The 57671-nt window shown below is 39.7% G+C and carries 40 protein-coding genes (1 of these 40 running past the window's edge); 5 read left to right on the top strand and 35 right to left on the bottom strand.

What is annotated here, in order from left to right; genetic code table 11:
- The 23 genes from B4Z47_RS11225 to B4Z47_RS11115 all read right to left on the bottom strand — a co-directional run.
- On the bottom strand, positions 1-28 hold the beginning of the coding sequence (locus tag B4Z47_RS11225) for a cytochrome-c peroxidase (RefSeq protein ID WP_070561808.1). Its footprint begins 995 nt before the window's first position; 28 of the gene's 1023 nt are visible here — the first part of the coding sequence; the start codon lies at positions 26-28; its stop codon lies off the left edge, out of view.
- A gap of 143 nt (positions 29-171) precedes the next feature.
- Complete coding sequence (locus B4Z47_RS11220) at positions 172-900, bottom strand: MbnP family protein (protein WP_286727358.1); 729 nt, start codon at positions 898-900, stop codon at positions 172-174.
- 144 nt (positions 901-1044) lie between these two features.
- Positions 1045-3033, bottom strand: a complete 1989-nt coding sequence (locus tag B4Z47_RS11215) for a TonB-dependent receptor plug domain-containing protein (RefSeq protein WP_070561726.1) — start codon at positions 3031-3033, stop codon at positions 1045-1047.
- Positions 3034-3038: 5 nt separating this feature from the next.
- The gene (locus B4Z47_RS11210; RefSeq protein WP_070561728.1) at positions 3039-3944 is read right to left on the bottom strand and encodes a hypothetical protein; all 906 of its coding nucleotides are present in this window, start codon (positions 3942-3944) and stop codon (positions 3039-3041) included.
- Between the two features lie 384 nt (positions 3945-4328).
- Positions 4329-4706, bottom strand: coding sequence for a hypothetical protein (locus B4Z47_RS11205; protein ID WP_075990767.1), 378 nt, complete (start codon positions 4704-4706; stop codon positions 4329-4331).
- A gap of 190 nt (positions 4707-4896) precedes the next feature.
- Positions 4897-6237, bottom strand: a complete 1341-nt coding sequence (locus B4Z47_RS11200) for a DUF5125 domain-containing protein (RefSeq protein WP_070561730.1) — start codon at positions 6235-6237, stop codon at positions 4897-4899.
- 57 nt (positions 6238-6294) lie between these two features.
- Positions 6295-7767 carry a glycoside hydrolase family 30 protein gene (locus tag B4Z47_RS11195; RefSeq protein WP_083295791.1) on the bottom strand — a complete coding sequence of 491 codons (1473 nt, stop codon included), beginning with the start codon at positions 7765-7767 and terminating at the stop codon, positions 6295-6297.
- A gap of 78 nt (positions 7768-7845) precedes the next feature.
- Positions 7846-9363 (bottom strand): RagB/SusD family nutrient uptake outer membrane protein, encoded by a 1518-nt coding sequence (locus B4Z47_RS11190; RefSeq protein ID WP_115046913.1) that lies wholly within the window; start codon positions 9361-9363, stop codon positions 7846-7848.
- 11 nt (positions 9364-9374) lie between these two features.
- Complete coding sequence (locus tag B4Z47_RS11185; protein WP_286727357.1) at positions 9375-12353, bottom strand: SusC/RagA family TonB-linked outer membrane protein; 2979 nt, start codon at positions 12351-12353, stop codon at positions 9375-9377.
- Between the two features lie 256 nt (positions 12354-12609).
- Positions 12610-14238 (bottom strand): DUF6377 domain-containing protein, encoded by a 1629-nt coding sequence (locus B4Z47_RS11180; RefSeq protein ID WP_286727356.1) that lies wholly within the window; start codon positions 14236-14238, stop codon positions 12610-12612.
- 164 nt (positions 14239-14402) lie between these two features.
- The gene (locus B4Z47_RS11175; protein WP_115046909.1) at positions 14403-18953 is read right to left on the bottom strand and encodes an efflux RND transporter permease subunit; all 4551 of its coding nucleotides are present in this window, start codon (positions 18951-18953) and stop codon (positions 14403-14405) included.
- A gap of 13 nt (positions 18954-18966) precedes the next feature.
- Entirely contained in the window at positions 18967-20073 is a 1107-nt protein-coding gene (locus B4Z47_RS11170; protein WP_115046907.1) for an efflux RND transporter periplasmic adaptor subunit, read from the bottom strand.
- A gap of 184 nt (positions 20074-20257) precedes the next feature.
- On the bottom strand, positions 20258-20620 hold the full coding sequence (locus B4Z47_RS11165; RefSeq protein ID WP_070561742.1) for a hypothetical protein: 363 nt from the start codon (positions 20618-20620) through the stop codon (positions 20258-20260).
- A gap of 145 nt (positions 20621-20765) precedes the next feature.
- The gene (locus tag B4Z47_RS11160) at positions 20766-21698 is read right to left on the bottom strand and encodes an endonuclease/exonuclease/phosphatase family protein (RefSeq protein ID WP_286727355.1); all 933 of its coding nucleotides are present in this window, start codon (positions 21696-21698) and stop codon (positions 20766-20768) included.
- A gap of 6 nt (positions 21699-21704) precedes the next feature.
- On the bottom strand, positions 21705-23996 hold the full coding sequence (locus B4Z47_RS11155; protein ID WP_115046905.1) for a GH92 family glycosyl hydrolase: 2292 nt from the start codon (positions 23994-23996) through the stop codon (positions 21705-21707).
- A 165-nt stretch (positions 23997-24161) separates the two neighbouring features.
- Positions 24162-26084: a RagB/SusD family nutrient uptake outer membrane protein gene (locus B4Z47_RS11150; protein WP_286727354.1), complete on the bottom strand. Its 1923-nt coding sequence runs from the start codon at positions 26082-26084 to the stop codon at positions 24162-24164.
- Positions 26085-26103: 19 nt separating this feature from the next.
- Positions 26104-29358, bottom strand: a complete 3255-nt coding sequence (locus B4Z47_RS11145) for a SusC/RagA family TonB-linked outer membrane protein (RefSeq protein WP_286727353.1) — start codon at positions 29356-29358, stop codon at positions 26104-26106.
- A gap of 158 nt (positions 29359-29516) precedes the next feature.
- Positions 29517-30218 (bottom strand): response regulator transcription factor, encoded by a 702-nt coding sequence (locus tag B4Z47_RS11140; protein WP_070561748.1) that lies wholly within the window; start codon positions 30216-30218, stop codon positions 29517-29519.
- Entirely contained in the window at positions 30219-31541 is a 1323-nt protein-coding gene (locus B4Z47_RS11135; protein ID WP_286727352.1) for a sensor histidine kinase, read from the bottom strand. It lies immediately after the preceding gene.
- Between the two features lie 88 nt (positions 31542-31629).
- On the bottom strand, positions 31630-33924 hold the full coding sequence (locus B4Z47_RS11130; protein ID WP_286727351.1) for a GH92 family glycosyl hydrolase: 2295 nt from the start codon (positions 33922-33924) through the stop codon (positions 31630-31632).
- Positions 33925-33934: 10 nt separating this feature from the next.
- Entirely contained in the window at positions 33935-34657 is a 723-nt protein-coding gene (locus B4Z47_RS11125; protein WP_286727350.1) for a basic secretory protein-like protein, read from the bottom strand.
- A gap of 10 nt (positions 34658-34667) precedes the next feature.
- A complete protein-coding gene (locus B4Z47_RS11120) occupies positions 34668-37016 on the bottom strand; it encodes a GH92 family glycosyl hydrolase (protein WP_286727349.1) in 2349 nt (782 codons plus the stop codon).
- A gap of 145 nt (positions 37017-37161) precedes the next feature.
- The gene (locus tag B4Z47_RS11115) at positions 37162-38148 is read right to left on the bottom strand and encodes a LacI family DNA-binding transcriptional regulator (RefSeq protein ID WP_286727348.1); all 987 of its coding nucleotides are present in this window, start codon (positions 38146-38148) and stop codon (positions 37162-37164) included.
- Positions 38149-38469: 321 nt separating this feature from the next.
- Between B4Z47_RS11115 and B4Z47_RS11110 the strand changes: the two genes are divergently transcribed.
- Positions 38470-39903, top strand: coding sequence for an arylsulfatase (locus B4Z47_RS11110; protein WP_286727347.1), 1434 nt, complete (start codon positions 38470-38472; stop codon positions 39901-39903).
- A 304-nt stretch (positions 39904-40207) separates the two neighbouring features.
- Here B4Z47_RS11110 and B4Z47_RS11105 read toward each other — a convergent pair whose 3' ends face one another.
- The 10 genes from B4Z47_RS11105 to B4Z47_RS11060 form a co-directional block, all read right to left on the bottom strand.
- Positions 40208-42685, bottom strand: a complete 2478-nt coding sequence (locus tag B4Z47_RS11105; RefSeq protein WP_286727346.1) for a phosphocholine-specific phospholipase C — start codon at positions 42683-42685, stop codon at positions 40208-40210.
- 142 nt (positions 42686-42827) lie between these two features.
- On the bottom strand, positions 42828-44114 hold the full coding sequence (locus tag B4Z47_RS11100; RefSeq protein ID WP_286727345.1) for a SusD/RagB family nutrient-binding outer membrane lipoprotein: 1287 nt from the start codon (positions 44112-44114) through the stop codon (positions 42828-42830).
- A complete protein-coding gene (locus tag B4Z47_RS11095; protein WP_286727344.1) occupies positions 44102-44296 on the bottom strand; it encodes a hypothetical protein in 195 nt (64 codons plus the stop codon). The genes B4Z47_RS11100 and B4Z47_RS11095 overlap by 13 nt, the downstream gene beginning before the upstream one ends.
- A gap of 3 nt (positions 44297-44299) precedes the next feature.
- Positions 44300-45256, bottom strand: a complete 957-nt coding sequence (locus tag B4Z47_RS11090; protein WP_286727343.1) for a FecR family protein — start codon at positions 45254-45256, stop codon at positions 44300-44302.
- A 56-nt stretch (positions 45257-45312) separates the two neighbouring features.
- On the bottom strand, positions 45313-45705 hold the full coding sequence (locus tag B4Z47_RS11085) for a sigma-70 family RNA polymerase sigma factor (RefSeq protein WP_286727342.1): 393 nt from the start codon (positions 45703-45705) through the stop codon (positions 45313-45315).
- Positions 45647-45805, bottom strand: a complete 159-nt coding sequence (locus B4Z47_RS11080; RefSeq protein WP_286727341.1) for an RNA polymerase sigma factor — start codon at positions 45803-45805, stop codon at positions 45647-45649. Before B4Z47_RS11080 ends, B4Z47_RS11085 begins: the two co-directional genes overlap by 59 nt.
- Before the next feature lie 114 nt (positions 45806-45919).
- Complete coding sequence (locus tag B4Z47_RS11075) at positions 45920-47503, bottom strand: DUF3843 family protein (protein WP_286727340.1); 1584 nt, start codon at positions 47501-47503, stop codon at positions 45920-45922.
- A gap of 269 nt (positions 47504-47772) precedes the next feature.
- A complete protein-coding gene (locus B4Z47_RS11070) occupies positions 47773-48573 on the bottom strand; it encodes a tyrosine-protein phosphatase (RefSeq protein WP_286727339.1) in 801 nt (266 codons plus the stop codon).
- Positions 48574-48748: 175 nt separating this feature from the next.
- On the bottom strand, positions 48749-50722 hold the full coding sequence (locus tag B4Z47_RS11065) for a hypothetical protein (protein ID WP_286727338.1): 1974 nt from the start codon (positions 50720-50722) through the stop codon (positions 48749-48751).
- Between the two features lie 89 nt (positions 50723-50811).
- Positions 50812-51516: a hypothetical protein gene (locus tag B4Z47_RS11060; RefSeq protein WP_145327313.1), complete on the bottom strand. Its 705-nt coding sequence runs from the start codon at positions 51514-51516 to the stop codon at positions 50812-50814.
- 490 nt (positions 51517-52006) lie between these two features.
- Here B4Z47_RS11060 and B4Z47_RS11055 point away from each other — a divergent pair, with 490 nt between their 5' ends.
- Positions 52007-53611, top strand: coding sequence for a DNA/RNA non-specific endonuclease (locus tag B4Z47_RS11055; RefSeq protein ID WP_286727337.1), 1605 nt, complete (start codon positions 52007-52009; stop codon positions 53609-53611).
- A gap of 64 nt (positions 53612-53675) precedes the next feature.
- Positions 53676-54335, top strand: a complete 660-nt coding sequence (locus B4Z47_RS11050) for an HAD family hydrolase (protein WP_286709596.1) — start codon at positions 53676-53678, stop codon at positions 54333-54335.
- Positions 54336-54467: 132 nt separating this feature from the next.
- Here B4Z47_RS11050 and B4Z47_RS11045 read toward each other — a convergent pair whose 3' ends face one another.
- Positions 54468-55553, bottom strand: a complete 1086-nt coding sequence (locus B4Z47_RS11045; RefSeq protein ID WP_286727336.1) for an alpha-L-fucosidase — start codon at positions 55551-55553, stop codon at positions 54468-54470.
- A gap of 141 nt (positions 55554-55694) precedes the next feature.
- Here B4Z47_RS11045 and B4Z47_RS11040 point away from each other — a divergent pair, with 141 nt between their 5' ends.
- A complete protein-coding gene (locus B4Z47_RS11040) occupies positions 55695-56060 on the top strand; it encodes a hypothetical protein (protein WP_145327319.1) in 366 nt (121 codons plus the stop codon).
- 255 nt (positions 56061-56315) lie between these two features.
- Positions 56316-56594, top strand: coding sequence for a DUF4342 domain-containing protein (locus B4Z47_RS11035; protein ID WP_145327320.1), 279 nt, complete (start codon positions 56316-56318; stop codon positions 56592-56594).
- Between the two features lie 65 nt (positions 56595-56659).
- On the opposite strand, the gene B4Z47_RS11030 is transcribed toward B4Z47_RS11035, so the two are convergent.
- The gene (locus tag B4Z47_RS11030; protein WP_208734116.1) at positions 56660-56935 is read right to left on the bottom strand and encodes a hypothetical protein; all 276 of its coding nucleotides are present in this window, start codon (positions 56933-56935) and stop codon (positions 56660-56662) included.
- Between the last annotated feature and the right edge of the window lie 736 nt (positions 56936-57671).

Here is a 57671-nt window from a genome sequence, read left to right as displayed (position 1 = left end):
TGGTCAGGATTAAGATGACTTTTTTCATCCTATTAATTTTATCAAGGGTTGATGAATATTCAAAATGTACACAATAGTCTGATGCAGAAAGCATCCGTTCGCTTTTATGCCTAATGTGTTTTCCATAAATGGCTACAATCGCATTCCAGATCATAGCCATTTACATCATATTTAGTTAGAAACACCTTCAACAGTGAACATCCCTGCTGTATCGCTGCTTCCGTTGCCGCCAAGATTATCAACAAACTTCACCATTTCCACTGCTGAATGAATACTAGGTGTAGCATTATTGGCCCCCAAGGTGATGGTATTCGTTTTACCGCTTAGGAGCTTATCGAAATCTGCCCTGATGTTAATCTGTGGTATACTTTTTCCAACAGTAACTATGGAAGGTAAATTCAAGGTAATGTCCCGGTAAGCATCTACGCCCTGTTTATAAGTGGATTCATCGCCGTTTGTACCGTTGACCGTACTCCCTGTGTGAATAGACAACTCTTTATGATCAACACCATAAAAGCCCTCCAATTTCGTAAATCGGTAACCTGTCCCCCATTCCCAATGCATTTTAGTATCATTTGCTCCTGCTGTTGCATAGAAAACTGGGAATCTCAGTTGATCCAGCGTATTTATTTCCTGTTTTACCCCCAAACCGAATTTGATCTGTTTATACTCGCCAACAGGTATATTACTCAGTACATAATTTAAAGTTGCTGCTTTCGCCTGATCAATTACTGTAGCCCCTTTATCCAGGTCATTTACATTATAAGGGATCTCAGACCCGTCGGCTTTAATAAGTCTGATATTGCTAATTACATACTTTAGCTCAGAAAACTGATACAGTTGTCCGCTGGCGGATGTATTTGTCGTGGCAGCTGGGGAATCTGCACTTACCCAGCACAATTGTTGTATTTTTAAATGTATTGTTGAAATGTAAGTTAACACTGTTAGCGACGTCTTCACTTTTGCTACAAGAAACCATAACCAAAGAGATCATCAGGAGTTTAATTGCATTGTTTTTCATTTTATTTTTAAGTTCTAAGGTATTTAAAAATTGATTTTTAAGGATGTAAAGATATTCCTACCCATGCGTGGTATATTTCCCCAATCCGCATAGGTACTATAGTATTCATTGAAAAGGTTCTCCGCACCGACCTGAAACGCGGCATTTAATTTCCCAATATTGAAGTTATAATCTGCCGAAACATTCCAAATCTTATAGGATGCAGTTTGGTCCTCTCCGTATTCAGGACTAAAATTGACTTGACTAAAGTCCCCGTTCATTGAAGTTTGCACGCCGATCATTTTGTATCGGTAATGCACTGATGTTTGATAACTTAAGGGACGTATAAAGGGCAGGTTTCCGCCCATATTGTCTTGCCCTCTGGCATAGGTAAGTATAGCTTTCCAATCTAGACCTGGCAAAATTTGATATTGCGCATTGAGTGCCAGATTAAACAGCGTCGCATGATCTAAAGAGGTATAGCCTTTTACGCCTACCGATTGATAGTTCATGGGGCTACCCAAACTCAAAATCCGGCCAATAATGTAGTCTTGTATAAAGAAATAATTGGCCTTGGCCCCAATGCTTAGCTTTCCGGTCTTAAATCCGGCACTGGCATTGGCTTCATAAGAAACTTCATTTTTTAAATTTGGATTTCCGATATAGTCATAACGATCGAAACTGTTATAGATGTAGTAACCATACGCTTCCGAAACAGAAGGAGCACGATGCCCAAACCCTGTTCCTAGAGAAAAGTCAAACTGACCAATATTTAACTGATAGCTAGCATGTAGGCTCGGCAGAATTCTATTTTTCTTCTGTGGAGAACCCGGATGGAAGATCCAGTTGAATTCAACGTATTTCGAATAGTTATAGTTCAAACCCAATGAACCCCCAAAGACAAGTCTACTGATATCAGAAAGATCTAACGAGTTATTAATGGCTACACTCGCGAATCGTGTGGTCACCCATGGCCAGCTATAGGCAAACATGGTCTGTTTGGATCGATCTTGCGGATACATACGCATCTCAGCTATCGATAGATTATCGTAAGCATTTACCTGTATTTCCGAAGAATAACGATCTTTCTGCAGATTAATTTTAGATAAAAGACCGTAGGTCGTACTCCAGCCTGGCATATCCATATGGACCAAATTCTCCGGACGGGTTGTATCATCCATATAGTGCTCAACAGCATTAAAATAAACTTTGGTGTCCCATACTTTTACCAAGCCCTCTTCAAACAACTGTTTGTATGTAGCGGAAGTGATGATCGCTCTGGATAAGGATAGGTCCATTGGTAAAGCTGGAAATCCCACATCTTTTGCCCGATCAAAAATAGCATCCACCCTAACGGCAGAGAGCGGACTTGTTTTATAGGCCAAGCCCAAAGACGCATTGAATTTATTATATTGCGAATGCCGTACTTCATCGTCATTTCCATCATAATAATTTCCAGCCTTCCGGAAGGCAATACTTCCATCTGCCACAAATTTGTCGCTCGAGTAATATAAATTTCCAAGATTGAACGTCTGCTTATTATTGAATTCAAAACCTGTCTGATAGGCTCCGCCAATTTTTTTCTGCAGCCCAAACGAGGTATTCCTTCTTTTTAGATCTATACTGCCCGCGACCGTAGCGCCATGCAGATTACCCTCCTGCCCCGATTTAATATCGATGGCAGCAAGATTATTACTTTCTACATAAGAGGTTATCGGGTCCATTTTATCCGTACATGCTCCAAAGACATGCATCCCGTCGATCGTAATTATCGAACGCTCGCTACTCATATTATTGAGTAGGGGTTCCCAAGCGTAGGCACCACGTTTGATGAAGCTGATATTACTTGCAGAAGCCAAATATTCATCCACGGAGACTGTCATCTTTAGATCGTTTTCGATCCTCCTTTTAGTAGCTGCGGTGACTGTAACCTCCGCTAGACGTCTCGTGGTATCGCGCGTAATAGGATTGTTTTGTCCGTGTACGTTCCATCCCAAAGACAACATAAAGAGCATAACACTTATTTTCTTCATAGCCTCTAAAATAGAATGTCGATGTATAACTCACTTTTACGCCCTTCTACCCCAGGTGTAAAGTCTTTGGGTACCTCAGTTCCTGCTATTACCCTTCCATTTTGGTTGACCAAAATAAAATTCAACGTCCAGTTGCCTGTCATGGTGTAATTGACAACACCTTGGTACAATCCGTTGGCCTGTTGGACCAAGTCCTTATTATTGGGGGAAGAATGGTTACCCATCGAAGGTTCTGGCATACGCGGATCTAACTGCAAGGTGTATCCGTTGACTCTTGTATAAGACAATTGCGCAGTGTCTAATTTATAAATACCTGCGACCAGTTTATTTTCAGCAACATTTGGTTTCCAAGGAGCAATCAAGGCGATTAAATAGTGTTCGCCATCTTTCCCGGTAAAGGTGGTTATATTACGATTTTTATTGGTCTGCGGCATTACAGTTACATGCTGTGCAGCAGAGAAAGTCTGATCGCCAATTTTAAAATCGATTTCCAAACTCCAGTTTGCTGCTGCAGAACTTTCATCTGTAAACACACTGTAACCCGAAAAGTAGCTCCCATCCAACGTATGGTCCATTACGGACTGGTTTGGACAAACAATTTTCATTCCTTGCATATTGGTTTGGATGGGCAGCAATTTGACTGCGGAAACGGCTACAGGTTCATTATTTTGCTGCTTATTGATTTTCACGCGGATATCATTATAACCGCGGTACAATACCCCGCCCGGGGCTTCAATATGAATATTGTACCCTGAAGAAATAAGGCTTGTAACCTCTTTAAACTCCATATTCTCTTCAACAGTATTTCCTCGTTCGGCCTCATAGTCTGTTTTCGCCTTGGTACAGCCGACTACAAGAAGACCTATAATCGCGATATAAAAACCCGCTTTTTTTATAAATAAATCTCTCATCTATAATATTTCATGTATAAGGAAGCTTTCCGATTTACTTCGTGAACTCGCAAGCCCGGTTTAAATAAATCATGCTGGCATCCTATATGACAAATGGATATATTTTTGTAGCGAAATAAAATCATCCTGTTGATTTTAAGTAGATTACTAACCACGATCAACATTATAATGATTCAGAGCCACATCGCAATGTAGTCCAAATAACCATATTGGTTTCTTTGAAATAAATACTGAATAAGTAGTTTAATCGGAAGATTGATTACTTTGACAAGACATCGCTAAACGCATTTTGACAACGCAATTCTAAAGCGATGCTAGCGTTAGCATACACTGTAAATCATCATCAGCGATCGATTACTTATTCAAATAAATTACTAGCTGGATTTAAACCAAAGGGGGATGAAATATTGTAAAGATGGGATTATAGGAATAATCTTCTTTATATACTGGAAGCAGGCGCTCCACAGTGTCTTCATAAAGAGCCGTGTTTTTAAACGTAAAATCTTGCGTATTATTTATAAAAACAACATCAATGATACGTAATTCAAGATTTTTTTGTTCCTTTTCCTCATGTTCGCGCATTTTCTTCATCAAAATACACTGGCCTCGACAGGCAAGCGCATTATCGTTAAAACGATTGATACATTCGTAACGTGCGATATAATCTCGATTCAACTCGAAGACTGTCCATAGCCATACCGTTGAGAAGCTCTGCAGGAGCATCAAGGGTAATAGAATCCATATAAACAGTCTGATTTTCATTCGAATATTTTATTCTCAATAGCAGCTTACATCAGGAAGATTACTTCATTATCTTGTAAACTGGCCAACTCATGATAATCTGTGTGAGTTTGGGCAAATATAACAAATGAATCTTGGAATAAACAAATGCTATTTAAAAGAAAAAGTCCTAGGAAGACTACTACCTAGGACTTATAAGACTCAATTATAATTATTTTGTTGCAATCGTCAAGACAGCTTTCTTATTGCCTGCAGCTAAATCCAATGTAAAAACATAGGTTTTACCGGTCTCTAATACTTTAGCGGTTTTGATGCCAAGATTGCCCGAGTCGCGTCCATTCTTTCCATCCCCCACAAAAACGATATCACTTGTCGTTGTCAGGTCTGTGCCACCAAATTCACCGCCCCATCCTTTTTGATGGAAAAATTTGAAATTGATGTTATCAGAATTTATAGACTCTCCTGCCTTAACAGTTATCTGGTATTTCTTGTTGCCTAGCGGCACCAGACAAAGCGCTTTATCTGTGTTCCAGCCTACCTGATTACTGGATACCTTAGGTTTTCCGATTCCTTCACCAATAATCCAAACCGCCCCACTTCCGTCATCTTGTAATTTTGCTAAATCATTACCTGTCATCGCTTCAACCACAAAATATTTTAAGGTAAAGTCCGCAGTAACGCGATACTTACCGTTCATTCCGTTGAAAGCGATTGATCCGTCAGGAGCTTGTGTAAAATAGTCCGGATCAATCCACCAATTCTTCAGATCTTCTATTCCGTCAATAACCACCTTCTCGCCTTTTACCATATTCAACTCTGCCTTAAAGTGCTCATCATCAAGGCGACTGAATACCGTTCCATTAATGGCATAAGCAATAATAAACGGTGAAGCTTGATAAGTTGAGGTATTAAATGCGATGCTATAGGTTCCAGAAGTTGAATTTGAAAATGGGATTTCAGCCGTAGACCCTAGGTTTATAACATTATTGACCCAACCAAAATTCATCAGATTGCCTTGTGCGCCCACTTTTGGTGCTTGAATATAGCCCTTTACCGAAAATGGAAAATTCTCTTTTGCCGCATATTGATTACGCCCTACCCTTTCCATGCGATAGGACTTAGATGCTGTGACTAAAGTTAAATATGGAAAGTCGGGTCTGCTCAGATTAATATCAAAAGATTGTTCCGTTATTTTTTGGCTAATATTCTGTAAGACAAACTTAAGGGTTGCTTTTCCATCGGGAATATCTTTCAGGAACGGAACATAAATTTTTCCAGTATAATCTCCATTTTGTTTGGTACGAATGACGGTTTCTGTTACCTTGTCGTCTGTAAAATACAATTGTGCTTTAACCGTAGACAGCGCTACTTCACTATCCGACACGTGCAGCTGAAATTCGAGACTGTCCCCAAAGTTTGCGGCTGAAATAGGTGATTTCAATTCGATTTTAGGATCCCCTATTTGATAGGTATATTTTTCATCCTTTTTACAGGAACTGACTGCGGTAATTGCAGCAGTTCCCAATAGTATATTGATGAGATATCTTTTCATTTGTTCATAATTTATGCGCTATCCATGTGATAGCGCTTAAGGTTTATCATCCTCCAATTAATAGGTCCAGCGGTAAGAAACAACCGACTTAGCTGGTACATCATAGCTAAAATGATGTTTACCATCTGCCAAGGTAATTTTACGACTATCGCCCGATTCGTTTAACAGAACAACAGCATAGGTTCCGTCTGTATTTTGGAATGCAGTATAAACCAACCCTTCCGCTGTATATCCAGAAGCGCCAATCCGTGTGGCCCCTGATTTGACCACTGAGGAAAGATGACCAACAATATAATAGTGCGAATTACGTGTTATATTCTTATAATTTGCCTTACTGATATCCACGGCGCCATAACATGTCTGACAGCCACCTTCGCGATTTGGCCCTTTGTCGGTATCAAGCATCAGGTTCCATACAATGACGCCCTTGCTCCAATTGTTGACGGTGCCCAATGCAACTTCACGCATATCCTCCATCAAACGTTTTTCAAGATTGCGTCCATCATTCCATTCCCCAATAGATGTTTCTGTAAATACCAGTTCCTTATCTGGGCGTTGATTATGAATATCGATAAGTTCAGCCTTATCCCCACCATAATTATGGTACGCCGCTCCGGCGAAGAATGAAGCCGCTCCGGCATCGTTATAGATCTTTACAGGGTAATCAGCCTGATCAGCAATGTTATCATAGTTATAATTATGATCAAATGCATAGATCTTTGTTGATAAGTTAGCCGCTTTTAACTGTGGGCCTAGCGCTTGTTTGACAAAAGCTTGTTGCTCTTGCCATGACATATAAAGCGAAGCGGAATTCTTTCTGTTCAATGGTTCATTTTGAACAGTAATCGAATAAATATGAATGCCTTCTTTCTTCATTGCTTGGATCCATTGAACGAAATACCAACCATAGTCCTGATAATACTTTGGATTTAACTGACCACTGGTCCACGAATCAAAGGGCTTTAAATCAGTTAAGTTGTTAACTTTCATCCATTTCGGTGGAGTCCATGGGGAGCCCATGATTTTTATGGATGGATTGATGGCAAGTATTTCTTTCAGCACTGGAATGATATATTGTGTTTCTTCCGACTGTAGTCCAAAATTTTCCTTTCCTTCCTTATCCCAGCAGGTATATTCACTCAAAGAGAAGTCGGAACATCCAATAGCAATACGGATGTAATTCATTCCCATTCCATCTTTATCTGAGAAAGTCTCCGTAAGAAATTTTGTTCGATCTTCCTTACTCATCTTCATCAGATTATAGCAGGTAGACCCTGTAACTGCTGCACCGAAGCCGTCCATTGTCTGAAATTTCTTAGCTGGATCTAGCGTAATTGTATTGGGCGACATGTTAAATTTGGAACTGAAATCAACAAAGCGTTTTCCAAAATCCAAAGACCGACTGCCTGTCGTCGTATAAATGGTAACATCACCACTTTTTTTAATTTCATCACCTTGTGAAGGTATATAGCTGTCACGGTTACAAGATGTTGCCGTCACTAGACAGGACAACAAGAATGTATATATCATAGTTTTTTTATTATTGCGTTTCATCTGTTAATAAATTTTTCGCCATCCATCAAATGAGGATTTCCGTTGTTAAATCAGTTAATACCCCGGATTCTGAACTAGATTAGGATTCTGATCAATTTTTGGTTGCGGAATTGGTAAACGGTAAGAGTTCTTCGTGAAGGGATACACCTGTGCCTTTCTTCCAGCATCTTTAGCATAAACAGCATTCATGACAGATTCCACCTTATCTAAGCGCACGAGATCAAACCATCGTTGTCCTTCGAAGGCCAATTCAAGACGACGTTCTTTCAAATAAGCGTCTAATAAAGCATCCTTATTTGAACGTACGGCAGCGGATATTTTAGGCAATTTAGCACGGGTGCGAATTTTGTCAATAATGTCTGCCGCTCCAGATAGATCTGATCCCTGCTGAATTAATGCTTCCGCTTTTAACAATAAAAGGTCTGCGTAACGAAGCTTGACAATACTATTAAATGCAGAACGTAATTTAAACATGAATGGATAATGGTTTGACGGATAATAGTTGCTCCAAGTAGTGGAATAATAAACAATAGATTGCCCCAAACGAACCTGGTCCCCTTCATTCGTATACGCTTGAATCAAGTCCCGAGATGGGGTTATCCATTTGGCCCATGTGAAGTTATTATCATAATTGGACAAATCCCTTCCAAACATCCAAGTCGCCCAATTACCTCCACCCGAAGTAAACTGTGCTTCCAAAATCGATTCTTTCGTATTCCGCTGTGCAAGATCTGTGTTGCTTGCATTCATTGCATATAGATCTGAGTAATTGGTATTCAGATCAAATCCATCCGCAGCCAATGCGTCAACATATTGGATAACTTTAGCGTAATCGCGAATTGGTTTTTCGGCATAGATCTTTGCCAGCATCGCTCGTGCGACGGATTTGGTAAATAAAGTCTTATTCCCATTATTGTTGGCTGGTGCATCAGCCAATCCGTCCATCAAGTCTTTTTCGATCTGCTTATAGGCTTCTTCTTCTGTGGCTTGTTTTGGAAAATATTGCGGATAAACTTCATTGACATTGTCACCTGTAATATCGGGTGCAATTGTGGTAATGACAGGGATAGATCCGAATATACGGACCATATCAAACATCGCCAATGCTCTGAATAGTTTAGCTTGTGCCTTATACGTTCTAATATCCGTATCGCTCAACGATTTATCAGCAACACTATCAACGTAAATGATCAATCGATTTGCACGTCCAACATCTTCCAGATATCTTCCCCAATCCCGGTCAACAACCGAATTAGACCCTTCAATAGAATTATTTTCAAAAGGTACAACTTCCGCTCCCGTCGTTCCCGCATAGGAATTATCGGCATGGGAATCTCCGATTAGGAGCAGATCGAGATACCAATGTTCCTGCCGATCTTTCATTTGCTGATAAATCCCCGCCAAATAGGTCTCAACCTCAGCTCTATTCTTAAAAACAATCTGCGTTCCTGTCTCGGTCTTCCCTTGACTCACATCCGAATAATCTGAAAGTGGATCACGGTTCAAAGAGCAAGAAAATAAAAACAAAGAGCCGGATAGCAAAGAAAGAGCATTACTTATATATTTTTTCATGATACAGACAATTAAAACTCAATATTAAGACCTAAAACAAATGAACGATTCTGTGGATAGGTACCCCAATCTATACCTTGTATTCTCGAATCGGATCCGCCCGAATATTGGTTTACTTCCGGATCCATACCCGAATACTTAGTCAAGGTAAACAGATTGCTTACAGATAGATAAGGCTGAATTTTATGGATACCAATACGCTTCAGTCTCTCCGGAGAAATGGAATAGCCCAAGGAGACATTTTTCATCCGCAAATAACTACCATCTTCAACAAAATAGGTTGAATTCTTCATGTCAAACCCAGCTTTAGGAACATGGGTAATCTGTCCCGGTACCCGCCAACGATCCAATACAACTGTCGTTTGATTTCGACCATCATACATCCCTTCTGTTTCCATACGGCTGGCATTGAAGATGTCGTTTCCATAAGTTCCCTGAATGAATACGCTTAGATCGAAATTTTTCCAGGAGAAACTATTTGTCATACCATACACAAACTTTGGCAGGGGATTGCCGATATACGTACGGTCGCTTGACGAGATCTTGCCATCTCCGTTCAGGTCGCGATACATGAGCTCACCGGTTTCAGGGTTTACGCCATCTGAAATATAACCGAAGAATCCTGCAAGCGATCTTCCGGGCTCATTTTTCACCACAAAATCATTGACATAATCGTTCGTTTTGACATCATAATACACCTGTTGTAAGTCGAGCTGCTGAAGCTTATTTCTGTTGAAAGAGATATTAAAATCTGTGTTCCAAGTCAAGTTACCGGTCAGATTTTTCGAATTTACCGCAAATTCAAAACCATGATTATTCAACCTTCCACCATTTCTTTGGATTGTAGTTGCTTGCTGTCCTGCAGGCAAGCTCGCATTCATTAAAAGATTCTTGGTATCCTTGTTGTAGTAATCGGCGCTGATGCTGAGTCGATTATTCAACATCGTGACATCAAAACCGATACTGGTTGTGCTTGTCGTTTCCCAAGTTAAATCCTTCGCTCTTAAGATTGTTGGTTTATTGATATTTGGTACAGCATTGTCTTTTCCCTCAACAAACCATTGTTGACGTTGGATACCGCTCAATTGCAGGTAAGCATAATCGCCTAATCCGTATTGATTACCTGTCTGTCCCCATCCCCCCCGGATTTTTAAGTCGTTTATCCAGGTTACATCTTTCATAAAATCTTCAGCAGAGATTCTCCAAGCAGCCGATACCGATGGAAAATAGCCCCAGCGTCGTTCTGGACTTAGCTTGGAAGAACCATCGGCACGCATATTTGCGGTCAATAAATACTTGCCATCATAATTGTACATTGCGCGTGCGAAATAGGACATAATCCCCCAATTGGATGCTGTAGATCCTGTTCTATCCCAAGAGATCTTATTTGCAGCATTAAGTGTCTCAATGATTCCATTTGCATAGTTTGAACCATAGATATAGCTTCTGGAGTACTTAGAATCCGTCCATGACGAACCGCCCATTACTTCCAAATTATGCTTTCCGAAGCTCTTCGTGTACGTCAAGAAATTGTCCCACGTTAACACGGTATTTGTATTACGAATATCCGAAGCTTCCCCGAATTGATTTCTTCCCCACGCTGTCGTCCAAGGATCCAAAAAGGTGGTCATCACCCCGGATCTTCGATCTAATGAAAATGAAGTTTTCCATGTTAAGTTAGGCATAAAGGAAATCAATGCACTTCCTGTGGCAACAAGACGGTTTTCGCGGTTATTATTATTTCTTGTCCGGGCTAGGTTTTCCAAAGGACTGGTGATGTTGTTGATCCCATAAAAATTATTATAGAATCGATCTGGATTTGTTGGATCCCATACAGGGGCGTAAGTAGGTGTTGTGATTACAGATGTAACTACTCCACCACGGTTAGAACCCAATCCGGAGGTAATTCCATTATCATTGTTATCGGAATAATTGATATTCGCATTCACCTTTAGCCATTTTCGAACTTGGTTATCAATATTAGCACGAAAATTATATCGTCTAAAAAAGGATCCTTGTAATGTTCCTTTTTCGTTCAAGTACCCTCCACCTAAATAGTAACGAAGCTTCTCATTACCATCCGAGATGGATATTTGATGATTTTGTTGAATACCTGTCTTGTAGGTTTCTTTGAACCAATCCGTTTGATCCAACAATCCCTCCGGCAGATTGATCATACCTATTTCATCCTGTAAGTCTTTGTATTGACTGGTATTTAAAACTTTAACCGTGTTATTGACAACATTGGCCGTCCACTGTGTTCCAAGCGTAATTTTTGCTTCGCCGGCTTTTCCTGATTTTGTCGTAACCAAGATGACACCGTTTGAACCACGCGAGCCGTAGATCGCTGCCGATGAGGCGTCCTTTAGAATTTGAATGTCCGTGATGTCATTGGGAGACAAGAACTTAATATCTTCCACAGGAACTCCATCAACAACATATAAAGGAGTGGTATTACTATTAAAAGACGTTATCCCCCGAATTTGTATCTGAGGTGCTGCACCAGGCTGGCCACTCGGTTGAATAACAGTGACGCCGGCAGCCTTACCTTGAATGGCTTGTCCAAAATTAGTCACAGGTCGCTTTTCAAGGTCTTTCGTGGAAACAGAAGAGATTGCAGTCGTGACATCTTTTCTTTTAACACTACCATAACCGATTACAATGACATCCTCCAGCATATTGGTTGATGAATTCAATTGGACGACCATGGTACTGTTGGCAGGTAATTCTTTGCTGTCGTAGCCAACAAACGTAAATTGGAGTATACTGCCGATGCTAGCAGAAATTTGAAAACGCCCATCTGCATTACTGGAGACTGCATTATTACTTCCTTTTTGTGTAATGGTTACTCCAGAGAGTGGTTTCTGATCTTGAGCATCCAAGATACGTCCACTGACTTGAACTCGGTCTTGGGCAAATACCAAATTCACCAAAGTAAACAAGAAAGCTAGCCCCATTGAAAAGGCAACTTTTCGTGTAAAGTAAATCATATGAAATAAAAAAATTGGTTATTGTTTAATCTTTTGGTTATTCCAAAATGGCAATGAGTTTCCCCTGCTTCATTGCTCAAAACAAAACTAAGATCACCAAGACGGAGAAAAAAGAGCTAGTACTGAAAAAGTACCAGAAAAAAAATGCAAACAGCTAACATAAAGATTATTACAAATTAAATACAGCATTAAAAAGTACCTACAGGAGCGTACAATCGTCTTTAAAACAGCCAATTTTCGGGTATTACCCTACATTTTAGGCCCGGTCGATCACCGCAATCTGACACACAGCAGCTTCAAAAGCATCGCGGTTTCCCGCAGCCTTATTACGCACTTTTGTTCTATAATTATAAACTGTCCGAAGAGAATATCGAAGGAAACTTGCAATCTTCACAGAATCATCGATCCCTAATCGAATCAATGCGAAAATCCGAAGTTCAGTATTTAACAATTCAGTTTTTTTGGGATAGATTTTCTCGTCCTCCTGAAGTAAGGCATTGAATTCATCAACAAAGGTTGGATATAGATTTAAAAAGATACGGTCAAAATTAACATAGAGTTGCTGCACCTCTCTTTCTTCCATTTGCGTTGACTTTAACTGTTCGCGTAAGGCATCCCACTGCTGATTCGTCGCTTTTTTCAACAGTGCTTTTCTGATATCTTCCATTTTATCGATATAACTCGAACACATATCAAAGAATTGCGCAATATATTCTTCTTTAATATGATTGGATTCAGATAATTTAAGGTTAGTCTGGTTTATTTCATCATTCAATGATCGAAGTTGTTGGTTTGTAGCCGATAATTCCGATCGTATCCTTCTCAAATGTTGCACTTGTCTATAAATAATGAAAAGTCCAATGATTACACCAATCAATAAAATACTGACGATAATGACCAAGCCTACCAGTTGCCGATTTTGGCTACTGATTTTCTGCTGATAGGCGGCATTGATTATAGGATAAGAAGAGGTACCTTCAATAATGCGATACCGCACTTTACATAACATCGCATCGTCTATGGCTTTTTCAATAAACTGAAAAGCGCGATCGAAATCCTGTTGGTCGTAATACGTTAGCGCCAGATCATGAAAAGATGCGTTGTCGCGATTAGCCATTTCAATATCTGCACTGGCTGATATGGAAAGATAGTAAATTTGACTTTTTGTATCCTTTTCATATTTGTAAATGAGCCCCATAAAATAGGCTATCAGCGCGCGCTGCTCAATATCCTTTTTGTTCTCATTCCAGAGGACCAACAATTGCTTTTTAGCATCCTCACGATTACCATTAAAAAGTGTTTTTATAGCAATGGTTGTACGATACTCCAAGGAAGACTTTGGTAGTACAGTTAACAGAGAATCACGATACTTTTCACTTGCCTGGTAATATTCCGATCGATTATTGCTCTGACCGTAATGACTATAAAAGGAGCTGTAGGTATCGTAATATTTCGCCAAGAGATCCCGGCCAAGATGAGCGGGCTCAACTTGCTTTAACAATTGTGAAGCTTCTATATACCGTCCAATGGTGGAATACACCCAGGCCAAATCGAGATGAATAACCGCCTGTAAGGAGTCATTATTCGGTGGAGCGAGCTTTTGACACAGTAAAATATAAGTAAGTGCTGCGTCAGAATCAAACTTCTTATAATTTTCAAAGATTTCGTAGTTCTTCTTCAAAAATTGAACAGGATTACTTTCTAATGCTTTGGCCTCCTGTTTTAATTTCTCCAATTTATCTTCACGGTTCTTGATGTAAATTTTCTGATTTTCCATCAAATATTCCAATCGTTGCAAAACCCGGGTACTATCGGAATCTACTTGCGCAGATAGGTAAAGACTAAAATGAGCAAAAAGAATAAAAAGAAAAATGCGCTGCAACATAATAAACTCGGTTCAACATCGTGTAGACTAAACTACATAAAAATAACAACAAAAAAGAGGACGTCTCCCGACGGCCTCTTCCCCCGACCCAGTTAAGGGTCCAAGAATTAACAAGTTAATTCTTTATCGCATGAAAAATAGTTTTCTTTTTAATGTATGGCAACCTATTGCCAACCTCCTCCCAAGGCTTTGTATAGTAGAATCTGGTTTAACGTGTTTTCTTTCTCCAATTCTACTTTTCCGATTTGGGCTTCCAGCGACTCCTTCTGGGCTGTAACGACGTCCAAAGAGGTCACCCGTCCAGCAATAAATAGTTCCTGTGCGGCCTCGATAGAGAGCTTTAATGCTTGAACATGCTCATCGACAAAACCACGTCGTCTGCCTATTGCCTCTTGCGTCATAATCACATTAGAAACCTCATTATAAGCATTCAGAACCATTTTTTCATAATCCAAAAAAGCAATCCCATAGTCCGCTTTTGCAATCTCGTACTGCGTTTTCAGTTGCCTTTGGTTAAATATCGGAAGCGTAATACCGCCAAATAAGTTATAAGCAATAGATTTATCCAAATTAAATAACTTGTTAAAGCTAAAGCTCTGCAATCCGATAAATGGACTTATTGCTACAGAAGGCAGAAAAGCCAAACGTGATGCTTCCTGATTATTCGAAGAGGCAATCACTTTCAAATAAGCAGCCTTGATATCGGGACGTTGGTTGACAAGATCATCCGGTGTACCAAAATGCATTGCATGATATAAATCCGCATTTTCAGCATATGTACTTCGTACAATAGGTTGATAAAAACGTCCTAATAAACCGTTTATATGGTGTTCCCAAAGTGCTATCTCTTGGATCAATTGTTCTTTAGCAGCTTTAGAATTGGCCAAAAGCGCTTTAAACTGTTGTACAGAAAGCTCAGTCGCATAACCAGCATCTTTTTTTACTTCAACAACTTCCAGTGCATTCTTATGCAATTCAATATTCCGATTATATACTTTTATCTTTTGATCCAAAGCAATTAGTTCATAATAAGCTGTTGCAATATTAGAGACTAATTCCGTTTCCAAGAGACGCTTTCCCTCCTGCTCTGCTAGGAAGCTAAAATAAGCAGCTTGTTTTTGGCTCTTTAACTTTCCCCAAAGATCAATCTCCCAAGATGAACGAAGTCCGATAAAATAATCTGGGATAAATGGTTCGGGTAATTTTTCATCATTTTTCAAATTCTCCGAGAAATTTGAATCGTAATTACCGATCCCTGACTCAGTATAGTGGCCATACTTCCGTATTCCTCCTTCTACTGTGGCCTCGACCCTAGGACCTAAAGCGGCTTTCCGTTGCTTAAAATAAGCTTGCGCAGATTCCAAACGTAGGATGGATTGACGAATATCCAAATTGTTCTGCAACGCCGAATCAATTAAGGAAACCAACTGCGAATCTTTAAAAATTTCCTTCCAAGGCCGGCTTCCCACATTTAAACTATCTGGCGAAAGATGTTTAGAAAAGGAATTCGGTACGTTTACTTTCTCCGGTTGGAGAGCTTTTTTGGGAACCGAACAACTTCCAAATAAAATAAGTGCGGCAATAACCAAAGAGGCTTGTTTCACAACTTGTTTCTTATTCTCTTTTTTTGAAAATAAGATCACTAAGCCTGGGATGACAATTACCCCCAGTATGGTTCCAATGAGCATTCCACCCACAGCAGCAGTACCGATACTTCGATTACCCAATGCTCCCGCTCCACTGGCCATCATCAAGGGTATCAAACCTGCAATAAAAGCAAAGGAAGTCATTAATATCGGGCGTAAGCGGGCAACTGCTCCTTCGATCGAAGCTGTCACGATATCCATTCCTTGCTTATATTTCAAATTGGCATATTCCACAATCAGAATCGCATTTTTACCTAACAAACCAATCAGCATGACCAATGCGACCTGCGCGTAGATATTGTTTTCCAATCCAAAGACCTTCAAGAAAATGAAAGCACCAAAGATCCCCGCCGGAAGACAGAGCAGAACTGGTAACGGCAATAAGAAGCTTTCGTACTGTGCACATAACAACAGATAAACAAACAGAAGACAAAGTGCGAAAATATACAAAGCCTGATTTCCAGAGATTTTCTGTTCCCGAGTCATACCAGACCATTCGATACTATAACCTTGAGGAAGAGATGACGCTATTTTTTCCACTTCTTCGATCGCTTGTCCAGAACTAAAGCCTGCTGAGGATTGTCCTGTAATCATGGCCGAACTAAACATATTGTAACGGGTAATTTGTTCAGGACCATAAATTCTTTCCATCGAAATAAAGGCATTGTATGGTACCATCTCACCCGTCTCATTCTTCACATATAAACGTAATACATCTTCTGGTCTTTGGCGATATTCGGGACCAGCCTGTACCATGACCTTATACATCTGTCCGTAACGGATGAAATTTGTCGCATAAAGACTTCCCATTAAGGTCTGCAGCGTATTCATGGCATTCTCCACCGATATTCCTTTTTTTGCAGCCATATCGTAGTCCACCTTCAGCATATACTGTGGAAAGTTCACATCAAAACTGGAGTTGATATCCTGAAGAACATCACTTTTTTCCATATCGTCCATAAACTTCTGCAGCACTTCGGCCGTCTTATTGAGATCTTCATTACCACTACGGTCCAATAGACGTAGTTCAAAACCTGATGAGTTACCAAAGCCTGGAACTGTTGGTGGAGGAAAGAAATCAATTTCCGCATCGGCAAAGTCCTTGGTTCTCTCGCGTAAATCTTTAATGACATCATCTACTGTCTGATCTCGCTCTTTCCAGGGCTTCAGATTGATCATCCCCATCCCGTAGGAAGCGCCGGACACTTCGGTAATAATACTATATCCCGATAATGTAGAAACGGTTTCCACAATATCAAGCTGACGTGATACAGAGTCAATTTTATCCAAAACACGTTCGGTACGGTCCACCGTTGCTCCAGGAGGTGTGGTTACAGCGACATAAATCATTCCCTGATCCTCGGTTGGAATAAAGCCCGAAGGTAAGATCGCGCTACTTCCCCAGGTGGCGACAAAGAAAACGCCAAGTAAAAGCAAGGTCAATCCGCGCCGTGCACTTGTTTTTACCAAAATCCCCTTGTAACCAAAGGCTGTCTTATCATAAACTGCGTTGAATTTTTTAAAGAAACGATCGAGCCAATTATTCGATGGTTTGCGATCGTGAGGCGATTTCAAGAAAAGCGCACATAAAGCGGGTGTCAATGTCAACGCGTTGATACCTGAAATAACAATGGCAGCCGCGAGCGTCAATGAAAATTGACGATAAAAAATCCCTACTGGCCCCGATAGAAAGGCAACCGGAACAAATACCGCAGACATGACAAGTGTAATAGCCACAACAGCGCCACCGACTTCTTTCATTGCTTCCAATGTAGCTTCCATAGGCTGCAAATGTTCTTCTTCCATCTTTGCGTATACAGCTTCGACGACCACAATACCATTATCGACCACAATACCTATTGCCAGTACCAGTGCAAATAAGGTCAGTAAGTTGATCGAGAAACCGAGCATCTGCATAAAAAATAAAGCCCCAATTAAACAGACCGGGACAGCCAAAATAGGAATAATAGTCGCCCTAAAATCCTGTAAAAAGATAAATACAACAATAAAAACCAAAAGAAAGGCTTCCAGTAAGGTCTTGATAACGGAAGAAATCGAAGCATCTAAGAAACGTGATACGTCATAGCCCATTGTATAGGTCATTCCGCTTGGAAATTGTGTCTGTTTCAATTCTGCCATGCGATCTTTCACACGTTGAATAACCTCCTGTGCATTTGACCCTGGTAATTGCTTCAACATAATGGAAGCTGAAGGCCGACCATCGGTTTTGGAAACCATTTCATAGTCCAACGAGCCAAATTCGACATCTGCAACGTCTTTAATACGGATAATGGAACCATTGGAATTCGCCCGAATAGGAATATTAGCATATTCCTCTATTTCGGTGAATTTACCAGGATAACGTAACACATATTGTTGCATATTGCGCATCTTATCCGAGCTAATCCCTGTTTGCCCCGGTGCAGCCTCAATATTCTGCTTTCGCAATGCTGCCACCACATCTTCGGTGGAAATATTATACGCTGCCATACGATCAGGTTTAACCCAAACACGCATAGCGTAATCCCGCATTCCCATAATCTGAGCGAGACCGACGCCTTCGATCCGTTTCAGTTCCTTTAGAATGTTGATATCTGCGAAATTGTAAATGAATCTTTCATCCGCAGTTTCATCATCGGTAAAAACATTCAGATACATCAGCATGGAGTTGACCTCTTTTTCGGTGGTTACCCCTGCTTTGATGACCTCTTCAGGGAGTTCATCCAATACCGTTGTTACCCTATTCTGTACGTTTACAGCCGCAATATCTGGATCTGTACCAACTTCAAAAAAGATTTGAATAACCGTGCTGCCGTTATTGGTAGACACTGAATTCATGTAAGTCATCCCAGCTACACCGTTGATTGCTTTTTCCAAAGGAATAGCGACAGCATTTGTACTCACCTCAGCATTGGCACCTGTATAATTGGCATTGACGACGACCGAAGGTGGTACAATGTCCGGAAATTGCGTGATGGGCAATGTAAATAAGGCCAACAACCCTAAAAGTGTAATAAACACCGAAATAACCAACGACAATATGGGTCGTTTTATAAATGTTTCAAACATAATTTATCCTCCCCTACAGTTTCCTCATTTTTGGATTAATCTTCATTCCACTCCGCAGTCCCTGTACTCCCTCATAGACAATCTTGGCGTTGGGATCTAAACCTCCATCCACAATGTAATAATGCCCCACACGTGGGCCCGCTGTAAAAGGTGTCATTTTTACGGTACTATCTGCCTGTACAGTATAAACGTATGTTTTGTCCTGAATTTCAAATACTGATTTTTGGTGTACAAAGGTATGTTGCCCTGTCTGCATTGGCACTGCAATCTTACCTGTTGCACCATGCTTTAGGATATGCTCGGCATTGGGAAATTGAACCCGAAGGGCAATGGATCCAGTATTGGCTTCAAATTCACTTTCTACCAAATGGGCAATTCCCTCGTGTGGATACAGTTCACCATTAGCCAAAATTAACTTGACCGATTTTTGCGTCTCCTTACCGTCCAACTTATCACGCATAAGTGTCAGATACTCCCTTTCAGAAATATCAAAATAAACGTTCACTTTACTTAAATCGGAGATCGTCGTAATTAAGCTACCCTCGGTCAATAAAGAGCCTTCTCTCAATAAGATACGGTCTATACGACCGTCAAAAGGAGCCTGTATAACAGTATAGTCCAATCTTGTCTGTGCCTGATTTACCAAAGCTCGGGCTTCTTCGATTTTAGAATTGGCCGCTTTTAATTGAATTTTCAATAAATTATATTCGGAAGAGCTCACAATATTCTTGTCAACCAATTTTTGAGTTCGTTCCATTTCCAGCTTGATCTTTTGTGCTTCCGCAATGGCATTATCATACTGTGCTTTGGCCTTGGCTAATTCCGAACGATATTCCTCATTATTATACTTAAACAGCATTTGGCCTTTCTTTACCCAAGCCCCCTCGTCTACATAAATTTTATCCAAAAAGCCATTCAATTTGGAACGAATTTCGACGTTTTTTAAGGCTTGAACATCCGCAATATACTCCTGATAAACAGTCGTATCCATTACCATTAAAGGTACTACTGGTATATTTTTGAGTTCTTCTTTCGAATCAGCGTTAGCGTTGGATGAATGGCATGAAGCCAGCATCCCAACCATACCCACGAAAAGGCACAGTAAAAGTAATTTCTTCATAAACGATAAAAAATGTAAAATGTTAAACCCTCCTACGGTATTTTAAAATCAGTCGTTAGGAGAATGTGTTAGATGGGAGCTACAGCAATTCTATAGCGTAAAGAGCGGCCCAAAGCCTTCCATACCATATATAGAAATAAAACTAAATTGTTGCAGCCTCCGCTAGAAAATTAGAGGAGCGTAACTAGAATGGCCTAAAACGGGATAGGAAGCGATAATACCCTGGTAAGCATAGGGTTTTAGATCGGTAAAAAGGATGTTCATCATCTTTTGCAAAACATAATGCCGTAAAGACGATTCCAAAAACAAAAATAAAAATTGGTAGTACTTGACTATTGAGCGAAAATATACGATAATCATCTTGCAATAGTACTTTTTCTTCTTGGGAAGAATGAATGGGTTCCAAATCCAATACGTCATCCAAAAAATACTCCACAATGGTCTCACCTGCATGCAACACCTGTCCAGTTGCCGAGGAGAAAGACTCATAGGTCAACAGATTAAGGTATGCAAAGAGTGTTAAAAAATGAAATATTTTGCCTAACATATCGAAATTTCGAATCACAAAGGTATGACTTTAAATAGCTAAGATTATTTTATTCATGTAAAAAAACCATGACAGCCTAAAAAATTAGCTGTCATGTCCTTAAATATCTCTAGTTTATTAGATTAAAGTCGATAAATTTCAAATGTTACAATTTGATTTTCACCACTAATGGAAAATGATCCGATGGTAATCTTGTCTCGTACTGTTTAAAAGAAAGTTCTTTAGGGAAATCCCCCTTTTTAACCTCTTCACTATTTTCTTTAGCACTACGATAAGATTCTGTTAAAACAGCATAATGCTTTACTTTAATCCGAGGAGTTACGAATACATGATCTATACGGCTGTCTGTCCAAAGATTATTATCGAAAGCATTAAATGTACCGTTCCATGTAAATTTAGTCGGAGCAAGCTCAAAACTATCTTCTATAAAATCGGATTCTTGTAGGATGTTATAAATTTCATTATTTTGATCGACATTGAAATCACCGGTCAATATAGCTAGTTCCCCTTTTACAAACTCTTTCATTTTTTTGACAACCAACCGACTACTTTTTTCCCGGGCTTTGACACCAACATGATCCATATGCAAATTAAAGTACCAAAATTTCTTCCCAGAATTAATTTCCTGCAACTGCACCCAAGTACAAATACGAGGTAAGGCAGCATCCCAACCTTTTGAAGGGCGATCTGGCGTCTCAGAAAGCCAGAAGACGCCACTTTTTAATTTCTTAAATTTCTTCTTTTTGAAAAATATAGGCGCAAACTCTCCCGCAACTTTACCGTCATCCCGACCAACACCAACATAATCATAATCAGTAAGACGTTTTTTCAAATCTACCAATTGATTTACCAATACCTCCTGTGCTCCAAAAACATCGTAATCCACAAAATCAATTAAAGAAGTGATTACTGGAAATCGCTGATCCCAACCGTTACCATTTTTACGATCTCCGTCATTGTCATAACGGATGTTGTAGCTTCCTATTGTAAGACCTATTGAATTTTGTGAAAAGGCATTTAAAACAAATAAATTGATTACAAAAATAAGACTTAGCGATATAATACGTAATTGCTTCATAATATATTATTTTATTTTTTCGTTACTAAAGGAATATGGAGCATCTTCTTTTTTTGTACCTCTATTTTTATTCGGTTCTTCGCTCATTTTGAAATCAAGTTTGGCACCCTGCAATAAATCTTTATAACGGATATAATTATGATTATAAGGCTTTCCATTCCAAGTTAGTTGATCTACGTAGACCTGATTTGCTCCCTGTTGTTTAGCTTGGATATTCACTTTTTTCCCATTTTCGAAATTTAGTGTCACCTTATCGAATTGTGGTGAACCAATCACATATTCGCCCGAGGCAGGAGAAACTGGATAAAATCCCAGCGAAGAGAAGACATACCAGGCTGAAGTCTGCCCGTTATCTTCATCACCACAATAGCCATCTGGTGTAGGCAAATAAAGTTTATCCATTATTTTGCGTACCCAATATTGTGCTTTCCAGGGCTCTGCAGCATAATTATACAGATAAGGCATATGTTGGATAGGCTGATTTCCATGCGCATACTGTCCCATATTCATCACCTGCATTTCACGCATTTCGTGGATCATTCCGCGACTTTTCATACCCTCATAACTCGGAATAACAAACACCGTATCCAACATGGACACAAATGATTTATTACCACCCATCAAATTAATTAAACCTTGAGGGTCATGGAACACACAAAAACTCCAATGCCAAGCATTTCCCTCCGTATATTCTCTTGACCAGGCACTTGGATCAAAATCTGAGACGAACGATCCGTCTGCTTTTTTCCCACGCATAAGTTTTGTACTTGGGTCAAACAGATTTTTATAGTTCATCGCGCGTGTTGCATAAATAGCTGTTTCAGCTTCCGGTTTGCCCAATGCTTTGCCAAATTCATAAATACACCAGTCATTGTATGCATATTCCAATGAACGTGCTACATTTTGGTCTACTTTTACATCAGCAGGTATATAGCCCAATTTATTGTAATATTCATAACCGAAGCGTCCCGTCGAAGAGTGTTTCGGATAGGCACTATTGGCCCCATGCTTGAGCGCTTCCCATAATAGGTCTTTATCATAGCCTTTCCGATCAGTGATCAAGGCATCTGCGACAATAGAAGCGGAATTGTTTCCAATCATCGATGCACGATGTCCTGGCGAAGCCCACTCCGGAAGGTAACCACTCTCCTTATAAGCATTGACCAAACCTTCTTGCATGCGATCGTTCATGGATGGATATAATAAATTCAACAGCGGAAACAAACTTCTGAATGTGTCCCAAAAACCTGTATCTGTAAACATTTCGCCAGGCAGGACCTGCCCATTGTAGGGGCTATAATGCATACGCTTGCCTGTTCCATCAATTTCAGAAAAATCCCTTGGAAAAAGTGTTGAACGATAGAGGCTGGAATAAAATGTACGTAACCGGTCAATATTATGGTCTTCAACCTGTACACGTCCGAGGATTTCGTTCCACTGTGCTTTACCTTCGTCAACAACCTGTTGAAATGTTTTGGACTTCACTTCTTTTAAATTAAGTTCTGCCTGCTCAAAACTTATAAAGGAAGAAGCAATACGGGCTGTGACCTTCTCCCCTCTTTTCAAGGAAGAGAAGCCCACAACTGCTCCGGCGTGATTGTCCTGAATTTCCAATTCATCTTTACTTATCGCTCCGCTTTTAACAGCAGCTTTGTAGGAGAATGGTCTATCGAAAGTAATGACGAAGTAATTCTTGAAATTCTCCGGAACACCACCGCTATTTTTTGTTGAATACCCGATAATCTTATTTTCCTGCGGAATTACTTTAATATAAGACCCCTTATCAAATGCATCAATAATAACATAAGCACTGTCTGTTTTGGGGAAGGTGAACTGAAAGATTGCTGCCCGTTGTGATGGAGACAATTCTGTTGTCACATCGTGATCCGCAAGGTAGACGCTATAATAATAAGGTTTTGCAATTTCCGCTTTATGTGAAAACCAGCTTGCCCGCTTTTCCTGATCAAATAGCGGTGTGCCTGTTATTGGCATGATTGAAAACTGACCATAATCATTGTTCCAAGGGCTTGGCTGGTGCGTTTGCTTAAATCCTTTAATTTTATCAGCCGTGTAAGTATATACCCAACCATCGCCCATATTTCCAGTCTGCGGGGTCCAAAAATTCATACCCCAAGGCCGAGCGATCGCAGGATAAGTATTGCCATTAGACAATTCATACTTCGATTCTGTACCGATCAACGGGTTAACGAAATCAACAGGTGAGGTTTGTTGCGCCATTCCAGCATGCGTCGCGAATAGAAAAAGAATACTACCTGTTAGTTTTTTAATATTAAACATAAATGAAGCGTTTGGTTAAGCTTAAAATTATTAGCAAAAAAGCTAAAACGTATTAGTAAATATAGGTAAGAAATTTAAATATAGTAGATTACCCAGGTCTTTTTCACAAGATGGTTACAAAAAAAACCGCAATCAAATGATTGCGGTTTTTATATCACACTAATACTACCACCCAGGGTTCTGCCCTAATGAGGGCGATTTTTGGATCTCTGAGTTTAAAATAGGAAATAAGTAATGAGTTGGAGCAGTAAAAACTCTACTTTCAACAAAGAAACGTTCCATTTTATAACGTTTATCACCGATTTGGATTTTACCATTTACATCTTCAACAGCTCTCATACCATTAATCATATTTTGAAGTTTCGGATAAGCTGTATTATTATTCTTCCAGTAGTTTATACTTCGTTCATTATTTGTACTACCTGATGCAGTAAAGGTCTGGTATTTAGTTTTCTCCACCGAGCTACTGGGCTCTAGATATAGGCGACTATCAAAAGCTCTCTTATTCTCATAGAAGAATTCGACCCTTCTTTCACGGTAAATGTACTCACGCATCAAATTTTTATCAGCAAGCGTTGTCATAGGCATTGGTGCCATAAAGGATCTAGATCTTACCTGATTAATTAAATCATAGATCTCTTGTGTTGGTCCATCAACTTCGTTAACCGCCTCAGCATAAATGTAAATAAAGTCTGGCAAACGCCAAACTGGAGGCGCACTAATGATAACACTGCCATTCTTATTCCAGGCTTCCTGCAAAAATTTCCTCAGATAATATCCCGTGCGCGTTGCATTATTCGCTCCGATCTGATCGGCACCACTCGCAATATTTGTCTGGGATGGATTATTGTTACCGCCGCGGAATGCTGCACCATGAAATATAATGTCGCGATAAAAACGTGGATCCCTTTTTACTGAAGTATAAGGATTTGCGTCATCATACCCGTCCTGTTTAGCCTTGGTACTATAAATCGGGTAACCAAAGCCATCTGGCGACAAGTACTCATACTCATCTACTTGTTCTTGAACGGGCATCTGACGAGCTCCACCACCGCGGCTTGGCGGATATACATCACCAAACCACCCTTCACCCTTATAGCGCGTAAAAAACAAAACATACTCATTTTTGAACGCCTCCATATCATAAAACATCTGCCATAAGCGTGTATAAACTGTTGAGTTACTCGTGTTTTGACCACCACTATCTCCAAAATCGGTATTTGAGTATTTCTGGTAAAGACTATAACGTTTTCCACCTGCAACCTTACTTTCAAGAACTGCCTTAGCAGCCTCTTTAGCTTTCACCCAACGCTGAGGATCATATGTAGCGTATTCGGACTCAAACTTACGTGTCCCATTATAACCTTTTGCGGCAGCTCCATTCCAAAGTGGTGTAGCGGCCATCCACCGTGCTTCTGCTATCAGCCCAAGACATGCCCCTTTATCGATACGTCCAAAATTCTGCCCCTCCCATTTTTCCGGGACAGCATTATATGCTGTTGTTGCATCAGCTACAATTTTGTCAATAACTTTATGAACTGACTCACGCTCGAAATTCATGTTCTCTGTTGCCGTAACAACATGATCTATGTAAGGTATCTCACCATATATACGAACAGCCATTAAATGAAAGTAAGCTCTTAAAAAGTAGACCTCACCCACGCGCATAGGCAGTGAACCTGGTTCTAGGATATCATCTGGTGTACTATATTTTTTTATTCCTTCCAAAATAACGTTTGTTCTACGGATCCCGTCAAACATACTATTCCAGAATTGACCATTGTCTCCCGGTAGTTCATTGATATTCCAATCACCCGTATTATATCTATTCGTAATATTTCCTTCTACTGTAGAGCCTTCGGCCTCATCGGTTATCGCAGCACTCGAAAAATGATAGAACCACGAAATCGGTTGATTGACATTCTTCGCTTTAGTATATACATCCGTAACGAGCTGATTTACTTTTTCATAACGAGTAAAAACCTCATCTTCCCGGATCTGATCGTCGGGTAATTTGTCCAAATATTTGTTGCAACTTGCGATCATAAAAGCAACCACACCTGCCATAAAAAAAAGTATTTTTTTCATCTTCAATACATTCATAAGGTTAGAAATTAAGATTTATTCCAAAGTTGTAGACTTTTAGAATCGGGTACCAATAACCGCTCGTATTTCCCATTTCAGGATCTATACTTAAATCCTTTAAACCTGACCAGGTAAATAGGTTCATCCCTTGCGCATAAACGCGTAATTGATTTAAACCAATTCTTTTAATAAGATCTTTCGGCAAATTATAACCGATCTCTATATTTTTAAGTCTTAAATATTTAGCATCATATAAAAATAGACTACTATTGCTATTTTTATTATTTTCAGAATTACCTATATGTAAAGCGGGGTAAGTTGCAGTTTCGGCCGTTTCCGGTGTCCAACGTCCCATATGAATTGGTCGAACGGAGCCGAGTTTATCTTGATCAAAAGTCGGGAAATCCCATACAGCCGCATCTTTCAATAAAATTGAAGAATTTAACGCTCCTTGAAACAAAAGACTAAAATCAAAACCCTTGTATTGCAGCGATATTGGTAAACCAAATTGAATCTCCGGGCTCCTAGGATTTCCCATCACTGTGCGATCCCCTAAATCTGTAATTTTACCATCACCATTCAAATCCTTATATACGACGTCGCCAGGTCCTACTGTTCCCCAAGGTTGAAAATTACTCTGATTTAATTTGTCCGCCTCGGCCTGATCTCTAACGAAGTGATCGAAAACATAGACAAAATTTTCATAAAGTCGTTTGCCCGTTGCTTGTCTGTATTCATATTGTCGTGGCACCTCTTGTCGGTAGATCAACTTATTTCTAGAAAAGGTGAAATTAGGTTTTAGAGAAAATCTGAAATTATCCCCAATCATATCTGAATAACTCATCTCAATATCAATACCACGGTTGCGGACCTTTCCAATATTGATCAGCGGAGAGCCTTTACCAACTACGCCAGGAAAACCAATGTCATCCGCCCCCAGTTCAGTAATAATATCATAACGATAATCTTCAAAAACATCAATACTAAAGTTCATCTTATTCTTTAAAAAGCCCATATCAAGACCGATATTGGTTTTTCTAGATTTCTCCCATGTTATATTTTCGTTTGCCAGGCGTCCTTCACGAAGGCCACTTAGTCCATTGTTAAAATTCTGTTCCCCAAAACTATAACCATCTCCTCCCTGAAAAAATGCGAGATATCCGAATCGAGCGTCACCTGGCATTTTATCATTACCCACAAGCCCCATCGAGGCCCTCAGCTTTAAAAAGCTAAGCCAGTCTTTGGTATTCGACATAAATTTCTCCTTGCTAACCACCCAACCCAATGCTCCAGCCGGGAAAAATCCATAACGTTTTCCCTCTATAAAATTTTCGGATCCATTGTAACCAAAGTTAAATTCCGCCAAATATTTTTCTAGATAATTATAGGTAAACTGTCCTGTCATACCTTGATAACGGATATCAACACTGGCTCTTGAATTCGCCGCATCATAGACAGACTGGCTCGAGCGATTGAAAAGCAACATTCCAGTAACATTGTGTTTATCTTTAAATAGACGGTTATAGTTTATTTTTCCTTGAATGAAAGTTCTATTAAAAGGACTACTTTGTGTAAATGAATTTCCAACAGTTTGATCTACCCTATATTTGTTCCCATTTTTATAAGTACCCTCATAGTATTGCGGATTCATAAAAAGATCGATACCATCTGTAGGCTGAAAAGTCGCATAATTGGGATATACCCTATATCCTTCACTATAGGTACCCAGCTCGCGTCTGACCCATTGTTGCTCTCTAGCATCATAGGAAAATATTCCGTCAACAGAAAGTCCCTTGGTAATAAAATCCATATTCCAGCCGGCAGCGAAACTTCCTTCCAAATAGGTGTTTTTTTCTGTATGATATCCTGACCTAGTCAACTCCCCAAGAACATTAAATCGGTAAATTTGATTACCAAACAACAAGCCTGAGGGATTATTCAGCAGATATCCCTGTGTAGAAGGTTGGCTATTGGGTTCGAGAATGATGGGTAAATACGGGGGCTGTGTCATTGCTAGAGTCATCAATCTACTTGCGGAAGTTCCAGGTGAAGTTCGATTGGTAATACGAGCACCTAAATTGAGTTTTACCCACAAGTTTTTAGTAATGTTGACATCAATATTGGACCTAAAATTATAGCGCTGAAATTTAGGAGAGACATTATATTTAGATAAGTCAACATGGTCATAATTATTATCTTGTCCCATATAACCGCCCATCACAAAATATTTCGCAATATCATTACCACCCCGTATTGATAGATTATATTCGTGCTGAGGTGCAGTTCTAAAAATATAATCGAAATAGTCCCAGTTATAACCTAACCCGTCCGAATTATCACCCTTTGCCCTTCGAAAATTGTCTATAGCATCCTGACTAAATAATTTCAAGTTATCGATATTTCCACCAGACCGCTTCGCATCATTCATTAACGCTTCATTGTAGAGAGTCGCGTAATCTGCAGATCCCAAAAGCATAGGCAATTGTGCGGGCGTATTTAGGCCATACGACGCTTTGAAGTCTACGGTTGCTTTATCGGCGGATTGTCCTCGTTTTGTGGTAACAACGATAACCCCATTCGCTCCACGAATTCCGTAGGGTGCCGTAGCTGCTGCATCCTTCAAAATGGAAACAGTCTCAATTTCGTCTGGAGCCAAATAGCTCATATCGCGTTCAATTCCATCCACAATTACAATGGGGGATTGATTACCATAAGTTGACTTACCACGAATAAACAATTCTGAACGATCTACTCCTGGCTCTCCTCCAGCATATTGGTTGACAACCAGTCCTGGTAATCTTCCTGCAAGCATGTTATTAATATTTGCTGCAGGACTCTGTACAAGATCCTTAGTCGTAATCGTTGCGACGGCGCCAACAACATTTCTTTTCTTCTGTGTTGTGTATCCAACAACCACAACATCCTCTAGTGCTTTTACATCTTCTACTAGGCTAACCTGTAACGTTGACCTTCCGCCCGCCACAATTTGTTGAGGCTGAAAACCAATATACGAGAAGGTCAATACCGCATCCTTATAGGGAATTTCTATTCGATATCGACCTGATGCATCTGTTTTCGTTGATTTGCCACTCGCCTTAACCACAATGGTGACACCTTGCAAAACTTTCCCTGTCGAACTGTTTAAAACTGTTCCCTCTACAATAATACCCTCTTGTTGGAAACTGAAGTGGATAGACGCAGCTTTCAATTCGGTCCACAAATTGAACGTGCTACACACCGAAAGCGTAAAAAATAATGGAATTACCTTTCTTTTCATAAATAATAATTAATGATTGGTTTACTAATACAAAAATTGGTCATCAATTAGTTATTCCTTTGGAATGAACATCTCCAAAGAAATCAACCTTAAGCTGATAAACTAATTCGTTTTAGTAAAATTAAAAAGAAAGAAAAGAGAAAGTTGTTAATCGATTGTTAATGACAATTATTGAAATCGACCTCTAAAATAAATCCCACCTTATAAACAGTTTTAATAGCAACATACCGCGATCTTTTCAGCATTTTTCTAATCTTGCATATAAAAACATCAAGACTTCGTCCCAAAAAATAATCGTTATCTCCCCAAAGAGCAAGTAAGATCTCTTCTCTTTTCAAAACAATATTCGGTTTGCTTGCTAAGAAAGTCCAAAGTTCAAATTCACGTGGTGATACAACCTGCCGAGATTTATCATTAAATTCTATTGCAAGTAAATTACGGTCAAGTTTAATGTCACCAATATTGAGTTGTAATTGACAAACAACAGGCTGCTTAACCATATAATTTTGAAGTTTCAGAGACAATTCTTCAACATCAAACGGTTTTGTTATGTAATCATTGCCCCCTAGACGGAGGCCCTTTAATCGATCTGGTTTAGACAGTCTTGCTGTAAGAAAAAGCACAAACTGGTTTTTATTTAACTGAGAAATATATTCAACGAATTGAAACCCATCCCAGTTGGGAAGTTGTATATCTACTACAAGGATATCATATTTATTAATCTTATAATAAGATATTCCCTCTTCAGCAGACATTGCATGACTAACATCAAATCCGAAATTTGACAGATAATCTATGAGCATTGTCGCTAAATCAAGATCATCTTCAATCAGCAATATATGTCCATATTTTGGTATCATCTATTTTATTATTGGTATTGAAATAGAAAATATTGTTCCAGGTTGGGTATCTGATTTAACGTCAATTTTCCATCTATGAATCCGCATGACTTCCTTTACGAAAAAAAGCCCCAGGCCCAGCCCATTTGAAGAAGCTTCTTGTTTACCCCGATATCCCTTCGTGAAAATATACGGCAATTGGTTATGTGAAATACCTATTCCATTGTCTTGTACAGTCATCACCACCGTATCTCTAGCGCCAATACTCAAGCGAATATGGATACATTTTATTGGCTCTTTATTATACTTCAGCCCATTATCGACCAAATTGTTTACAGCAGTGACGAACATAAATGGATTGACAAGCGCCTTTACGTCTTTAACGTTTTCATCCATCAAAATTTGAATTACTGTACTTTCTGATACTAAAATCCCTAGGTCCTGTTCTAATTGAACCATAAGTTCTTCCAAAAAGTGTTCTTCGAGAATCACCTCTTCCTGATTAAACACGCTCAAATCAATAGCCTTGTTAACTAATCGATCCAAACGGTTTACCTGACGCATCAACGTATCCAAAGTTGTTGCCATTTTTAGTTTATCTTCTTTAGAAACCTTTACCACCAAGTTAGTTAAACCAATTCGTATGGTTGTCAGTGGTGTATTGAATTCATGGGTGACATTGTTAATAAAGTCAGAAGCCATTTCCGCCATTCTTTTTTGCTTTATCCAACTACTGTAGGTCATCAAATACAACCAAACAATACCAATTATACAGCAACCCGACAGTAATAATAAGGGGAAAATGGATCTTAATACAGAAAAATTTGTATCAATATTTCCAACGTACAACGTAAAAGCCACACGATTTGACATCTTACTATTTGCAGTTATTGCAATCGACGATACGATATTGTCTTTGTCAATAAACCGAAATTCCCCTCCAATAGGAATATGCTGATCTATTCCAAAGTCCATAATTGGTATAAATGTCTTCGCATCAAAAGTCACCGAAACATCTTTCAACACAATGGCATAACCAAAACCTTCGCCCAAATTGACTTCGGATCTGATCTTATGAAATAGGCTGTCCATGGCTGGATGATTTCGGAGCCTCGCTACCAACTTCTTTGCGATACTATCTTTCAGATTATTGAAAGCATTACTATCGTCTTGGTAATAAGCTTTCAGACGAACTAAATGAGGCATTAAGGTTGAATCGATAAGTTTCTGCCCGCCCGGAAATATCTTATCGTTCGAGATATACTTATCGTAAACAACCTTAATTGCCTTTTTTTCTTTCTGAAATAGTTCGCTTCTTTTAATCTCATATGATCGTGCGATCATGAGATACTGTAATATCAGAAACAAAACTAAGCAACAGATAGCTATCCATTTGTACACACCTGATCGTCTCATCTTTGTGAGCAGGCTTTTATTTGTTTGGTTTATTACTCATCTCGAAGATTAATTCACCACCATTTATAATGCTACTATAGGGTAATAGAAAATCAGCCAATTTCCGCCCATTTAAAGAAACGGATTTAACGTAAACATTCTTCTCAGACTGGTTACGGGCAACTATGGAAAGACTGCGTCCATTTTCAAGATTAACCTTTGCCGATTTGACCAAAGGACTGCCAATCCAATAATTATCTTCCCCAGGTGCCACAGGATAGAAGCCTAATGCAGTAAATAAATACCAAGCAGACATCTGTCCACAGTCGTCATTCCCACCTAATCCTGCGTGACCATTGTGGTACTGATTACGTATAATTTGTCTAACACGCGCTTGGGCTTTCCATGGACTCTTGGTAATATTGTACAAATAGGCCACATGGTGCGAAGGTTCATTACCATGCACATAATTGCCGATAATGCCATCCCGTGTGATGTCCTCTGTATGTTCAAAATATTTATCAGGCAATTCCATGGTAAAAAGCGAATCCAAATAAGATTCTAACCGTTTTTTCCCACCCATTAATGCCATCATTTCAGTCGGTTGATGAGGCACATAAAGGCTATAATTCCATGAATTGCCCTCGATAAATCCTTGGCCATGTGTATCCAGGACATCAAATTTTTCTTTAAACTTTCCCGCTGAATTCTTGGGACGCATAAAACCTATAGAAGGATCATACAGTGATTTCCAGCTTTCAGCTCGTTTGGAAAATGTATTGTAGATATCGTCTTTTCCCAATTTTTTTGCTAATTGCGCGATACACCAATCGTCATATGCATACTCCAATGTATTTGAAACAGACGTGCCCGACACGTCATCAGGAACATAGCCCTTATCAATATAAGCGCCTATCCCTTCATATTGACGTGTATTTGCGGTTTGTACGCAAGCCGCCAACGCGGCCTCAGGATCACCTTTGTAAACACCTTTAAGAATGGCATCGACTATAACTGATACCGAATGATAGCCGCTCATACACCAGTTGTCATTCGCATAATGGGACCAAATCGGCAACATCTTCAGCACACTCTGATCATAGTGAGCCATCATAGAGGCGACAATATCTGCATTGCGGGATGGATTGATGAGATTCAGCAAGGGATGAAACGCCCTAAAGGTATCCCATAGCGAAAATGAGGTATAATTCGTAAAACCTTCCGCCCGATGCACTTCTTGATCCAGCCCTTTATACTCACCATTGGTATCCATATAAACCGTTGGCATTAGACTTGCATGATACATCGCTGTATAGAAATTGACAAGATCTTCCTTGTTCAGCATCTCCGCCTCTATTTTATGCAACTCCTTTTCCCAAGCTTCCTGACCTTTCTTAACGTATCCATCGAAGTTCCAGTCCGGTACTTCCGCATTCATATTAGCCAGTGCATTCTTCATACTAACCGGACTTAATGCGACTTTTAAAAGTACTGATTCCTGCGATTTGGTATCAAAATCCAAATGTAGCTTGATATTGTGAGCTGCCAGATCCGGGAAATTATTTTGCTGATCAAACTTTCGCCAGAAACCATTATACACAGATTTCCCATCCTCGTATTTTGCACCGTAATTCTTGAAAGCTTTCGATGTTTTAATGGCAAAATATACCGTGCGGGTCCTTGACCAACCATTTGTTTGGCGGTATCCAACCAAAGTTGAATCGTTCAATACTTTAACAACAGTCCAAACATTTTTTCCGTCATAATTATAGATCCCAGCAGTCAGATCAACTATCAGATGCGATGCATCAGACTCTTTGAACGTATAACGGTGTATACCCACACGTGCCGTCGTCGTTAACTCAGCTTTAATCTGATGTTTGTCCAACAGAACACTATAATAATTAGCTTCAGCACGTTCATTCGTGTGGCTGTAGGGAGACCTGTAGCCATCTTGTGGACGATCTGCTGTTCCAGGATTTAATTGAATTTTGCCCTGAGTCGGCATAATCTGTATGTCACCAAGATCGGAATGACCGGTACCACTAAAATGGGTGTGACTAAAACCGACAATCGTAGGATCATCGTACTGGTAGCCTGCACAATATTTGTACACATCTCCATTATAGCGTCCATTTACCGCATACGCTAAGGTATCCGTATCCGGACTTAATTGTACAGCGCCAAAGGGAACAGTCGCCCCAGGAAAGGTATGCCCCATACGGGCAGTGCCGATGAGAGGTTTAACATACTGCACTAATTTTGTTTCTTGTGCCTTTGATACAAGAGGGACAATGATCAATCCGAGAAAGACCAAACTTTTTATATTCATCGCTCAAGAATTATATTTTAGGATTTTTGCTGTAATCCGCCCATAGCTCATCGATCGTCTTCCCCGTCTGTGCTTTCCAAAAAGCATCAGTATAGCTTTTGCTTCGCATTGCGGCATCCAATTTCTTAACAAAATCCTTTTTCACATGGGTGTTGATCCAATAAAGGAATCGGGCTGTAACACGATAAGAATCCGTATATTTTTGCTTCTCGCTGTATTCAGGTAATCTCCAATTTGCTCCAGCATTATCAATACCATCATCAAATCGGACAAAATCTGCTATTCCCTCCGTAATCCACCAAGGCCCAGCGCCATCAGGGTATGCTTGTACAATGTGCATGACTTCGTGGGTAACAACATCAATATCCCCCGGATTTTTAGCAAACCAGGCAGGACTATAACGGACAATCCCACCCGCTGTCGCTGCCACACCTTTATAGTCCGGATCAATAACAAAAGAGACCTTTTTTATAGTCTTTTTATTATATTTCTTGGCTAGTTTAGGATAGTTGGTAAAATATGCCGCTACCAGCCTTTCTTTTAAAGAAGCACTAAAATCTTTGTCTTTATTAATCCAAATTAGGGTATAACCACCTTTACTGATACTATCAATATCCACAGCAACCTTGCGGTCATTTTCGGTATGTTTCCAATTGTCTTGTGCAAAAAGCGAACAAGAAGAAGCCAATCCAACTATGGTAAGAGCTACTTTTAAGTTTTTAAGATTCATCATAGCACAAAATTTATTTCTTTTTGTTCGATTTTAATTTAATATTGGTCTTCAAGTCTGTTGTCATTGAATAAGGTGCGTCACTTTTAGCACTTCCCCTAGTATAGTTAGGTTTTGCAGCCATATCAAAATTAAGCGTTCCTCCTTCATGCAATGCTTTGTGGCTTAGCCAGTTTTTACCGTAAGTTGCACCATTCCACTGCAATGCATTCACATAAATATGATCAGCAGAATTCTTGGCGGCATCGATCGTCAATGTTTTCCCATTTTCAAAAGTCAAAGTTGCTTTTTTAAATAATGGCGCTCCCAGAACATATTCATCCGTCGCTGGACATACCGGATAGAAACCTAAGGCAGAAAACACATACCATGCGGAAGTTTGTCCATTATCTTCATCACCACAGTAACCATCAGCAGTCGGCTTATACATTCTGTCCATTACCTGACGGACCCAATATTGTGTTTTCCAAGGCTGGCCAGCATAGTTGTAAAGATAGGGCATATGTTGAATTGGCTGATTACCATGCGCATACTGGCCCATGTTAGCAACCTGCATTTCACGTATTTCATGAATAATACCACCGTAATAGCTATCGTCGAAATCCGGAGACTGAACAAATACCGAATCTAACATGCTTACGAATGTCTTTTCTCCACCCATCAAATCGATCAAACCCTGAACATCGTGGAATACGCTCCAGGAATAATGCCAGCTATTGCCTTCAGTGAAAGCGTCGCCCCATTTCAATGGATTGAAAGGAGTCTGGAATTTCCCATCTTTATTTTTTCCACGCATAAGATTGGTCGATGGATCAAATAAATTTCTGTAGTTCTGTGCACGTTTTGCATACAAATCAATTTCAGCTTTGGGACGGTTCAGTGCTTTTGCCAATTGGTAGATCGAGAAATCGTCATAAGCATATTCCAATGTACGGGCCGCATTTTCATTGATTTTAACGTCATAGGGCACATAGCCTAAGCTATTGTAATATTCAACACCCTTTCTTCCAACAGCACTCATTGGTCCTTCATTGTTAGCACCATGTTGTAAAGCTTCGTATAACTTATTGATATCATAACCGCGCAATCCCTTCATATATGCATCCGAAACAACCGAAGCAGAGTTATTACCCACCATGATATCTGCATATCCAGGACTGCTCCATTCCGGCAGAAACCCACCCTCTAGATATGCATTGAGAAGACCTTCCTGCATTTCCTTATTAATAGAAGGATACATAAAGTTTAAGAATGGATATAATGCTCTAAACGTATCCCAAAAACCTGTTCCTCCGAATAAATAACCCGGAAGTGTTTTCCCATTGTAAGGACTGTAATGGACAACTTTTCCCTGTGCATCAACTTCATATAATTTGTTCGGGAAAAATAAGGTCCGATACATGGTCGAATAGAATGTACGCAACTGATCGATATCATCACCTTCTACTTTAATTTTTCCTAAAGTAGAATTCCAGATCTGACGTCCATCTTCTTTAATCTGGTCAAAAGATTTATTCCCCAACTCATTTAAGTTGATGAGAGCCTGCTCCGCACTAATAAAAGATGAAGCGACCTTCACTTGTACTGGTTTAGTTTTATCCTTTACTTTAAATCCGACAATAGCTCCTGTGTGGTCGCCCTTAATCTGCAGCTGTCCGTCCTTCTTCTCTTTACCTTCCCAGGTTGCAACGCTCGCAAAAGGCTGATCAAAAACCAACACAAAATAATTCTTGAAATTTGCAGGTAGAGGACCACGCGCATATTTCGAAGAATAACCAATAATCATATTTTTTTCTGGAATAATCTGAACCTCAGATCCTTTTTCATAAGCATCCAAAACGATATAAGCATCGTCAGTTTTATTGAACGAGATTCTAAACATTGCAGCCCGCTCCGTTGGTGTAATTTCGGCAGTCACATCATGATCTGCTAAATAAACCGAGTAATAATAAGGTTTTACAATCTCAGCTTTATGCGAAAACCAGCTCGCACGCTCATCTTGATCGAATACAGGCTTTCCTGTCACGGGCATGATAGAAAAAACACCATAATCATTCATCCAAGGTGATGGCTGGTGGGTCTGTTTTAAACCACGAATTTTATCAGCAGTGTATTGATACTGCCATCCGTCACCATTTTTACCTGTCTGAGGTGTCCACATATTCATACCCCAGGGTCTAGCTATAGAGGGATAGGTGTTTCCATTAGACAATTCAAATTTGGATTCGGTACCCATTAATGGATTAACCAGATCGACAGCTTCTAGCTGCTGCCCTCTAAATTTCTGAGCCAAAACCGGTTTTGCGCAAAACAAACCAAAAGACAATAACGAACCCAGAAAAACACTTAAAGATTTCTTCATTATTTAGGATGTATAAAAATATTTCTACTAAAACGTATTAGTAAAGATATAAAAAAGAATAATAAATCAAAATAGCCCCTCAAAATTGAACGGATACGTCTTATGATTTTTACAATTCAACTTTTATGCTATCCTGCTAACGATCTTATCGCGCTATTAATTTGGTCGAAATAATATACTCTTTTGGCTTCGATACCCCCTGATCAATCTCTTTTAACAGGACCTTGACACATGTTTTTGCGAGAGGTTCCAACGGCTGTTGAATACAGGATATTTTTGGATTTAAAATATCAAACAATTCATGATCATCAAAAGAAAACATCGGAAAGTCAAAGGTATGTTCGCCTTCCGAACGAAGCGCCTTTAAGCCAAGGATACAGAGGTAATTTGTTGTAAAAAATAATCCATCCAATGTAGGATTTTCAGCAGCCCATTTTCTTAGTAACAGCGTCCCCTTTTGCTTTAACTGTTGATAAGGCAAGTGTAACAAACGTGGTTCCATTTCGTTTTCTTCACAGAAGCCTAAATAGGCACTCTTCCTCGCCAACATCTGCGGCTGGTCCGAGTCAATGGTAACTAATCCAAAATTTCGGCAACCAATGGACTTCAAATGTTCACATGCTTTTCTACTGCTATCCTCATTATCAATATGGACATAATGTGTCTCTACCACTGGAGAATTTCTATCGAATACAACTAATGGCACGCCGTATTCTAAAATCTTCCGTTGATATTCCTCCAAATCTACTGTGGGAGCCAAAATAATACCTTCCACTTTCTTTTCCAGCATTGAATCGATGATATCACGCGCATTTTGCGAGTCTCCAAGTGTACTACTGTAGAGAACATGATATTTTTTGTTCCGAAACAATTCCTCCACATACAATGCAAATGGCCCAAAGAAAGAATCCCCAATATTCTCTACAATAAGACCGATAGTATTTGACCGTCCAGTCGCTAAACTTTTTGCCAATGCATTGGGCTTATAACCAACTTTCTCGACGTATGCCAATACGCGGTTTTCCAATTCTTTGCTGATCCGTGCTTGTTCGGCCTTGTGATTGATGACTAATGATACAGTCGATTTAGACACATTGAGTTCCTGTGCTATTTCTTTAATTGATTTGGCCATAAGAGCATTTTCATAAAATTAGGGTGAAATTAGAAAATAAATATGAACATATCGGAGATTACAATTGACAACATGAAATAAATTATTACACAATCGTATGCGTAGAAATGAAAAAAGGAATAGACAGTCAATTAAGACCATTTTCTCACCGGTTGTTACCCTATATGAATGAGCGCTATCCCCGTCAAAAAGATATTTTTGATTAAATTTAACGCCTATAAGCCCATCGAACTGTCTTAAAGGATTAAGTTAGACTACTGTATAAGCTTGTGAACAAGCTTGGTCAACAAAAAATTTAATTTGAAAATTAACTAAATGCAAATGAAAACACCTTTTATGTTATCTTTTCTTTTAACGCTAGCGACCCTTGCTTTGGCTCAAAAGAAAGACCAACGACCAAATATTGTTCTTATTATGGCAGATGATCTTGGTTATGGAGACCTAGGTGTATATGGTCAGCAAAAAATCGAGACCAAACATATCGATTCACTCGCCGCCAAAGGAATGAAATTTGACAATTTCTATGCTGGCACATCCGTTTGCGCTCCATCTCGTTCCTCCTTAATGACTGGACAGCACACTGGACATACCTACGTGCGTGGCAACAAAGAAATTGAACCTGAAGGACAACAACCGCTAACGGACTCCGTACAGACTTTTGCTATGCTCCTCCAACAAGCCGGATATACAACCGGTGCGTTTGGAAAATGGGGGCTCGGCATGGTCAATACGTCAGGTGCTCCTAACCAAAAAGGTTTCGATGAGTTTTACGGCTATAACTGTCAACGTCAATCCCACCGTTATTACCCTACACACCTTTGGCATAATAAAGAGCGGATAGAACTAAATGGTAATGGCTTAATGGCGCAGGGACAGTATGCACCGGCATTAATCCAAGAGAAGACCTTAAAATTTATTGATGAAAATAGGGAGAGACCTTTTTTTCTATATGTACCTACCGTGCTTCCTCACGCCGAATTGTCTGGTCCGGATGACAAGTATTACCAACTATATGCGAACAGGTTTGACGAAAAGCCATACAAAGGCAATGATTATGGACCGCAAGCTACAGTTCCTGGCTATGCTTCAGTAGAAAAACCACATGCTATGTATGCCAGTATGGTGAGCCGTATGGATGCGTATGTAGGTCAAATCGTTGATCGATTGCGTAAAAACAAACTACTGGATAATACAATAATCATTTTTACAAGCGACAATGGATCACACAAAGAAGGCGGGGCCGATCCCAATTTTTTCAATAGCTCTGGCGGCTTACGCGGCAACAAACGCGATCTCTATGAGGGCGGTATCAAAACACCTTTCATTGTTTATTGGCAAGGTAAAGTCGCCGAAGGAAAAACTTCAAGCTATTTGGGAGCTTTTTGGGATATTATGCCGACCATGGTCGAGCTTGCCCAAGCGAACAAACCTCATTATACAGATGGTATCTCATTTATGCCAACGCTGCTGGATAACAACAAACAACAAAAACAGCATCAATACCTATACTGGGAATTTCATGAAGACGGGGGACGTCAAGCCTTGCGCCAAGGAGATTGGAAACTTATCTTACAAAAAGTTACGAGTAGCCAGCCTTCGGCCGAACTATATAACCTCAAACAAGATCCAAAGGAACAAAACAATATTGCTCGGGAAAACCCTAATAAAGTCAAAGAATTACGCAAACTGATTGAAAAAGCACATGTCGAAAGTGATATTTTCCCGTTGACAAGTGTAAACACGCACAAAAAATAGAGATTATCATTCCTGTAACATGAAATCATATTTTTTTCATTAAGTTTACGGCCCGAGTGCACCCATGAAAAATCCAAAATCATATCAATACCACGAGCTTCTCCCGCTTATACGCCTGATCACCGCCGATAGCCCAAGGCCTAGTGATCCGAAGCTCAAAGCATTGATTGAAGAATGGATAAAAAAATAAGAACCGAAAATCAACCAGTCCAAACAAAAAAAGATCCTAGTTCAAATTGAACTAGGATCATATATAAAAAAGCACCTCCGACAGAGACCTATTATCAATCAATTATTTTGCCTATTACCCCAACTGTGGATCCGTCTTCGAATGGTTGCCCGTTTCCACGCGGCCCGCAAACTGACGCATAAATTTGGTTCCCTCTATATGTAGCGTCACATCATACCAACCATGGACTTTATGGGATTCCACAATCCATTTGACAGATTTCCCTGCTGCAAGTAGATTGGACTTCTTCCAGGTACTATAAGCGTTATCTTCCACATGTACATGGAATGATTTTTTACCATGATTATGGACCTCCAAAACTAGATTACCCGTTAACTGCCCTTTCTTTCCAATTTCATAAGTTGCACGAACAGTCAATGGTTCCTCATGTCCTTTAAATCCCCGCATAAATCCATTTGGGCCATAAACGGTCAAATCGTAGTAACCGTCTTTAAAGTCGGCCAAGTTCCAGTCAAAACTAAGTTTTTGTCCTGCGACAACCGCAAATGGCCAAAACTTCACTCCTTCTTTATAGCTCGGACCACTATAGATATTAAATGGACTGCTTAGCGATTTATTGCCAAACACCTGATTACCCGCTTCCATTGTCAGATGAATCTGATTTTGATCTTTCGCAAAATACTCATTCACATAGAGTTCATACGCCAGCGCACTCGAGTTTTTCTGGCCCTTTTCCTGTCTTGCCAGCAAAGTGGAATGACGTTTAGACCGTAATGCTGCGGCGTCCTCTTTCGACCAAACGTGAAAATTATTGGGTAGCGGTTTCGATTTCGCCTGATCAATCGCATAGATCTGCTGATTCCGATCAAGAAAAGGTAACTCAACAGCATGTGCGCCTTCGGCTTTCCGAAATATCGATGTCAAATCACCTGTAATGGCCCGTCGCCACGAACTGATATTCTCCTCTTTCACATCCTTGCCCAGCTTTTTCTCAAAAAAATGTTCCATAAACTGAATGGTCGACGTGATATCGCAAATCTCCGAATTGACCCAACCGCCTTTTGACCAAGGTGATGCCACAATCAAAGGTACGCGGTAACCAAGGCCAACAGGACCTTCCGTCGCATTACCTTTTTCCTCACCATCGGCAAGCTCCTGGGCTAAACTCACATATTCACCACTATAATCTAATTCCGGTGAAGTTTTTCCAGAACGGCTATCTGCTGGATTAGGAGCCACAAAAGGTGGAATATGATCAAAATACCCATCATTTTCATCATAATTTAGAATAAAAATAGTCTTCTTCCAGATTTCCGGATTTTCTGTCAAAATATTCAATAGCTCCGATACATACCAAGCGCCATACATGGGTGCACTCGGATGATCTGAAAAACTTTGTGGTGCAACCAGCCACGACACGGCAGGTAACTTCCCAGATTTCACATCATGTCTAAACTGGTGAAGCACATCCCCCTTGGGCACGGTAATCTGTTCACCTTCGTGTGAGACCACACTTGTCTCCCGATAGAAAGGGTCCCCCTCATTAGTTTGAAATGCACGTTCATGCAATGCACGTTGCTCCTTAGGAAGCTGCTGAAAAGCATGCTCCGTGAGGCGGGCCAGATGCTTTTTATAGCTATTCAGTTGCTCCTGTTTCTGCTTAAGCTTATTCTGTGTCTTTTGAACGCTCTCTGTATTGTTATCAGCTAATGCTTTTTCGAGGCTCTGGATCTCTGCCGGCAATTCAGCAACACGCTTGTGCATAAAATCAAGATGGCTTTTCTTGAATTCAATATGATACTGCGCAAACCACTCCAAATTATTGTCCGTAAAATTACCCAACAGATCCTCACCGTCTAAGCCACTTTCTATGCTGACTTCATTTTGATAGACTTTCCAGGAAATCCCAGCTTCTTCCAGACGCTCAGGAAAAGTCTTCCAGTGTGCCCAGCGATTAAAATAGATATCGGAATTCCGTACCAATGGTTTTGCTCCTTTTTGTGGTACACAGGTTCCCGTCCAAAAGAAATGCCTATTGGTTGTTGTCCCCGTAATAGACGAACAGAAGTGCTGGTCACAGATTGTAAAGGCATCAGCTAATGCATAATAAAAAGGGATATCCTCCCGTGTATAATAACCCATCGTCAGGGGAATCTCTTTCAGAATTTTCCCCCCTGGACGTTTAGCTTCGATCCAGTTATCGTGTTTACCCTGATTCCGGGCAGCCATCTGGTTTTCCCAGGAATGTGGCAAATCGCCGGTCCATGCAGCGTTTGAGTTTTTGATATCCAACCTGAATGGTGAATAGGTCTTACCTGCGGCCGAAGACTGCAACCATACTGGGTTACCACTAGGCAATTTAATAGCCCGTGGATCGTTAAATCCCCGAACGCCACGAAGGGTTCCAAAACTATGATCAAAAGAACGATTCTCTTGCATTAATAATACAATATGCTCGGCATCCAAAAAGGTACTTCCTGTGATCGGTTCTATCGCCAATGCCCGCTGTATTGCATCAGGCATCGCACTTTGTAATCCAAAAACACCGGCTAACAAAGAAGCCTTCTTGATAAAATCTCTTCTGCTATCCATAAATAAATTTGTTCTCTCTCTTTATAAATTCCATGGTCTACAGCGAATATATCCATTCGCCGTGGTTTTTTATGTAACGTTTTTAACAAACGATCCCCGCAAACGATTGATCTCATCTGCGGGGATTATTTTTTCGAATCGCTTATTTCAAAAGCCACATCAATTGGTTGATCTCATCATTGCCTTTATATTGGCGCTGCATGGCCTCGTCCAAATTGGCAGAATTATAATTGTATTCTAATGACGGGTAACGCCACCGCATCGGTATTTTATCCAGTGCGACTGAATTCAAACTTGATGTTGGATTGATCTTCCATTTAGGATAGCCGGTTCTTCGGTAATCATAATAGGGAGTCATACGTCCCTGCAAGTAACTGGCTAAATATTTTTGTGTCATAATAGCCTCCAGTTGTCCTTCGAGTACGACCGGAAATTGATTTCCATAAGTTGCTACCGCTGTATTGATGTAATTAGCATCCAATGGCATATTATGGGTATATTGAGCTGTATTCGGCGTATTATCCGCTATAAATTTCATTGCGGCTTCGATACCTTTCTTATACCAATTAACGGACGATTCGGCAACCCAGCCCCGTGCCGCAGCTTCGGCTATCACAAAACACAGATGTGCATAACTGTATTGCTGTGTTGGTTCACCACTAACTAGTTCGGTATATCGGTCATTCAACTTAGAATAATCATTTTTCTTTTTTAACTTAGCAATTTCACTAAAGGAAAGCGAAGGATCTGTCCCTACATACGCACTGAAATCATTCGGCTGTTTTCCGTTTGTGATTTGCAAAGCGGAAGGATTCGCATAATAGAATAATCGCCTATCTTGATATTGTTTCAATCGGTCAATAACCTCTGTCGAAACAATAGGATAAATAACAAAACTATTACTTATCTTATAAAAAGGATAGGTTTGGCTGGCTTTGTCCTCATGAACGACTTGAAAATTATCTGCATTACTACCAAAGATCGGTTTACTGGACAAGATTGATTTAAAACGATCCTTTATCTTCAGATCGGCATCACTTTCTTTTTTACTTAATTGAATAAGAACATTTAATGCAAAACTGTTTACCAATTTGCGCCATTTCGTAACATCCCCGGCGAACAATGGATCAACATCAAATTTTTCAACTTCCGAAAAGAGTTTATCTGCAAGCTCCAATTCAGTCAAAATACCTAAAAATACATCTTTTTGAGTATCATATTTAGGGAAATAAACCTTATCCGTTTCCCCTTTTAATGCATCTTTATAGGGAATATCTCCAACACTCATTGTCCCCTCGTAAAACTTCATGGCACGAGCAAAATACATCAGACCATCGGTGACAACTTTCTTGACCTCCAGATTTCCATCTGAAATCATCTGGATAAACTGAACAATCTGCTCCTTTTTCAATTTATTCAAATCTGCCAAGTCATTGACTTTTTGATTTGATATCGAAGCGTCATAGCCAAATTTGACATTTGTTCCATTCGTGTGAGGATTTTCCCGATTCCTTCACTGGTCGAAAATTGTGAGGCCATGGTCTGAAGTGCGAGCGACTGAAAGAGCAAAGCACTTCCCATAAGTTTTAAATAGTAATTGGTTCTTTTCATAAATTACTTTTTATGGATAATTGTTTGATTAAATGCGGTATTAAGCATCGTAAGTGATTTTTCTAGATCACTAGCAGGTAGATACCCCGTATAGCTTTCCGTTGGGAAAGAGTCAATTAACTCGAGATGACTTTCAGGATAAAGATTATTGAGATCAGCCACAATCTGGGAAAGTGGCACCTCTCTGAATGACAAAAGATCGCTCTTCCAGTTGGATGCATCAGTCGTATCCGCTTTGGATACATCAAATTGTTTTTGTCGTTTATCATAGGCAACTTGCTGCCCAGGTTTCACAATGGAATATTCCTTCCCACGTAATACACATACGCGGCCATGATTTAGTACCAAGCAACTATTCCCCTTCGAACAGTTTAAATTAAATGCTGTCCCCAGCACACGAACATCAAAGTCCCCCGAACTGGCTATCACAAAAGGTTGCTCAGGATTTTTGGCGACTTCAAAAAAGGCTTCGCCTAAAAGTTTGATCCGACGTAAACTGTCTGTATCAAAATCTGACAACAATTCAATCTGTGCTCCCTGCCGCAGAGAAACATGTGTACCATTTGGCAGTACCAGCCTCTTCACAAATTTTGTCGGATTAGAATAATGGACAGTTGCGTAGGCTGCGTTTTTATGCTGCTCCCCAAACTTAAATTGAAATAAGAAAGCAAAACCGATCAACAGTAAACAGGCAGCGGCGGAAATGACAGACCAACGTCTTTTCCAAATAGGTACTGCCCGTGTATGCAACGGCGTACCTGTAATCGTGAAGAAAATATTTTCGGAAGTTGTTTTGTTCAGTTCACAATCACGATCATCTAGCGCAACAACCTCTTCCACATCTGGAAGTTCATCCCTGTCACAAGAAGTCAGTAAATCAAGAAATATGGCGTTTTCCTCGGGACTAAGTTCTCCCTTAAGGAATTTTCTATATAAAGCAGCTATTTTGGAATTCATCATTTCTATCCATCTTTAAATACATATACGTACCTCGATGACCAGAAGACGATGCGGCTCTAAAAAATATTTAAAAAAATCAATAGGGCTATTGAAATCTCAAAATGATCAATAATATATTGCCGAACAAACTTGTTGCCTTTAACCAATTGATCACGGACTGTATTAACGGAAATCCCAAGCCTATCTGCAATCTCCTGATTATCCAAAAACTCTTCCTTACTCAAAAGAAAAATTTCGAGTCGCGCTTTCGGGAGTTTTGAAATGGCCTCACGATAAACGCGCTCCAAATCTTTAAACCGAATAACTTCCTCATTCGAATTGTCTACCAATTTGGTCTGATCGATGTCTGAAACTTGAAATTGGAATCGAACCTTTTGCTTACGAAGTTCATCAAACACAAGATTCCGGGCAAATCGTATAGAGATAAGATTGCGGATTTTTACTTCCATCCAATTCTGTCCATTTTTTCCAGATTCTAGAGAAAGTTTCCTGAACCAAATCTGCCGCAGCTGGCTCTTCTTTCAAATGTAAATAAGCATATTTATACACTTTGTCCTTATATACGACAAAAAGAAGGTTTTAAAAACATTTCCAAAAAAAATCCCATTACCTAGAGGCAATGGGATTTTTCGTTTAATTTTATTAAATACTGATTAGCACCTGCTACTTTAATAACGGAAACGGCCCTAAGAAGTAGCTTCCTCGTTTATAGAAACGGAGAAAGAAATCAAGTACCTCATCGCTCACAGGAAAGAAAAACTGTTTGTCTACCTCAGCCTTAAACAGATTAACATAATACTTAGGCAACTCGCTCGGGAAGAAATCCTCGACCAAAAGATTCAGGAAATAGCGAGCATAAGGCACCTCCTCCTGACTATCTTCCTCCATAAAGCTGTTATTCTTCAAGGGGAAGAATTCTTCAATACCGCCAAAAACTTCCAGCCCTGTCTTCGGATTAAAGAAAACCGTAACTTTAGCATCTTCCGTTAGATCCAAATTTGACTCGGGAAGTGGAGACTCTTCCTTGCTCGGATATTTTTGCTGATACTTTTTGAAAAAATCCGTTGCAAATTCCTTCACTTCCTTTCCTTCCATAAATGCAACAGCTGCCTTATGTTCCGATTGGAATAATTTGCCCATATCTTTCAGCTGCTTCTCGTTTTTCTTCAAACTCTTATCCTTACCATTCATCGCTTCAATGCGATAAGTCATCTCATACTGCTCTGGTAAATCAAAATTTATCTCCTCGGCGTTGACAACAGTCATAATTCCAGATAAGTTCCATGCATCTTTCCATGGCACAATTTCCATATAGAAAGATAGCGTTTCTGTTGGTTCAACAAATTGCTGTATAGAGTCCTTGAAGATTTTAAATGCAGTTTTTGTACCGATATGTTTTACATGCACATAACGCTCGTCCACTTTGACATATTCAAAAAAGCTATTGATGCGATTGCCTAAGGTTTTGACAATACTGTAAAGCGGATGTTCTTTTCCAACCACCTCAGCAACAAATTCAGATGACTTCAATGCAAACAAATGCAGTCGGTAATTATTGAAATGGTTGTCTCGAACACGATAGATCATCTGCTGTAGCTGATTCTGATCATGCTGATACCGTCCAATTTCCGCAACTTGCATCAGATGATTGAGATTGGTATTATATTCACCTGCTGTTAGGTAATTTGTTGCGACAAGTTTCTCAATAAAATTTCGGACCTCGAAATAGTCTGCACCTTCATCCAAAACATATTCCAGCTTTAACTTTTCATTTTCAGGAGCAACTTCATAATGCTCTTCCAAGATCGAATAGGCCAAATCTGTAACCAATTGGATCAAACGACCACGGGGATCAATAAATAAATGTGGGTTGCGTTCACTGAAAAACAACCAGGTCAATACAGCAATATCTTCACTATTAATATCCTCAGCATAATAATCCGTTAGGTCATTATCCATATGAAAAGGTAAAAGTTGATTGTATAGTTCTGTATGGATCGTTCTAAAAGCAGCAAAAATGCCTGTTTTCGCAATAACGTCTTCTAAGTAACACGTTAGATAGATACTCAATGTCTTTAAAGCATCGGTATGGATGAGATCATTTGTCTCTTGCTCCTCAAACCATAGTGTCGATAAACTATCATTGATTTCATTTGCAACGCGTAAGTAATAACTATCTATGTCGTTTGTTTTTTGATAAGTATGGTGTGCTATCCAGTCTTGAATAAAAATTCTGTTTCCTCTCATATGAAAAATGCTAAAACCAAAAGTAGCCAAATTTTCGAAATATCCATACGGGCAAAACACAAACGCGGACGAAAATAATCTACATGAGTTATAGCAACCACAAACAGCCAAGAACACCTAAATCTCTTGTACAATTTTAGATATGTCCTTACTGTAAAGGAGACTGACTGGACTAAAAGCAGGCGGTATCTGCTACAAGAATAAAAATTGTCACAAAAAAAAGAGATACCTCAAAGGGTATCTCTTTCTCTAATTAATATATTTTGATGCTAGCCTGTAGCAATCACATTCTTATTATTTCCCAAATGATCCTGCAATGTCGGATTCAATATAGTGCATGTTTTGAGTAAATCACGCACAGGATATTTAGCCACCACATCCTCTAGCTCTGCTAAATGCCGCTCGTGGTGCACGTCTGTTCCTACAAAATCATACATCCCAGACTTAATCATTGTCAAAGCTGCAGACTTTACCTCAACACCATAATACCGACTGATCGATAACAAGTTCAGCTGTAACATACAACCGGCATCTTTGATCTGTTTATACATGTTAAAGTTATAATGATAATAGTTATATCGTTCCGGATGTGCCAAGACAGGCTGATAACCAAGATTTTGAATATCCAATATCGTTTGAAATAGCGCTTTGGATTCTTGTAAATAGGACATCTCAATAAGCACATAACCACCGGGCATAACACAGAGTTCATTTGATCCGATGAGATTCACAATACCGTCATCAATCATATGCTCGGCAGCGGCATGAACTTCGGGTATATTTGGAAGACCTTTTAGACCAGTTAATAGCTTGTCCTTAGCAGCTTCAATCGTACGAATCGAATTTGGATGCACGCCATCCATAATATGCGGTGTACAGATAAATTTCTCGAAGCCCATTCGTCCAAGTCCTTTCAACAATGTCAATGATTGTTCGATAGATTGACTCCCATCATCAATTCCAGGAAGGATATGGTTATGCATATCCACTTCCAAGAAAGCCAGTTTACCGACAACCTTTACTTTTGAATCCTGAGTTTTGTTTCCAAACAGTTTTGAAAATATCCCCATATTGTGATGTATAAATCGTTTAATTTGTCTATTTATGCAGTGAATTAAATGTCAAAAGTACCATAAACAAGTTAAACGACCTTAATATTATTTTAACATTATAAAAATATAACCATAATATTACAAAAGAAACCAAAACAATAGTGCAACAAAATTGTCTTTGAATCCTCTTTAGTTACTTTTTATTTAATTCCGCCATAATTTGATCCAGTATGTAGCTGATCGCACCGTCGCTCGTCTGCGGCAGTCGTGTCGACATTTCAACCTCAGCACGGTTGCCTACTACACCCTTGGAAGTAACTGCAGTACTACCATATTGATTGAGCTGCGCCACCGTTGCTTCCCATTGTCTTCCCGGTGTTACGCCCATTTCCTTTAACATAGCCGGTAGCTTTTGCAGATCAATGGCTGCAGACATCTTATTTTGCTTCATTAGTTTTGCAAAATCTTTATTTACGGGAGCATTCATCTTATTCTGACGGATATCATTTAATGACAAGGAATCATTACTGACCATGACCAGATCTTCTTTCAAAAGAACATACATTGGAAAATCTTTGGCTTTCTGTTTTGAAAACGCATAAATACCATCATGAACCTGTCCAACTTGCTTTGAAACTGCCATTTCTAAGCCTTTTTTTATCAATCGTTGATCTTTTGATGTGAACATCCAAATAAACACCGGAAGTGTTTCTTCCTTCGTCTTTTTCACTTCGGTTGCATTATAATCATCGTCATAGGTGTAATCGATATAATCTTTTTTGAACTTCCGAAGACCATTTACGACGACCAAGTGGTCTCCTGGCATCACCTCGGCAATGGCCTTTTCATCTAGCGCTATTTCGAGAGCCATCAATCCCCATTCCACAACGTCCTGTTGAGGTCCCAATAGACCGCTATAATATTTTGCCATATAGGCAGGCATCTCTCTCAGATAAGCCTCCGAATTAATATTCACATTAAAAAACCCTAGTGTTTTATCCGTTAAATATTTACTGAACTTCGAATTAGGCTTTCGCGCATACATTCTTTTGGTCATCTCAGCAAGGTCCTTATCTAAACCTACAGATCCCTTTAATTTCAGCACATTGCCCTCTTGCACTAAATCCAATACCCCGTCTTGATAACCCGTTTTGAACTTATCCAGTTTGATTCCCATATAATAATAAGGAAGAGAGGTGGTGTAAGGCATAAGACCACGGTACAGATCCTCTACACGAGGAACATATAATCGAATGAGCCCGAGATTCTTTAAAACCTTCTCCTGATCTGCAATTGACAAAGACTTATGACTCCCTGAAACCAAACGGGTAACCTCGTTCAATAACCATTTATCACGTAAGCCGTTACGAATCGAATCGTTTTTCCGATTTTGATCTTCATAGGCCGTATAAAGCGAATCGTAGTAACTTGGATCATGCATTTCTGCCGCGTCAACCGCTGCAGCCGCAGCCGCAGCAATATCAACAACAGGTGGCAGTACTTCTGTAGCACCTACTATCGTATCAGGTTCCGCAGCTATAGCAACCGGTGGCGCCAATCTTTCATCTGCATCCCAGACTACGGCAGCAGAGTCCATTGCCGATACAGTCGTATCTGCCCAAGCATCTTCGTCATCAGCTGGACGCGCGACGTAGTCTACCTTTTTGATTCCATAACGACTAGCAATTGAATCATTGTCCAAAAAGGTGGTATTTGTCGTTGCCGAAACAAATCGAGCGATCCGATCGTTGTATACCAACATACTCCCCGCCTTGAGGCCTATGCTCGTATAGCCATTTGCAAATGCCTTGGGTTCACCCGCCTCATGAAGCAGTTTCTCAAATTGCCCCTTGTTATTCAAGGAAAATATAAATTCCGTAAAACTGATACTATCGGTTTTCCTGGTATAAAAATAGGCTGTCTGGGATAGGTCTACCCCCAAATTTTTAATATCATTGTTCGCTGAAATTCCCGATTTCTCAAAAAAACCAGTCTTCTGGAGTAACTCGTTCAGTTTATTTGCATTTGCTTTCTGCACAATGTCTTTCATATGGAAAGCTGCAATCATTTCTGCATCCTCGGGGATTTGTTTGATCAAGTCCTGCGCCTTTACAGTTGTCCCAAAAGACAAACAGGCTAATCCTAGCAGTATAAATTTTGATTTCATCGTATAATAATTTTTCAGCTACACCGAACCTACTCTATAGAAACGCTTTCAGCAACTAAATGAAGTCCCGGTTTCACCAATGTTATAGGTTATTTTGTTAATGTGATTTTATTTGCCAAGCTCGATTTACCATAGACCAAATCCATAAATGGTAGTTTTAGCAAGACCCCTTTCTTATTCCCGGCAACCTTTGCAAGACTGTTTGCCTGAGATACAACCGGTTTTTCAAAACGTACAATCTGCGTATAGAATGCGTCCGCAAACTGAGTTGTATTATCGTTTCCCAGTTGATTAAATTTTGCTTTCCAGTCAGCAGAAGTCACAAATTTGCGTTCAAATACATGGCTTTGTGCGTTATAATAATAGCGGTTTGAATTCGATATCTTCGTTTTAAACCGATTTGCCAATATATCCGAAAAGGCGTTCAAGGATTCTATCTGGCTGAAATCACAGGAGATATTAACGATATAATTGGTAAAATCTGTGCTGTACTGTACATTAGAAATTCCTTTAGTTTGTTTTAGTAATTGAACAGCAGATCGAATCTCTTTCTCCATGTCCGCTTGAGAAGGTATACGGATGCCTTTAATACTTTTCATTTTCATTAAAGAAGACACCTTGGTTTTACTTTTACTCAAATTTAATGTGGCGGCAATATGTCCGGAACCGTCTGATTTTAAGTCGATCTGCTCAACAAAATCAAAGCAGCTCGATGCCGTCAATACCATGACAACAGCACAGATAATCACATAAAATCTATTCAATTTTCCTTTTACTTTAAATACTTCTTCCATTACAACCTCGTAACGATTAATAATTTGTCAAATCAATATATGTTTTGACATGAACAGCAAACATTGTGCTATTTTTTTCCTATTGACAAATTTATTAGAAACGAGAATATATTTTACTACCTGATTTCAGGGAAAAATGAAGAAAATCAACACCTTCGTATTAATTTTTTCCAAAAGGAATTAAAAGCGTTACCCTAGTACTACACATAATAGCACAACAGCAACCTAAAACAAATGATTTTTAAACCAGTATGGAACACATACTGTTAAATATTTTATCAATTACCTATATTATTGTCTTAACAACTGTTTGAGATCTTTAAATATACTACAAGTGAGATACTATAAAACCGAAATAGTGCCTAAAATATCTATCTAAAGATCAATCCAATACAAACCTTATAACCGGGATTACTAAAAAGATCGCTGTAACTTCTAGTGAACTTAACTATTTTTGCCATCACTTTATCAATATACACTAGCTATTCATATGACGAACACGACCAAAGCGATACCGGATCAAAATATATTCCGGATAGCCTACATTATAATTGCATTGCTTACTTTTAACTCCTGTCAGAAAACGGAAACTAGAATTGACCGAGCGGCGGTGCAATTTACCCCTACTATTCTTGGTCAAATCAACACACAAACGACAGAGATTTCCTGGAATAAAAATGACCAAATCGGTGTATATATGTACAAAGCCGACCAACCTTTGGCAGCAATTTCGCTTATCGACCAGGTCAAAAATTACCCCTTCACTTTTAACGGTTCGGTTTTTCAAAGTAACAGCCCGGTTTTCCTACCGAATGAAAACGTGGACTTTATCGCCTATTATCCTTACAAATCACTGGCAGACTTTCAATATCCCATCAATATAAGTGACCAGTCCAACCCGGCAGCCTTAGACCTGATGTATGCAAACAATGCCAAAAACATCGGTAAAAACAACAATACAGTACCACTTATTTTTGTACGACAACTGAGCAAAGTCAACATTAAGCTATCCATAACCAATACAGCCGCATTGGAAGCCAATCAGATCATCGTAAAAATGCCAGCTATAAGCATCCAAGGAGGATTCGATTTGACAACAGGAAAATTGACTGTTAATTCAACCGAAAAAAAGGATGTGCAAAAAAAGGTATCACTAAATACCAATAAAACCGCCCGTATAGAATTTATGCTACTTCCTGGCGAAGATATCACAGGAAAGGCCATTAAGTTTATTGCCACTAATGGCGATACCTATACCTGGGCAATACCCCAAAATCGGGATTTAAAAAATCTACCAGCCGGAAGCCAATATAGCTTTGATATCAACATTGACAATGGAAAACTAAGTGGCGGGATTGGTGAATCACAAGCTTATCTGGAAATACCCAAAATGAGCAATCTCAGCAGTGATGAGGTATTTATACAACATTTTATGCCCGACGCAAGCGACAGCAGAAATTATGCGATGCTATATGACAAAAAGCTAAAAATGGCATATTGGGTTGCATACCCCTTATACAACAGTATGCTAGGGTCAGGCAACCGTACGGATGCCTGGGGTTACGATCCTGCCGTATCAACAGCATTTCAACCCAATCTATTTAAGGGATTTCAGCCAACAGGGTACGACAGAGGGCACCAATTGCCAAGTGCAGACAGAAATCTCAATATTGCTCAAAATAAAACAACATTTTATTTTACCAACATGACAGCACAGGTTTCACGACTTAACCAAGGTATTTGGGCAAACCTCGAAACGAAAGTGAGAACCTGGACTGCACAGTGTGACACGATGTATGTCGTAACTGGCGCAATACCTAAGACCAGCACTGAAAACAGCCTCGATTTTGCGCAGGACAACGATGGAAAAGATATTGCCAAACCAAAATACTATTTCAAAGCCTTGGCAATGAAAAAAGGAAACGAATATTATACCATTGGTTATAAGATTGACAATGTCATTCCACCTTCAGGAAGCACGTTCGAAAATTATAGGTTAACCGTAAGCGAACTGGAAAAAATAACTGGATTCACTTTTTTCCCCGATCTAAATGATACACAGAAAGGAAATATAAATACCTCCATTTGGAAATAATTAAACTCCATTTAATCTCACTATTCTACCATGGTTCAACCGCAATTTTTACTAGATTTATCAAATGAAACTTATCATATTTGATCTGGACGGAACACTGCTAGATACATTACAAGACCTGGGGGACAGCTGCAATGCTATTCTTGAACAGCATGGATATCCAACGCATCCACTCGTTGCTTATAAGAAATTTGTAGGCAATGGCGTACAGAAACTCATCGAAAGGGCATTGCCCGAAGAAGCACGAACGGCAGAGACGATTACAGTCTTACTTGGAGCTTTTAAAAGCTATTATGAACAAAAACCTGTATCGCATACACGGCCTTACCCGGGAATTGTATCGCTGCTTCAAGAATTGAAGTCTTTAGGTTACCTCATCTCCGTGGCGTCCAATAAATACCACGAGGCAGTCATCCCACTGATGCAACAATACTTCCCCGATATTCCATTTGACCTTGTCCTCGGCCATCGCGCTGGTCATCCAGCCAAACCCGATCCCGCAATCGTCCTAGATAGCCTCGAGACATTAGGTGTCAACAAACAAAATTGCCTGTATGTCGGTGATTCATCGGTCGATATGGATACGGCCAATAATGCCGGGGTAACAGCAATCGGTGTTACCTGGGGCTTTCGCGATGAAGACGAATTGAGACAACACGGGGCAAAATACATTATCCATACCCCAAGCGAGCTCCTCAATATTACAGCAACAACACTGATATAACAGAAAAACGGCACTTTAACCGATAGCGATTTAAGTGCCGTTTTTATTAGATCCATCCTAATGTCGTTGATTCGGTACCATTGCTATTGGCGATCCGATGAAATCAGGGAAATTTCCTATAATGTCCTGAGCCTACATTTTTGCATCCATTAGTTGCTCACGCTGTCCTTTTGGATGACCAAGCTTCATTTTTATAACAAAAGCCTTATTGGCAACAAATGCGTCTGGAAGTACAATATCATAGTACATATTCTTATCCAGGTCTATGCCGATTTCAGCTTGCTTTAAAACCAAGGTTTGACCATTTTGAAGTAATGCTGCCGTTAACGGAACCGTTGCTGAATTCTTCGGTACAGCAATACGGACAATATTGTTGACGGGTCGATTAAAGACCGTAAGATAGAGATTGTCCTCTTTTTTTGTAAAATAACCCAATTTAGATGGCGCAAGCCCCGCATGCCTAACCCCATAAACAGCTTCACCATTAACTTTGATCCAGTCACCGATCTCTTTCGCCAGTTTATCCTCTCCCGAATGCATCCGACCATTTCCGTCCGGACCAAAATTCAATACGAAATTACCGTTCATTGATACACAGTTCATCAACATATCGATCAAATCGTCGGATGTCTTTGTATAAATACCCGACCAATCTTTCATGTAGCCCCAACCATTGGGAGGTATCGTCATGACGCAATCCCAATCACGTCCTTCCAACCATTCAAATTCTTTCGGCATTTTGCGTTCCCATCCTTGCTCATAATCCCCCAGCATATCGCCATTCGAATCGAAATGTCGTTTTCCAAATTCATCGTTTCGAAAACGGCTACCGATGATTAACCCCGGATGCTTCTCGCGGAGTTCCTTTTCCAGTTTATAGGTAAAGTCATAGGACTGAATCCAGGACTGATCCCAGGTACCATCAAACCAAAAACCTTTTATCTGAGGGTAATTTTGAAGAAGCTCCAATAATTGATTACGGGTATACTCTAAAAACTTGTTGAATTTTGCCTTTTCTTCCGGTGTAGAGGGCGCCTTTCCCATATAGTTTGAATTATTCCATTCCAAGATCGAAAAATACAAAAATACATCTATACCTTCGGCTGTGTAAGCGTCTACAACCTGTTTGACAATATCTTTTTTATATGGGCTTTTCTTAATGGTATAATCTGTGTATTTCCTTCGTTCTTCCCCGAAGAGTATGCCACAAAATTTCATGAGATCCACTGGGGGGTAATCGCTAAAAATCCGATTTTCTTAGGTTCCTATGTATGGAACATCTTTGATTTCGCAATACCAATTACCGGTCTTAATGTCAATCCCAGAAATTATAAAGGTCTGATTGCCTTTGACCGTAAATTGAAGAAAGATGGTTTTTATTGGTATAAAGCCAACTGGAGCAAAGAACCGGTGTTATATATCACGCAGCGACGTATGATCAACAGGGGTAATGAAATCACCCCTATCACCGTTTATTCGAACAGAGGAGAGCCAACATTGAACATCAATGGACAAACGATCAAAGGGGCCAAAATTGGCCAGACCAATGTACATTACATCTTCGAAAACGTGAAGCTAAAACGGGGGAAGAATACTGTTGAAGCAAAAGTAATCCAAAAAGACGGTAAGGTATTAACCGACACAATTGAATGGAACTATGCCCCCACATTTAAGCAAGGACCATCTGGACCAACAAAATCGAAAACAGAGCATGTAGGTTTATAATCACATTAGCAAAATAAGAGACAAAAAACGGGGGTAGCTTTTTGGCTACCCCTGTATTTTGTTTAAGGATATATCTACTGTCAGTTATAGTGATAATCATATCACTCTCCTTAATTTCAGAAAAGTATTAACCGATAAAAGCTGGTCGTTTACCGAGATTGTCTCGAGACTGGCCTAATGGGCATCGTATCCCTCTTATTTCCGCCCTATCTTTGAGTCATCAAATAAGAAATAAAAACATTAAAAATAAACATCATGGCAACTAAAACAACATTCAGCATCAACAGTAAAACAATTACTAAAGCTTTTCAAGATCTTTTTGATTCCTTCAAAAGCTCACGTTTAAAAGTTTCATCCAAGAATGGACAAGAATACTTAAATATCTCCTTGTTATTGGCTGTAATCATCGGAATTATTTTCCCTGTAGCTTTCATTGCACTGATTATTCTTAGCCTGATTGCACCTATTGAAATTGCAATCCTTCAAGAAGTAAAGGAAGAGCCTGCTAATCAAAAGATGATTGAGCTCAAATAAATAAAGCTTCTATACCTTATAAAGAGCTAGGGTTATCCAACGGTAGGATAGCCCTAGCTCTTCTCTTATTTCCTTTCTATCTTATCAAACGCTGTATTAGGGGACAAATTAAATGTAAAGTTCCCTTTTGAATCCACACCACCAGCACCTTTGACACGGGCTTTGATCTCATACTTCGATTGCGGGTTATAATTTGTTACTGTAAAATTGTAATAAAAAGGTTTGACCTTGTTGGTTCCTCTAAATTTATCCGCAAGTGCGTGATGTCCATCTTCTGCGATGACACGCCCGTCCTGCAGTAATTGTACAGCATCAATCTCCAGAAAATTCTTACCATCCACAAAGTGCTCAGCTTATAGCAAGAATTTCGTAAAATAAGCAGCGTAATAAATCAGCAAGCTTAGCATCCAATTGCTCGTCTGACTCGCCATTGCCGCCACCATAACGTCCGATAATAACGCCTTGTGGATCTATTAACACTTTTGTCGGTAACGAACTGACGCCATACCCCTGCGTTACATCTTTGCTACGATCAAAATTTGTCCCATCGAATTTTGCCCCACGTAAAACATGGTTCCAAATGCCAATTTCATCTTTTTCAACCGCCTTGTACCACTTTGCATGCTAACTATCATTATCCATAATAACAATAATGGCGGTCACTTGGTTTACAATGCCCCGTGACTATGGCACTACAGCATGCCAAATGTGACCAATAATGCTCCTAGCAATATACAAAAACCTCAGATACGAAAGTTTTGGAACAGGCGATGCTCTATACCAAAAGTGAGCAATAATACTTCTAGCAAGATACAAAACCTAGATACTGGAATTCTCGAAGAGAGGAAACGCCATACCGCTAGAACACAGTGATGGCTGCATGACCGCCTGCTATGGAAATGTACCATTACCACTGCGGGACAGTGACAGTTGTGAAACAGCTGCCGATTAATGGGGCTCACCGATGCCCCTGTGCTGTGATAACCAATAGGCGGAGGATAGGCAATAGCTTGTACATGGAATTACGGAAGTAGCTAAAACGAAGAAGCCCTTGGCTGTTTCCAGCAAGGGCTTCCG

Source organism: Sphingobacterium sp. UBA2610, assembly GCF_002339225.1.
Taxonomy (GTDB): domain Bacteria; phylum Bacteroidota; class Bacteroidia; order Sphingobacteriales; family Sphingobacteriaceae; genus Sphingobacterium; species Sphingobacterium multivorum.
The sequence above is the reverse complement of the archived record's forward strand: the minus strand, read 5'-3'. Positions and strand labels throughout refer to the sequence as shown.

Bases quoted from the DNA above. Each gene is read 5' to 3' on its own strand.
- B4Z47_RS11215 (WP_070561726.1), bottom strand. From the start codon at position 3,033: ATGAAGAAAATAAGTGTTATGCTCTTTATGTTGTCTTTGGGATGGAAC.
- B4Z47_RS11210 (WP_070561728.1), bottom strand. From the start codon at position 3,944: ATGAGAGATTTATTTATAAAAAAAGCGGGTTTTTATATCGCGATTATA.
- B4Z47_RS11205 (WP_075990767.1), bottom strand. From the start codon at position 4,706: ATGAAAATCAGACTGTTTATATGGATTCTATTACCCTTGATGCTCCTG.
- B4Z47_RS11200 (WP_070561730.1), bottom strand. From the start codon at position 6,237: ATGAAAAGATATCTCATCAATATACTATTGGGAACTGCTGCAATTACC.
- B4Z47_RS11195 (WP_083295791.1), bottom strand. From the start codon at position 7,767: ATGATATATACATTCTTGTTGTCCTGTCTAGTGACGGCAACATCTTGT.
- B4Z47_RS11190 (WP_115046913.1), bottom strand. From the start codon at position 9,363: ATGAAAAAATATATAAGTAATGCTCTTTCTTTGCTATCCGGCTCTTTG.
- B4Z47_RS11185 (WP_286727357.1), bottom strand. From the start codon at position 12,353: ATGATTTACTTTACACGAAAAGTTGCCTTTTCAATGGGGCTAGCTTTC.
- B4Z47_RS11180 (WP_286727356.1), bottom strand. From the start codon at position 14,238: ATGTTGCAGCGCATTTTTCTTTTTATTCTTTTTGCTCATTTTAGTCTT.
- B4Z47_RS11175 (WP_115046909.1), bottom strand. From the start codon at position 18,953: ATGTTTGAAACATTTATAAAACGACCCATATTGTCGTTGGTTATTTCG.
- B4Z47_RS11170 (WP_115046907.1), bottom strand. From the start codon at position 20,073: ATGAAGAAATTACTTTTACTGTGCCTTTTCGTGGGTATGGTTGGGATG.
- B4Z47_RS11165 (WP_070561742.1), bottom strand. From the start codon at position 20,620: ATGTTAGGCAAAATATTTCATTTTTTAACACTCTTTGCATACCTTAAT.
- B4Z47_RS11160 (WP_286727355.1), bottom strand. From the start codon at position 21,698: ATGAAGCAATTACGTATTATATCGCTAAGTCTTATTTTTGTAATCAAT.
- B4Z47_RS11155 (WP_115046905.1), bottom strand. From the start codon at position 23,996: ATGTTTAATATTAAAAAACTAACAGGTAGTATTCTTTTTCTATTCGCG.
- B4Z47_RS11150 (WP_286727354.1), bottom strand. From the start codon at position 26,084: ATGAAAAAAATACTTTTTTTTATGGCAGGTGTGGTTGCTTTTATGATC.
- B4Z47_RS11145 (WP_286727353.1), bottom strand. From the start codon at position 29,358: ATGAAAAGAAAGGTAATTCCATTATTTTTTACGCTTTCGGTGTGTAGC.
- B4Z47_RS11140 (WP_070561748.1), bottom strand. From the start codon at position 30,218: ATGATACCAAAATATGGACATATATTGCTGATTGAAGATGATCTTGAT.
- B4Z47_RS11135 (WP_286727352.1), bottom strand. From the start codon at position 31,541: ATGATCGCACGATCATATGAGATTAAAAGAAGCGAACTATTTCAGAAA.
- B4Z47_RS11130 (WP_286727351.1), bottom strand. From the start codon at position 33,924: ATGAATATAAAAAGTTTGGTCTTTCTCGGATTGATCATTGTCCCTCTT.
- B4Z47_RS11125 (WP_286727350.1), bottom strand. From the start codon at position 34,657: ATGATGAATCTTAAAAACTTAAAAGTAGCTCTTACCATAGTTGGATTG.
- B4Z47_RS11120 (WP_286727349.1), bottom strand. From the start codon at position 37,016: ATGAAGAAATCTTTAAGTGTTTTTCTGGGTTCGTTATTGTCTTTTGGT.
- B4Z47_RS11115 (WP_286727348.1), bottom strand. From the start codon at position 38,148: ATGGCCAAATCAATTAAAGAAATAGCACAGGAACTCAATGTGTCTAAA.
- B4Z47_RS11110 (WP_286727347.1), top strand. From the start codon at position 38,470: ATGAAAACACCTTTTATGTTATCTTTTCTTTTAACGCTAGCGACCCTT.
- B4Z47_RS11105 (WP_286727346.1), bottom strand. From the start codon at position 42,685: ATGGATAGCAGAAGAGATTTTATCAAGAAGGCTTCTTTGTTAGCCGGT.
- B4Z47_RS11095 (WP_286727344.1), bottom strand. From the start codon at position 44,296: ATGAAAAGAACCAATTACTATTTAAAACTTATGGGAAGTGCTTTGCTC.
- B4Z47_RS11090 (WP_286727343.1), bottom strand. From the start codon at position 45,256: ATGATGAATTCCAAAATAGCTGCTTTATATAGAAAATTCCTTAAGGGA.
- B4Z47_RS11085 (WP_286727342.1), bottom strand. From the start codon at position 45,705: ATGGAAGTAAAAATCCGCAATCTTATCTCTATACGATTTGCCCGGAAT.
- B4Z47_RS11075 (WP_286727340.1), bottom strand. From the start codon at position 47,503: ATGAGAGGAAACAGAATTTTTATTCAAGACTGGATAGCACACCATACT.
- B4Z47_RS11070 (WP_286727339.1), bottom strand. From the start codon at position 48,573: ATGGGGATATTTTCAAAACTGTTTGGAAACAAAACTCAGGATTCAAAA.
- B4Z47_RS11065 (WP_286727338.1), bottom strand. From the start codon at position 50,722: ATGAAATCAAAATTTATACTGCTAGGATTAGCCTGTTTGTCTTTTGGG.
- B4Z47_RS11060 (WP_145327313.1), bottom strand. From the start codon at position 51,516: ATGGAAGAAGTATTTAAAGTAAAAGGAAAATTGAATAGATTTTATGTG.
- B4Z47_RS11055 (WP_286727337.1), top strand. From the start codon at position 52,007: ATGACGAACACGACCAAAGCGATACCGGATCAAAATATATTCCGGATA.
- B4Z47_RS11050 (WP_286709596.1), top strand. From the start codon at position 53,676: ATGAAACTTATCATATTTGATCTGGACGGAACACTGCTAGATACATTA.
- B4Z47_RS11045 (WP_286727336.1), bottom strand. From the start codon at position 55,553: ATGAAATTTTGTGGCATACTCTTCGGGGAAGAACGAAGGAAATACACA.
- B4Z47_RS11035 (WP_145327320.1), top strand. From the start codon at position 56,316: ATGGCAACTAAAACAACATTCAGCATCAACAGTAAAACAATTACTAAA.